Origin of the sequence: Galbibacter pacificus, assembly GCF_029603165.1 — a bacterium.
In the GTDB taxonomy this organism is placed as follows: domain Bacteria; phylum Bacteroidota; class Bacteroidia; order Flavobacteriales; family Flavobacteriaceae; genus Galbibacter; species Galbibacter pacificus.
This window is the reverse complement of record NZ_JAQSVC010000006.1, coordinates 1-57671: the sequence shown is the minus strand read 5'-3', so window position 1 is coordinate 57671 and position 57671 is coordinate 1. Positions and strand designations below refer to the sequence as shown.

The following is a 57671-nucleotide window of genomic DNA, read 5'->3' as shown; positions in this document are numbered from 1 at the left end:
TTGTTGCCAATTTTAAAGAAACACAGCTTGAAAAAATGGCTATCGGCCAAAAAGTGACCATCGAGGTAGATGCCTATCCCGGCGAAGATTTTGAAGGTACCATAACCGCTTTTTCGCCCGCAACCGGAGCCAAGTTTTCTTTACTTCCGCCAGACAATGCTTCTGGAAACTTTGTAAAAACCATTCAGCGTTTACCGGTAAAAATAGACTTTACCAAGGATAACGATGCCGAAAAACTGGCAAAACTTCGTTCGGGAATGAACGTAATTGTAGATGTACATTTAAAATAAGATATGGCCGAAGCACAAGTTAAAGTTCAAGATGAAAATAGTTTGGTGGAATATGGTTTCACCAGGGTCATTATAACCATTACGGCTATTCTTTGTGCCCTTTTAGAAATTATTGACACTACTATTGTCAACGTTGCGCTAAATGACATGAGAGGAAGCTTGGGAGCCTCCCTTACCGATATTGCATGGGTAATTACCGCTTATGCCATTGCCAATGTAATTATTATCCCGATGACCAGCTGGTTGTCTAAACAATTTGGACGGCGTAATTATTTTGCGGCTTCCATTATGATATTTACCATTGCTTCTTTTCTATGCGGTAATGCCACCAATTTATGGGAGTTGGTTGCTTTTCGTTTTATACAAGGAATGGGAGGCGGTGCCTTGTTGGTTACCGCACAGACCATTATTACGGAAACCTACCCCGTTGAAAAAAGGGGAATGGCACAGGCTATTTATGGTATGGGCGTTATTGTAGGCCCAACACTGGGGCCGCCATTGGGAGGATATCTGGTAGATAATTTCTCGTGGCCCTATATATTTTATATCAACGTGCCCATTGGTATAATTGCCACTTTTTTAACTATTCTCTATATTAAAAGTCCTAAATACGGTGAAAAGTTGAAGGCCTATCAAGTAGATTGGTGGGGCATATTTTTTCTGGCATCGTTTATTGGCTCGTTACAATTTGTGTTGGAACACGGCCAACAAGACGACTGGTTTGCCAATCCTACCATCTTGATATTAAGCATTGTCTCTATATTTGGTTTGTTATTGTTTATTTGGAGGGAATTGGTCTATGAGCATCCAATTGTAAACCTCCGGGTACTTAAAGATTACAATCTGAAAATAGGGACTATTTTAACCTTCATCCTTGGCTTTGGACTGTATGGTTCCACGTTTATAATCCCGATATATACACAATCTATTTTAGGATGGACAGCAACCGATGCCGGGTTATTACTGGTCCCTAGCTCCATAACCACAGCTTTAATGATGCCTATTATTGGGAAATTATTGGAGCGGGGAGTTCCGCAAAAATATTTGGCTGCCATTGGTTTTGTAGTGTTCTTTGTTTATAGCTATTGGATGTTTAACCTCATGACCCCCGACACAGGTTCTGAGCATATGTTCTGGCCATTGGTAGCCCGTGGTTTTGGCTTGGGGCTATTATTTGTGCCCATAACCACGCTCTCGCTTTCTACCTTAAGGGGAAAGGACATTGGCGATGGCGCTGCATTTACGGGTATGATGCGCCAATTGGGAGGATCTTTCGGGATTGCCATTATAACCACTTTTGTGGCGCGTTTTACACAACAGCACCGTGTGGACCTTATCCCGAACCTGTCTAAAGTAGATTTTGAGGTACAAGAGCGTCTTCATGCCTATCAACAAATGTTTATGTCCAAAGGTTTCAGTGTTAACGAATCGCTCCAAAAAGCCTATCAATTAATGGAAGGGTCCATTACCTTACAAAGCACTGTATTATCCTACATGGACATATTTTTATACTTGGGTATTTTGTTTTTAATATGTGTGCCATTTGTATTGATGATTAAAAAGGGAAGCAGTATGGTAAATGCCTCAGCAGCTCATTAAAATAGTAACTGTTAAATAGTTAACAAGATTTTACAATAGCTTTAATAAGGTTTTCATGTTTAGTTTTGTACCTTGAATATAACTTAAAAAAGCAAAAGTTATGAGCAAGATTAAAGATAAGAAATGGAAACGCAAACACGAGCAGAACAACCCGACCAATCCAACGGGTAACAGAAATATCGACACCAATAAGTTTGATATTGATGAAGAAACGATTAAAGATCAGCAGAATAAAAAGTAAAATCCCCCTATAGAAAAATGTTAAGCAAAAAGTTTACTTAAAATGCTTGGCATACTGAAGCACCCTAAAATCGATTGTATTGAAATTGGGGTGCTTCTTTTTTAACGCCTTGTAGGCAGGAATTGCCCCTACCGCCCTATTTGCAGCCCCGGACGGCGACGTTAACGAAACCGCTTTTACCATACGGTTTGCTATATAAAATTGATAAATACGTGGAACGTTCAACGAAATTGCCTCTAATTTAATTTGATGTTCTTTTAATTGCTTTCTGAAGAGGTATTCGGGTCCGTTTTTGCTATTCCCGCCCATGAACAGCAATGTGTCGATAAAAGGAAATTCTTTTAAGTACCAAAGAATGTTACGGGTCTGGACATTCTTCATTCCAAGATCTGAAGCATCTACTTTTTCCCTTTCCGCGGAAGCGACAATATCGCATATGCCAATGCCATAATCGTCCAAAAATTGTTTCCGTTGAGCAATGGCTCCTGGCGTTGGCTCAAAGAGTAAATTCAGTTTAAAAATCCTGTTCAATATTATCCATAGGTAACCATCGCGGCTTCCGTAACAAAAATCAACATCGCCTTCCTTAAATTCCTTATTGCAAAAACGCGGTGGCGGCAAGGTACCAACAATTAATTTTGTGGCTGTTTTAGGGATGTATGGGGCGTATGGATGCTGGTGTTTAAACATATATTTGACTTCTGTTGACAAAATAACTAACTTTAAGGAATAACAAAAATGAATTTGAATTATGGGAAAAGGAGATAAAAAAACAAAAAGAGGTAAAATTTCACGCGGTTCTTACGGTGTAAGACGGCGTAGGAAAATAAAAAAACGCACTCCCGTTGAAGAAAAGGTAAGTGTGGACACGAAGAAATAAAAAAAACGCGGAGCTACGTATGTATAAAGGCTCCGCGTTTTTTTAGATTTATCTAACAAACACTAATTCATTTTCCTTTTTGGTATGTTCTTCGCTAAAACCATAGCTGTCGTAATTAAAGCCTTTTAAATCTTCAATGGTTTCTGCATTGGTATCGATAATATAGCGCACCATGGACCCGCGGGCCTTTTTGGCAAAAAAGCTAATTACCTTTAGCTTTCCGTTTTTCCAATCTTTAAAAATGGGGGTAATTACCGGGACTTTTAGCTTTTTTTCGTCTACTGCACCAAAATATTCATTGCTTGCCAAATTGATAAAAAGTTCGTCTTCCGTCAATTGGTCATTTAGTTTAGCGGTAACCTTTTTCTTCCAAAAATCGTAAAGGTTCTTGTTTCTTCCAACCGTAAGCTTGGTGCCCATTTCCAATCGGTAAGGCTGGATTAAGTCCAAAGGCTTCAACACCCCGTAGAGTCCACTTAAAATACGCAACTTTTCTTGCAAAGGCTTCATTTTTTCCTGCGGAATTGTATAAGCATCCAACCCCGTATACACATCTCCATTAAAGGCAAAAACAGCCGGACGGGCATTTTCAACGGTAAAAGGAGTTTTAAATTCTTGATTGCGTTGCCAGTTTAGTTCTGCCAAATTATCAGAAATACCCATTAAAGACGATAGCTTCTTTGGATTTTTCTTTTTAAGGGCTCCATTCAGTTTTTCAGCTTCCTTTAAAAAATCTGGTTGCGTATATTCTTTTGTTGGCAATTCACTTTCAAAATCCAATGACTTTGCCGGGGAAACTACTATTTTCATTTATATTGATTTTGAACAACAAATGTAACATCTTACATTGGTTTTTTGTATAAAAAAGATTCATTGTTTTCTATAAAAGAATTGGTTTTAATTATTATAATGAATATATACAATACAATGTGTTAAAACGCTTTTCCGCAAAAATTATATACTATTTTTTTACTTTGAAAACAGTAGTTAGAAAATATAAATTTTTATGTGTGGAATATAATTTATATATTTAGAATGCAAAAAAACACGTAACACAAAAAAATATGCCTCCATACACAAAAGATGAGCTTACAAGCAACCTAGCAAATTTTCATTTATTAATTATTTTTTGCGAAGCCTACGGAAAAGAATATGCTCCAACCGATCAACGGTTACATATAGAATGTTTGCACCGAACGTATAATACGGTCAAGGAATTAATGGCAAATATAAACAACTACAATGCGATGCTCAATGTTGCTATCTTTGAAAAACAGCAGGCCTTTAACGGTCTTGAAGATGTGTGCAATAAAATTATTGACTATTTAATTATATATACCGAGAACAATGAAGCCGTAAAATATGTAAAAAGTTATTACGACGATATTGTTCAGATAAGAAATGAGCAAAAGGTAAATGCATACATTAAAGACTCGTATTCAAACCAAGAGCCGTACATTAATTTAATAGCGCATTTTGGAAACATGATTAACGAGCTGGCAGAATCCAACGAATATTCGCCATACCATACCGATATAAAATTGGAGGCCTTAAAAAAGAAATTTAGAATTATGGTAAAGCGCAGTTTGCGCCATAAAGAAATCATGGACGAGTATTCGGACTCGCTTGTTGAAAGGGACAACTATTTTTACAACAAAACCGAAGGGATTATTGAATTGGCCAACAATATTAAAGAATACGTAAAAACCTCTTTTGGCGAAAACAGCCACGAGTTCAAGCAAATAAACGGATTGGAATTTAGGCATACCGTTCCATCTGAAAAGCAGAGACTATAACTCCTGGTGCTTTGCATAATTTCGCCATTTTTCCAGGCATGCTACCATGTCTTCGGGCAAGGGTGCTTCAAAACGCATAAATTTGCCTGTTTCGGGGTGCTCAAAGCCTAAAGTTTTGGCGTGTAACGCCTGCCTTGGCAGTACTTTAAAACAATTCTCCACGAATTGTTTGTATTTAGAAAAGGTGGTCCCTTTTAAAATTTTATGGCCTCCATAGCGCTCGTCATTAAATAAAGTGTGCCCTATGTATTTCATGTGCACCCTTATTTGGTGCGTTCTTCCGGTCTCTAACCTACACGACAGCAAAGTAACGTACCCAAAACGTTCCAAGACTTTATAGTGAGTTACAGCATCTTTTCCATGGTCGCCATCGGGAAAAACAGCCATTTGCAACCTATTTTTTGGATGCCTGCCAATGTTTCCTTCCACAACCCCTTCGTCTTCTGCAAAATTGCCCCAAACCAATGCTTGGTATTCACGTTCGCTGGTTTTATGGAAAAATTGTTTGGACAAGTGGTTCAATGCATGCTCGGTCTTGGCCACCACCAATAGCCCACTGGTATCTTTATCTATACGGTGCACCAGGCCCGGACGCTCGTTACTGTTAAGCGGCAGGTTTTCAAAATGGTATATCAAAGCATTTATAAGCGTTCCCGAATAATTTCCGTGCCCGGGGTGCACGACCATCCCGGCAGGCTTATTTACAACCAACAGGGTATTATCTTCAAAAACAATATCCAAGGGGATATTTTCCGGAGTAAGCAAATATTCATGCGGCGGGTGCTCAAACAAAACTTTAACTTGGTCGTTTGCCTTTACCCGGTGGTTCGATTTTACGGCGGTACCATTTACATATATATTCCCGCCCTTTGCAGCCTGCTGTATTTTATTTCGGGTAGCATTTTCAATAAAGTTCATTAAAAATTTATCTACCCGCAAAGGTTCCTGCCCTTTTCCGGCAGTAAAACTATAATGTTCGTAAAGTTCGTCCTCCTGATTAAAATCGTCTTGTGTATCCTCAGCCATTTTTCAATTTACAATTTATTCCACCGAAACATTGGCCCTGTTCCCGTTGCCGCAAACCAGTTCTACCTCGGTGGTTTTGGGCAATTGGTGCCCCGGAAGTATATTTTTTCCTTCATAGCGCACATAATACACCATGTCTTTACCAATTTCGTTTACATAAGTTACCTTTCCTACGTTAAGGCCAACCGCTTTAAGCATGGATTCGGCATTCCTTTTGGTAACTTGTATTACGTTTGGAACACTTACTTTTCTATAGCCCGAAGGGTTAATGGTTAAATATATTTTTCTTCCTTCCTTGACTTCTTTGTTTGCACTGGGATCCTGCTCGATGACCGAAAAACGCGGATAATCGGGATTGTAGTTTGTAGAGTCCAGTACAACATAATTTAGGTCTGCCTTTTCCATAATCTCTTCAACTTCCCGAAGGGATTTTTTAGAAAGGTCGGGGACCAAGACAAATTCGCCGTGGTTGGTGGTTACCTTTAAGTATTGCATAATTAAAATTACCAATACCACAACGGCCAGTATTGCAAGTGCTATTTGCTTTAAAAAGGTCTTGCTTGTTATAAATTTTATGAAACTCATCTTTCTTTATTATTCAGCAAAGATATAAAAACTCAACACCTAATTTATTTCTATGGCTGTTTTTAGTTCTAAAGTCTTTTTATGCCGATTCTAAATTAATTTATTAATACATTTGATACAACGATAAATTTCCTATTATAATATTAAAAATGAAAAAAAACATTGGTGTTGTTATGGGCGGTTACTCCTCTGAGTACCAAATTTCACTAAAAAGCGGGCAAGTGGTCTGCAACCATCTGGATACTGAAAAATACAATATTTATCCCCTCCATATTTTAAAGGACAAATGGGTTTATATTACTGATGACAAAAAAGAAATTCCAATAAACAAAGGCAATTTCACCGTTACCCAAAATAACAAAACCATTGAATTCGACTGTATTTTTAATGCCATTCACGGCACGCCCGGAGAAGACGGTTATTTGCAAGGATATTTAGAACTGTTGGAGATTCCACATACCTCCTGCCCCATGTACCAAGCTGGACTTACCTTTAACAAAAGAGACTGCTTGGCGGCCTTGAAGCCTTTCGGGATTAAATGCGCCACGTCCTTCTATCTCAATAAAGGACAAGATATTAACGTCCAGGCCATTGTTGAAAAAGTTGGGTTACCTTGTTTTGTAAAAGCCAACAAAGCGGGTTCGAGTTTTGGGGTTTCTAAAGTGAATGAAAAAGAAGCGTTACTTCCAGCAATCGAAAATTCTTTTAAAGAAGACGATGAAATTATTATTGAATCGTTTTTAGACGGTGTTGAAGTTTCTGTTGGCGTTATTACCTACAAAGGCAACGTAACAGTACTGCCCATTACCGAAATAGTATCCGAAAACGATTTTTTTGATTATGAAGCTAAATACCAAGGAAAATCACAAGAAATTACACCGGCAAGAATTAGTGATGAAATGACCCAAAAAGTAATCCATACTGCCAAAAAAGTATATGAAACACTAAAGATGAAAGGTTTTAGCCGGAGCGAATACATTTTTGTGGATGGCGAGCCTTATTTATTAGAGGTCAATACCATTCCCGGAATGACTGCCGAAAGTATTTTGCCACAACAGGCGGCCAAAGCCGGAATATCGTTAAACGATTTATTTGACAACGCTATTGAAGAAGCAATAAAATAGCAAAATCTATTTTGCTATATTTACAATTCCTTAACCCTTTTACAAAAAGAATGTAAAATGCGAAGAGCTATTTTTCCAGGGTCTTTCGACCCTATTACATTGGGACATTACGACATTATAACAAGAGGCATCACACTTTTTGACGAACTGGTTATTGCCATTGGGATTAATGCGGAAAAAAACTATATGTTTACCTTGGAAGAACGCAAGCATTTTATTGAAGAAGCCTTTAAAAATGAGCCAAAAATAAAGGTGATGACATATGAAGGGCTAACGGTAGACTTTTGTAAAAAAATAGACGCACAGTTTATTTTAAGGGGCCTGCGGAACCCGGGCGATTTTGAATTTGAAAAAGCCATCGCCCATACCAACAGGAAATTATCAGAAATAGAAACGGTGTTTTTGTTAACTTCCTCTGGAAAAAGCTATATTTCTTCATCAATTGTAAGAGATGTTATAAGAAATAAAGGCGATTATACCGGTTTGGTACCCGATACCGTAAGGCTGAATAATAAAGAGTAAAACAAAAACTGGCTTAGGAAAAGCCGTATATATTATGACGAACCTACTTATAATCAAGCAATGCCCAACCCCAATGGCTTTGCTAGATAAAGATTTGCACCTAATTGGCGCCTCGGATGCCTGGTATAAATTCACCAAAGCACCGATGGAAAACGCCCCTAAAATACCTTTTACCGACATCTTGCCTAAAGGTACCCGGTCGTTGGTAAATGCCGTTCGCGAGAGTAAGGAAAAAAGCAGGGTTATAGAAGGAGAAGATTACAATTACCAGCCAGAAGGAAAAATACAATGGATCTATTATAAAATTCAACCTTCAGACAATGAATTCATCATATACCTAAACGATATAACTTCAGAAAAAGAAAACCTGAAAACTAAAATTTTTCTTGAAGAAACCAGCAAGGTCGCCCAAATAGGAAATTGGTTTTACGATGTTAAAAACGATCTTTTAGAATGGACGGTTGTTACCAAAAAAATATGCGACGTTTCACAAGATTATGTTCCTACACTCGAAAAATTCCTTCAATTCTTTAAGGAAGGAAAACATGTAGAACAAGCCTTAAAAAACATTAACAGCGCCATTAACAAAGGGAATGATTTTGATCTGGAACTACAAATACTTACGGCCAAAGGAGAAGAAAAATGGGTGCGCTTTCGCGGGCACGTTGAAAAAGCAAAGGACAAAGCAGTTAAAATTTATGGTACTTTACAAAATATAGACCCTCAAAAAACAACCGAACTGCAATTGGCGCTTCAGGAAAAACAAATTAAAAGCTCCAAAAGGGCACTTGCCGAGAACAAACAGGCATTTAAAAGCATTTTTAATTCTACTTTTCAGTTTACAGGATTTTTAAACATAAAAGGAAGGCTTGTAGACATTAATGAGCCCGCACTGAATTTTGGCGGTATTGAAACAGAAGACGTTATTAATAAATATTTTTGGGACACCTATTGGTGGCAGGGCTCCATAAAAGAACAAAAAAAACTTAAAAAGAACTTTAAAAAGGCCATAAGGGGCGAATTTGTAAGGTACGAAGCAAAAATCCTGGATAAAAACAACAACAAGGTGTATGTTGACTTTTCCCTCAAGCCGGTATTGGACCATAAAAAAAGAGTGAGTTTCCTTATTGCAGAAGGCAGGGTAATACAGGAGATGGTCGAAGCCAGAAAAAAGCTTAAGGAAAGTGAAAAACTGCACCGCACGCTCTTGGAGCTTTCTCCAACCGGGCTTGCCCTTAACGATGCCATGTCTGGGGAATTTCTGGACATGAACAATTCTTTTAAACAAAGTACCGGATATTCCAGCAACGAACTCCTTAAAATGACGCATCTGGACGTTATTCCAAAAACCGATAAAAACAAAGAATTAAGGGTTTTAAAAGAAGTCCTCAACCAAGGAAAATACGGTCCGTACGAAGGGCATTACCTTAATAAAAACAAGCAATTGGTGCCTACACTGATAACGCGTGTGCTCATTACTAATTCTACCGGAAGAAAACTTATTTGGTCTGTTATACAAGATATCACCCATATAAAAGAAAAAGAAGAAGAACTTCTGGAAGTTATCAATGTGGCCAGTGAACAAAACAACCGCCTGCTTAACTTCGCACATATTGTATCTCATAACCTGCGGTCGCATGCATCCAATTTTTCCATGTTGATAGAACTGTTGGGCGTTGAAGAAGACGTTTTTAAAAAGGTGGAAATTATTGACATGCTCAATTCTGCTTCGGGAAATATGCTCGAAACCATTTCAAACCTAAACGAGATTATAGCAATCAATACAAACCTGAATATAAAAACCGAAACCGTTAACCTTAAAGCCGAAATAGACGAAGCCTTTACAAATATTAGCGAACTTATTAAAAATTCTTTTGCCGAAGTAGAGAACAATGTTCCCGAAGACATTGACATTAAAGTTGTTAAAGCTTATCTAGAAAGTATTTTATTGAATATCTTTACCAATGCCATTAAGTACAAAGCACCAAACCGGTACCCCGTAATAAAAATAAATGCCGAACAGATAAAAGGTTTTACGGTTTTAAGCGTTGAAGATAATGGCAGGGGAATCGATTTGGAAAAACATGGGCACAAACTCTTTGGAATGTACAAAACTTTTCATGGAAATAGCGACGCCCGCGGTATAGGCCTCTTTATAACCAAAAACCAAATAGATGCCATGAAAGGGAAAATAGAAGCCGAAAGCGAAATTGACAAAGGAACGAAATTTAAAATTTACTTTAATGAAAACTATTAATGCTATATGTTTGATCGATGATGACCCGATAACCATTTTTAGCGTTAAAAAACTTATCGAGGTTACCAAGATAAGCAATTGCATATTAACGTTTAGCAATGGACAAGAAGCATTAAATTATTACCAAAACACGTCTAACGAAGTGTTTCCCGAACTTATTTTACTGGACCTTAACATGCCCATAATCGATGGCTGGGAATTTATAGATGCATTTAGCCAATTGCCCATAAGCAAAAAAGCACTAATCTATATTTTAACCTCGTCGATAAACCCGGAAGACATTCAAAAGGTAAAAATCTACAACAACAAATATCCTTTTTCGGTAAAGCATCTTATAAAGCCAGTAACCAAAGACAAATTAAGTGCTTTGGCCGCCATTGTTCCCAGTGAATAAATCTTTTACCAAAAACAAACTAAGTTTTGTTTTGGCAATAATGTTAAAATTTATATTCTGAAAGCGATTTCGGGAATTTTTCGGGATTTGCGGCCAAATGGTACCTCGGGTCGTCTATGGCATCTATAATTACCTCCCTGAACTTAGGTGATGACTTATACAATAAAGCTTTACAATCTTCACTTAAGTGTTTTAGTTTTATCTTTTTCCCTGCGGCCTCGTATTTTTCAACTACATTAAAAATTGCTTCTATGGCCGAATGGTCACTAACCCTCGATTCAACAAAATCAACTTCAACCTGTTCAGGGTCATTTTTCACATCAAACTTATCGTTAAAAGTCGCTATAGAACCAAAAAACAAAGGCCCCCAAATCTCGTATACCTTGGTACCGTCTTCTTTAAAACGTTTCCGGGCCCTGATTTTTTTGGCGTTTTCCCAAGCAAAAACAAGTGCCGAAATTATAACGCCCACAAAAACGGCAATGGCCAAATCGTAAATAACGGTAACCGCAGAAACCGTTACCAGTACAAAAGCGTCTGCTTTTGGTATTTTTCTAATAATCCTGAAACTGGACCATGCAAAAGTTTCAATTACCATCATAATCATTACCCCTACCAATGCTGCAATTGGAACTTGTTCTATGTATTTATCTGTAAACAAAATAAAAGTCAATAGTGTTACGGCCATCATAATTCCAGATAAACGGCCACGGCCTCCCGCATTTATGTTAATTACTGTTTGGCCTATCATTCCACAACCGCCAGTACCTCCAAAAAGCCCGCTTAGCATGTTTCCTGCACCCTGTGCCATACATTCCCGGTTGCCATTGCCACGTGTCTCGGTTAATTCATCAACCAGATTCATGGTCATAAGAGATTCTATCAAACCTACACAAGCGGCCAAAAAGGCGTATGGCAAAATAAAGCCAAGCGTGTCCATGTTAAAAGGTAGGTTTTGCCACAATTCCATGTTTGGGGTTGGCAATTCGCCCTTAAGGCCCGTCCCGCCACCTTCAACAATATAAGAGCCTACTGTACTTACCTCTATTCCGCCAAAGATTACAATAGCGGTAGTTATTAAAATAGCCGTTAAGGAAGCCGGTACTTTTTTGGTAATTTTTGGTAAGACCCAAATAACGGCCATGGTAAGCAATACAAGTCCGATCATGGTATATAGTTCCTTACCATCCATGGGGATATTAATATATTTTTTAACACCTTCGGCAGTAACTTCAAGTTTTTTATGCGTGAACATTTTTACCTGCGCTATAAAAATAACAATGGCAAGGCCATTAACAAACCCCATCATAACCGGGTGCGGTATCAACCTAACAAACCTTCCCAATTTAAATATTCCTGCAATAATTTGGAATCCCCCCATAAGCACAACCGCTGCCAACAGGTAATAATACCCCATATTGTCTATTGGCGCGTCAAACAGCATTCCTTTTGCGTGCCCTTCTGAAATCAAGCTTACAAAAATAACGGCAACGGCACCTGCCGCACCCGAAATCAACCCGGGACGACCACCAAAGATGGCGGTAATCAACCCAATTATAAAAGCCCCGGACAAAGCCACCAATGGATCTATTTGGGCCACGAACGCAAAGGCCACAACTTCGGGAATCATTGCCAAAGACACCGTTATACCAGCTAATACATCATCTTTTGCATTCGGGACTATTTTTCTAATAAACTCAGTCATAATAATTTATTCTTCTCAATAGGGCTCATTTTAATGCCATAAACCTATTTATGAGGTAGTTAACAATAAAAGTTTGCAAAACTAACTCAATTTTTCAGTTAGACAAATAGATTGCCCTACTATATTGTTATATTTTTAATTAAGTTTGAAGCTTAAATTTCCTCCCTATGAAAAAAGCATTGCTTATAACAGTCGCTATTGCAACTTTTGCAAACCTATATGCCCAAAACGATAATTTTACTACCGAATTTGAAAAATCGGGCGGTGTTGCCACGGCCACTTACAACCAAACAATTGCTTATTATAAAGAACTTGCAAACACCTATTCCAGTATTACCATGATGGAAGAAGGCCTTACGGATTCTGGTGAGCACTTAACCTTGGTTTTGCTTAACCCCGAGGGCAATTTTGATCTTGAAAAAGTAAGGAAAAACAAAAGAATACTGTTTATAAACAACGGCATACACCCCGGGGAATCAGATGGGATCGATGCCACCATGATGCTTTACCGGGACATAGCTCAAGGAAAAATTAAAGTTCCCGAACATACCGTTCTGGCAACCATTCCTATTTATAATATCGGGGGCTCCCTGAACAGAAACAGTACGTCAAGAACCAACCAAAATGGTCCGGTTGCGTATGGGTTTAGGGGAAATGCACGTAATTACGACCTCAATCGGGACTTTATAAAAAACGATACGAAAAATGCAAAATCTTTTGCTAAAATATACCATTTCCTTCAACCGGATGTTTTCATAGACAACCACGTTAGTAATGGTGCCGATTATCAATACGTCCTGACGCATTTATTTACCCAGCATGACAAATTAGGTGCAGCAGCCGGGAAATATCTTTACAATAAGCTCATGCCCGAACTCATTACTTCGCTAAAAGATAAAAAATACGATATAACGCCTTATGTAAATGTTTTTAATCAAGTGCCCGAAAAAGGTTTTTCTCAATTTTTTGATGCCCCCCGATATTCCACAGGCTATACCACATTATGGAATACCCTGGGGATGATGGTTGAAACCCATATGCTTAAACCATACGACCAGCGTGTATATGGTACCTACGAACTTATGAAGAGCATGATAGCCCTTATTGAAAAAGACTATAAAGAAATAAAAAAGGTGCGGGAAGAAAGCAATGCCTCCTTTCTAAATGCAACGACATATACCGTAGCTTGGGAAGTAGATAAAAGCAAACATTCTACCTTGGATTTTAAAGGTTACGAAGGTGAACATATTACAAGTGAAATTACCGGCCTGCCACGATTAAAGTACAACAGGAACAAACCCTTTACAAAAGAAGTTACTTATTACGATTATTTTAAACCCATAAAAAAAGTAAATATCCCTGATGCTTATTTAATCCCCAAAGCCTGGAACGGCGTTGTAAAAAGGCTACAATTAAATGGCATAACGCTTACAAACATGGCCGAAACAAAAGAAATACCCGTTGAAGTATACCACATTGCCGATTACGAAACCGGGAAAAAGGCATACGAAGGACATTACCTACATAAAAACACCTCGGTAACCAAAAGTAAAGAAACTGTTTCAATTCCTGCAAATACTTATTATTTGGTTAAGACCCATCAACCGGGCATACGGTACATCTTGGAAACATTGGAGCCCGAAGCGGTAGATTCTTTTTTCAACTGGAACTTTTTTGATAGCATCCTTCAGCAAAAAGAAGGGTTTTCTCCTTATGTTTGGGAAGACAAGGCCCTGGGATTCCTAAAAGCAAACCCTGATATTGAAAAAGAATTTCAGGTCAAAAAAGAAAAAGACACAGCTTTTGCCAAAAATTGGTATGCACAATTGGATTGGATACACAAAAAGTCTCCAAATTATGAGAAAGCACATTTAAGATACCCGGTTTACAGGATTGTTAAGCTATAGAAGTTGGAGCTTCATTTTGATTTTAGAAAAGGGTTTTTATATTTTCATATGAATTTTCCATGAGTTTTGGTATATCGGTATCGGGGCGCCATTGGGCTATTTCAATATTTTCCTTGCATTGGGGTACCAGTACCCCTTTATACTTGCTCTTCATTAAAAACCAGTGGGTTTCCTTAAGCTTATAGGTTCCGTTTCTTTTAAAAACATGGTAGGTTTTGTTTAAAAAGGAGTCTATTTTAAGTTTTTTCACACCTGTTTCTTCTTCTACTTCGCGTATAGCGGCTTCTTCTATGGTTTCGCCCTTGTCTACTTTTCCTTTTGGAAGATCCCATTTTCCATTTCTGAAGATAAAAAGGTTTTCATTATCCTGATTTTTAACCAAGCCACCAGCGGCCACAACCAAAGGGATTTTCTTAAGAAATTTTTTCATTAAAACCGTACCGTCTTCATAATAAATATGAGCATACTTTATTTTGCCTTTATTAAGTTGCTTGATAACGTCATCAATATCAACCGTATCCATAAGAAACAATTTAAAATCTGTTTCCTTGGATATCTGGTTGGTTAAAATAATGCGATGTTCATTTACAAAAACTTCATACATTTGCATCATGGTTTTAGATAAAGATACCGCTAAAAAGACAGCAGAACTTTTATTGCAAATTAATGCAATAAAGTTGAATCCAAAAAATCCTTTTACATGGGCTTCCGGATGGAAATCTCCCATTTACTGCGACAATAGAATTGTTTTATCGTTTCCACCAATCAGGAACTACATCCGTGAGCATATGGCCAAACAGCTTGAGGAACTCTACGGCAAACCAGATGTTATTGCTGGGGTGGCCACAGGAGCCATTGGAATTGGCATGCTCGTTGCCGAGGTGTTAAATCTCCCTTTTGTGTACGTAAGGCCAGAGCCAAAAAAACACGGGAGGGGAAACCAAATTGAAGGTTTTCTTGACGGCGGACAAAGCGTGGTAGTTGTAGAAGATTTGATAAGTACCGGAAAAAGTAGTTTGAATGCCGTACAGGCGCTAAAAGACGAAGGTGCCGTGGTTAAGGGTATGATTGCCATATTTTCATATGGTTTTGACGTGGCCAGCAAAAACTTCGAAAACAACAATGTAACATTATATACGTTAAGCAACTACGAGCATTTATTGCAACAAGCGGTAGATACAAACTATATTAACGAAAAAGAATTAAAAACCCTTCAGGACTGGAGGGAAGACCCGGGCAACTGGAAATAACAACATTGATTTAAAATGAAGCTAGAGACACAAAAAAAGATTGTAAATAAATCGGCAGCGGAATTGTTTGATTTTTTGGCCGACGTAAAAAATTTTGAAAAGCTAATGCCCGAAAACATTAGCAAGTTTGAAGTTTTAGAGGAAGACAAATTTCTTTTTGCACTAAAAGGGATGCCCGAAATTGTTTTAAAAATGAAGGAAAAACAACCGCACAGCAAATTGGTTTTAGGAGCTGCAAGCGATAAACTTCCCTTTACGCTCACGGCAAACATCAATAGTATTGAAGCAAACAAAAGTGAGGCGAATCTGGTTTTTGAAGGCGAATTTAACGCCATGATGGGCATGATGATTAAAGGCCCCATAACCAGTTTTATAAATACCCTTACGGATAATATGGCTAACGTGTGATTTTTTAGATTAACAAAAACTATATAAAAAAGGTCCGATATTATTTTATGCGGACCTTTTTTTTTATTGAAAAATATACTATCAATTAAGTTGCTTAACCTCCACTTTCTGGTTGTTCATGCGCACTTTAAGCCATTCGGTCAACTTTTTAAATTCGGTTTCTTTTTTCGTTTTAGAAATTTTATCGCCCCAACGGATAATGAAAATGGGAATGGTGTCGGTTTTTTTAAAATCTGTTTTTAATTCGTTTCCAAAACCTAGTTCAACTACATCATTATAGTTAATTTTCACTTCTTTGCTTATGGCCTCAAAGGGAATTTCGTTGTAAGTAAATTTGTTTAAACGCTCTACCTCCTGCTCCAAGACCTTAATCTGCTCGTCTTTAGTAGCAATCTCCTGCTTTTTAGATTCGTACAGCTCACTTACATATTTGTATTTTTCTTCAGAGTCGTTCTGTTCGCCTCCCATTATAATCAAGTTTGCATCTTTAAGTTGTGGGTACGATTTCATTTGGGTTTTCCATGTTTCCACAATATTATCGGGTATGGTCTCGTCTCCCATAAAAACCAATTCGATATTAGGTTCACTCCCTTTGTTATAATCTATTGAAGTGTACTTATCCAGCAAAAAACCTCCCCCGGCAAACTGGTATGTTTTTATTTTTTCGTTAATAAAAGCATTGGCCTGATTTTTAAAATTGGACTCCTGCAATACATCATAAAAAGTCATTCCTGCCGGAATCATTACCAAAATGGCAAATAAAGAAGCCAATTGCGCAATACGTTTTCTCTTTTTGGAATTTGCATATTTAACCATTGGAAACCGTAATATCTTCAATACCAAAAAAGTTGCCAATGCAATAAAAATAGTATTGATTATAAAAAGGTACATGGCCCCAAAGAAAAAGTCCCAATTCCATTTAGCCAACCCAAATCCAGCCGTACATAAAGGCGGCATCAAGGCCGTTGCAATGGCCACCCCAAAAATAACACTGGCTATGGTCCCTTTTTTGGCCCTTGCAATTACCAAGGCCATTCCACCAAAAAAGGCAATCAATACATCCCGAATATCAGGTGCTGTACGTGCCAATAACTCTGAAGATTCATCTCTTAACGGAAATAGTTTAAAAAACAAAAACGCTGTTAGAATACTTAAAATAACCATCACGGCAAAGTTTTTAAGAGACCTCCTAAGCGTATCAATATCGTTTATTGCCAAAGACATCCCAATTCCCAGAATCGGGCCCATTAGCGGAGATATTAACATGGCACCAATAACCACGGCCGTAGAATTGGCATTCAAGCCTACCGAAGCAATAAATATAGAGCAAATTAAAATCCAGGAAGTATGCCCCTTAAAAGGAATGTCGTTAATAATGCTCTCTTTGGTAGCTTCTTGGTCGGTATTGTCCCTTATATCCAGAAGATCGCCAAAAAATGTTTTAAGGCTCCCCAAGAAACCCGAGAAATCTTTTTTCATTTTCTCTTCACTAGCATTCTCTGTGTTGTCGGTGGGGGTAATGTTGTCTTGGCCTAAACCATTTTTTTTGTTTTCTTCCATAGGTTTTGGTATTATGTGTCGCTATATTTTTCTTTCATTTTTTTTAAAAGGTCCTTCACTTCTTGTTCCTTTTTTTTGGGATAAATTAAAAGTTTATCTTTTTCGTCTATAATTATATAATCTTTAAGGTCGCCTATTACAACTGTTTTATTTTTTGATGTATGCACTATATTTCCTTTTGAATTCTCCAACAGTGCTTTGGCATTTACCACAACGTTTTCATTGTCGTCTTTAGGAAGTTCGTCGTACAAAGAGCCCCAAGTCCCCAGATCGTTCCAATCGAAGCTTGCAGGCAATACATATATATTTTTGGACGGCTCCATTACCGCATAATCTATAGAAATATTTTCGGCTTCTGGATATTTGGCATTGATAAATGCTTGTTCTTTTTGAGTATTCATTACCGAAAAACCGTTTATAAATTGATTAAACATGGTTGGTTGGTGTTTCTCGAAAGCTTCTAAAATACTTTTCGCGCTCCAAATAAAAATCCCGGCATTCCATAAAAAGTTACCTTGTTCCAGAAAAACCTTTGCAGTTTCGTAATCGGGCTTTTCTCTAAATTGTTCTACTTTTTTAACAGTATCGGTTTCGTTTTTTTTATGTTGAATATAGCCATAGCCTGTATTGGGAAAAGTTGGTTTTATACCAAGCGTCATCAATACATCGTTGGTTTTACATGTTTCAAAACAAGTTTTAAGGTCTTTGGCAAATGCTTCTTCATCTTCTATCCAATGATCGCTTGGTGCGACCACCAATAATGCATCTGGGTTTTTTTTCTTTATTTTTAACGATGCATATAAAATACAGGGGGCCGTATTCCGCATAACCGGTTCCAAAACCAATTGTTCCTTTTTTATTTTTGGCAATTGCTCCATCACCAAATTGCCATATTCTTCATTGGTAAGAATGTAGATATTTTCGGCAGGAATCGACCTGTTTAGTCTATTGAATGTTTTTTGTATAAGGGTCTCTCCAGTTCCCAAAATATCATGAAACTGCTTTGGCAATGCAGCTGTGCTAACAGGCCAAAAGCGGGAACCTATTCCCCCCGCCATTAATATTGCATATAAATTTTTGTTCATTAAAATCAATTAGTGAGTAATTCAACCTCGGCATTTGGCTGAAACAAGTATATTTTACCAGAGCTCATTTCGATGCATTCATATCGTTTTACCCTTTTATTTCCCTTTTTAAACACTTTTCCGTTATATATTTTAAAAATGCTTCCCATGGGAAGTTCAAATATATAATTTTTATCGTTTTGCGGATCAAATTCTTTTAGTGCCACAGACAAATGTGCATCGGTATCACTGCTAGCCTTTGGGTTTTTAAAATGCCTGGCCAATACCGGAAGTAAAGACGACGGAAAAATTTCTGGACGTATAAATGGCAACATTAATTGCTGAAACGTATATTTCCACTCGTTCCCATGTGGCTTAATATGCCTCCCATATTTGGTAAAGGCCACCAAATGTGCTATTTCGTGCACCAAGGTTATTAAAAAACGATACTTGTTTAGATTGGCATTTACCGTTATTTGATGACTTCCGTCAGGCAATTTTCTATAATCGCCGTGCCGGGTCACTCTTTCGTTAACAATTTTTAAATGCACATGGTTTTGTTTTATCAACTGGAAACATGGTTCTGCGGCTCGTTCCGGAAGGTATTTATTTAAAACATTATGCATAATAACTCTTTTTAAGGAGTACTGTTACTAACCTGTAATAGTTTACCGTTGTAAAATTGATGCCCTTTTTGTGAAAAATCGGCTATATAAGCTGCCATTTCCTTAGCGGTTGTAGGTGCATTATACCCCGGAAATGCCTCTTGCAACATTTCTGTTTGTACCGCCCCCAGTGCCAGTACATTAAAAGAAGGACCTGTTTCTTTGTATTCTTCTGCCAAAAGTTCGGTTAGCGTAATTACTGCCCCTTTTGAAGAGCTATATGCCGCCAGGCCGGGAAACTTCATACTGCCCTGTACACCCCCCATGCTACTTATGGTCAACACATGCCCATTTTTGGGCATAAAAGGCAATACAACCCGTATTAAGGCAGCTACGCCAAAAACGTTTACCTTGTATACATTTTCATAATCTTCGGTTGAAATTTCAGCAAAAGGCTTGTTTACCAATCTTCCGGCATTATTTATCAGGATATCTACATGTTGCCAATCCTTTTCAATGTATTTTCTTACGCTTTCCAAGTTGCCTTCATTGCAGATATCGCAATTAAAAGCTTCAACATTTTTCAGGTTCAGCTGTTTTATGGGGCCGGCATTTCTGGACAAAGCCAATACATGGTGCCCTTGTCCTGCTAAAAGCTGCACCAGTTCATACCCTATCCCTCTGCTTGTTCCTGTTACAATTATATTTTTTGCCATTCTCTATACCGATTTTTCAATCAGTTCATTTTAATTTCATCAGTTGGCACATTTGCCATTTTTTCGAGCACGGGCGTCATTTCGTTTATTACTGTTGCCATATGCTCAAAATCCATTTCTCCAACTTCATCGTCTACGTGATGGTAATACTCATAATTTTCAAAGTCAAAGGTACAAACAGTTTGTGATGGCACGTTGAATTCCGTATAAAAAGGATAATTGTCCGACCGTTTAAAAAGCTGATATTCTCCTGCTTTTGGTAAAAACCCTACAATGTCTTTCCCGGCATAGGTATTAATTTTTTCGGCCATATTGGTTTCTTTGTACCCGGTAATATACATTAGCTCTTCGCGTTGCATGGGAACACCGATCATTTCAAAATTAACCATGGTATACAAATTAAAGTTTTCCTTTTTAAGTTTTGACGCTAAATGTTTGGAACCCAACAGCCCTTTTTCTTCAGCAGAAAAAAGTACAAAAAGCAAACTTCTTTTATTGGTTTTATGCGTGCCAAAATATTTTGCTATTTCCAATACCGCTGTAGTCCCGGAAGCATTATCGTTGGCACCGTTGGCTATAGTGTCGCCATTTACAGGTTTCCCAGAACCTATATGGTCGTAATGTGCACCAATAACAATATACTCGTTTTTTAAACGGGCATCGTTTCCTTCTACAAGACCAACAATGTTGAATGCTGGCGCGTCAAAATTAGTCAAGGTATCCCTGTAGGTTTTAAAATAAGGTTTTATGCCGTTTGTTTTAAAAATGTTTTCGATATAATTGGCAGCTTCGTTAATACCTTCACTCCCTGCTTCCCTTCCGTTTAGCCTATCGGAAGCCAAAAAAGTAATTATTTGCTCTACTTCTGAAGCATTGGAAACCGAAACTTCTTTGCTTTGGGCATCCAATACAACCTCTTTAGTCTTATCGGCCTGCGAAATTTGCTCGGATACAGGAACGGTAGACGATTTACAGCCTAAGGCCATAATTGATACGGCAAGTATAAATAATTGTTTTTTCACACGTTTATGGTTTAAATATCATTAATAAAATAGAGAAAGTCACAAAAACCATGATTTCTCAGTAAAAAAAGCGAATCAAAAAAGATTGATTTTAAATATACCAAAAATCCCGCATAAAGCGGGATTTTTAAGATATAATGAAAATATAATCATGTTTATTTTTTAAGCCAACATGGTTACCGGGTTTTCCAAATATGCCTGCAAAGTTTGCAGGAATTGAGCTCCGGTAGCGCCGTCAACGGTTCTATGATCACAAGCCAATGTAACTTTCATGGTATGGCCAATAACAATTTCTCCATTTTTAACAATCGGTTTTTCCACGATTCCACCTACCGATAAAATGGCAGAGTTTGGCTGATTGATAATAGAGGTAAATTCTTGAATGCCGAACATTCCCAAATTAGAAACCGTAAAAGTACTGCCCTCCATTTCTTGGGGTGCAATCTTTTTGTTTCTCGCCTTTCCTGCCAGTTCTTTAACCTGCGAACCTATTTGGGTCAAGCTCATTTGGTCTGTAAATTTAAGCACGGGTACCAACAGTCCGTCTTCAACCGCTACCGCCACCCCAATGTGTACGTGATGGTTGTAAACGGTTACATCGTCTTTCCATGAAGTGTTTACCTGCGGATGCTTTTTAAGCGCCATTGCACAGGCCTTTACCACCATATCGTTAAACGAAACTTTAATGTCCGGTAGTGAATTTATCTGTCCGCGTGAAGCCATGGCATTATCCATATCAACTTCAATAGTTAAATAGTAATGAGGTGCAGAGAATTTAGATTCTCCCAACCTTCTCGCAATAGTTTTGCGCATTTGAGAGTTTTTCTTCTCTTCCCTACTTTCTTCTCCAGCTGGAACAAACGGCATTACATTTGCACTTGGAGCCGGGCTTCCTGTTGGAGCCTCAGTCGCCGCCGACTTACTTTCAGCAGGCGCCTTGTAATTTTCTATGTCTTTTTTAACAATCCTGCCATTTTCTCCTGTTCCCTTCACTTTAGAAAGGTCGATCCCTTTATCTTCAGCCATTTTCTTGGCCAAAGGAGAGGCGAAAATCCTTCCGTTGGAACTAGAAGCAGTAGTTGCACTTGTTGTTGTTTCTTTTTTCTCTTCTTTAGAGGATGTGCTTGCTTCTTCTGCCGTTTTTTTCTTGGCAGGTGCTTTTCCTCCACCCTTGCTAGCTGCCAAAACTGCGTCCACATCGGTACCTTCGGGCCCGATTATGGCCAATACATCATCAACAGGGGCAGACTGGCCTTCTTCTATTCCTATATGAAGTAGTTTTCCCGAATAGAACGATTCAAATTCCATTGTGGCCTTATCGGTTTCTATTTCAGCAAGGATATCGCCTTCCTCCACATCGTCGCCTACTTTTTTAAGCCATGATGCAACGGTACCTTCTTCCATGGTATCACTTAAACGGGGCATTGTTACAACTTCTACGCCTTCTGGTATTTCACCTCCGGAAGCTTCATTGGTTGTATCATCTTCAACAGTTTCTTCTTTTTCTTCGGATGCAGGTTTTTCTTTAGAAGCAGCGCCACCATTCAACAATCCCGAAATATCTTCTCCTTCTTCGCCAATAATTGCCAAAAGAGAATCAACAGGAGCGCCATCGCCTTCTTCGATACCTATATGAAGTAACGTGCCTTCGTGAAAAGACTCGAACTCCATGGTAGCTTTGTCGGTTTCTATTTCTGCTAAAATATCGCCTTCTTCTACTTTATCTCCTACTTTTTTAAGCCACTTTGCCACCACACCTTCTTCCATGGTGTCGCTCAAACGCGGCATGTTAATAATTTCTGCCATTATTTTTAAAGTTTATGCGGTAAAAATGGATAATCTTCTTGGTCGTACACTACATCGTACATAACATTTTTGTCTGGAAAATCTGATTCTTCGGCGAATTTCTCACATTCTTTAACCAATTCCTTAACCCTTTTATCTATTTTCTGGATATCTGTGTCTTTGGCATATTTTTTCTCCAAAATAATATCCTTAACCTGAGTAATCGGGTCTATTTTTTTGTATTCCTCTACTTCTTCTTTTGTTCTGTAGTGTTGGGCATCGGACATGGAGTGCCCTCTATACCTATATGTTTTCATTTCAAGAAAAGTTGGCCCTCCTCCAGAACGGGCCCTTTCTACGGCTTCGTAAACTGCTTCGGCCACTTTTACGGGGTTCATCCCGTCTACAGGCCCACAAGGCATATCAAAACCTAAACCTAGTTTCCATATTTCCTGTTCTTTGGATGTTCTCGCAACTGAGGTACCCATGGCATAACCATTGTTTTCGCAAATAAAAACAACCGGCAAGTTCCAAAGCATTGCTAAATTAAAGGTTTCGTGAAGGGAACCCTGACGCACTGCACCATCGCCCATATAACATAAAGTTACACCATCTCTTTTGAAGTACTTATCGGCAAAAGCCAGTCCTGCTCCTAATGGAATTTGGCCACCAACTATCCCGTGGCCACCATAAAAGTTATGTTCTTTAGAAAAAATGTGCATGGAGCCTCCAAGTCCTTGAGAAGTTCCTGTGGCTTTTCCGTAAAGTTCTGCCATTACCTTTTTGGGGTCTACCCCCATCCCGATAGGCTGAACGTGGTTACGGTATGCTGTTATTAATTTGTCCTTTTTAGGGTCGATTGCATGTAAAGTACCTGCCAATACAGCCTCTTGGCCATTATAAAGGTGAAGAAAACCCCTTACCTTTTGTTGTATGTAAACCGCTGCCAGCTTATCTTCAAACTTTCTCCAAAACAGCATGTCTTCATACCATTTCAAGTAAACTTCTTTTGTAACTTTTTTCATCTATATTTTATTTTGCCAAATATTGAGTGCCATTACCAAATGTAGAGGCACCAAAAACCCTCTTTATAACAATGGTTTTTTAAAATGCAATACAAAAGTAGCGTTTTCAATAAAAGTGTAAAAATGAAAATCTGCTTTTATCTAAGATTTTTGTTAAATATTATTTAAAGTAGCTTTGCCAAAGGTAAGCGGCAATAAATCTTTTATGGAATCGGCCTTGACTACCTTTCCCGTTTCCCCCATAAAATAAAGTGCTATGGGAGTTTTTTGGTTCTCTTCGTATTCGTAAATAGACTGTCTACATGCTCCGCACGGCGGTGTTGGCGTAAGTACGTTAAAAGAATCGGAAGCGGCAGAAACAGCCATGATTTTTATGGGCTCCCCCGGAAATTGCGTGCCTGCCTGAAAAATGGCCACGCGTTCTGCACATAACCCGGAAGGATACACGGCATTTTCTTGGTTACTACCAATTATTATTTCACCGTTTTCTAGTTGAAGCACTGCCCCTACACGGAACTTGGAATATGGGGCATATGCATTATTGCGTGCAGTTACTGCTTTTTTCATGAGTTCTTTTACCTGCTCGGGCAGCTCGTCTATGGACTCAAAAACAGTAAGCACTGTATTAATCTCAAGTTTCTTCATAATGCATTTGGTTATAACACAATAGTACTACCAAAATACAATATTTATATGAATTTTATTGCTGATGATGCGATTTAAGAAATGTTTGCTTTGTGGAAGGTTACCAAAAAGATACCCTTCACCTTATGCGACTGCGTTGATATAAAAACCCACTATGTACTATTCTTCAACAACAGAAAATGCCCCTTATTAATAATACTCGTCTCCCAAATTAAATGTAATGGAGAAACGCAATGTATTTTCCAATGGGTTCCTAACTTTAGAGGTTGAAAATAAATAAGACAAATCTATGGAAGTAGCCTTGAAGGTAAAGCCGGCCCCCAGCGTAAAGAATTGACGAAAACCTTTTTCCTGGTTCTCGTGAAAATACCCGGTTCTAATGGCAAAGGCTTCATTATATACATATTCTGCCCCCATGGCCCAAGTTATTTCTTTTAATTCTTCGCTAAAACCGTCCGGGGCATCGCCAAAAGAAGAGAACATCCCGGTAAAGAAACTTTCGTTATAATAATCGTCTTCGTAATCTATTTCGCCGTCGCCATTTGAGTCGCTCGGTGTTGGCACCAACAATTTATTAAACTCCAAGTTAAGCGACAGTATGTTCATTGGATCGAATATAAAATCAAAACCTCCACCTAATTTTAGGTTTGTTGGCAAATAGCTTTCCCTGCCCTCATCATCATATTTTATTTTAGGACCAATATTAGATACGTTAAAACCACCTTTCCACCGACCATTAAAACTATTGTAAGCTATTTCGTTGGACTGAAAATACCCTGCAATATCTACTGCAAAAGAGCTGGCAGCTGAAGCATCAACAAATTCGTCTGGAATCTTTAAGTCCGAGCGCAAGAACCTACCGGCCACGGCCATTGAAAAGTTTTCGCTCAGTTTTAATGAATACGATAAATCTATTGCCAGTTCATTTGGCCTTTCAATAATTGGGGTAAGCCCCTGAAGTGCCTCGTCTTCTGTTATAAATTCAATATCGCCCAAACTAAAATACCGTATGGTGGCCGCCCAGGCACTACGTTCGTTTATTTTTTTATAAAAAGCCGCATCGAGCAGGGCAATATCGTTCACCAACTGGCTTAAATAAGGGGTATAGCTCAACCCTATACCAATTTCGCGTTTGGCAAAAGCGTATTTTGCAGGATTCCATTGTTGCGAAAAAACATCGGGACTGGTAGTAGCGCCCAGTTCGCCCATTCCACCAGATCGTGCATCGGCAGCAATCGACAAGAAAGGAACGGCAGTAGTTATAACTCTTGAATCTTCCTGAGCATGTAGGAGATTTGAAAAGATTATAAGGCTTAGGAGTAAATAGTTTAGTTTCATTTAATTTTATTAAATAACAGCAAATATAATTGTTTAAAATTGTTAGGCAAACACTTAGGTTTTCCTATAACAGTATATAATTAACGTAACATTAACAAAAATGTTATACAACTTCGACTTTTTTTTAAATTTTTTTCGATAAAAATAATTTATTCGGTTGAAAAAACGCTCTATCTTCTATAAATAATTGAAAAATGATAATGAAACAAAAGCTACTAAATATGCAGAAATTATATACTTCCGTTAGGCAAACGCATACAACCTGAGTTTATTTTATGGGTTACCACATTTAAAAAAGTAAAAAATAATCGACAAAAAGATTTTTGCAACATATAATAAAATGATCATTTGCACGTTTTTACAACAGCGAAACGAACTTTGACAACATTATACCCACAATTTTGATGAAAAAAATTGAATTAAATATCTTAATTGCTATATTGCACACTTATTTAAGACAACTCAAATCTTAATTATGAAGAAGTATCTATTCAACCCATATGTATTATGTTTGGTAGCGTTTGCGAGTTTAACTAGCTGTAGTAACTCAAACAAAAACACTTCCAGGGCTACAGGATGGCAAATCAACTCTAAAGAAGGAGGCTTTCAATACAACACAAATTTTAAAGAGCAGGAAACTGCTCCGGGTCTTGTGTTTTTGGAAGGCGGAACTTTTGTTAGGGGAAAAGTGCAAGACGATGTAATGCATGACTGGAACAACACACCTACACAACAACATGTCCAGTCGTTTTACATGGATGAAACAGAGGTTACCAATAAGATGTACATGGAATACCTGGACTATCTTAAAAGTGTTTATCCTCCAGACGACCCCGCTTATGCAAATATTTACCAAGGCGCCCTACCCGACACTCTTGTTTGGAGAAACCGGCTTGGTTATAACGAAGTAATGACCAACAACTATTTAAGGCACCCTGCATATGCAGAATACCCCGTAGTTGGTGTAAACTGGGTGCAAGCGGTTCAATTTTCCGAATGGAGAACCGACCGTGTAAACGAACTTATGCTTGAAAGGGAGGGGTATCTTGCCAAGAACAGCAAATATGCCGTTGTAAATGGTGAGACCCAAGGAACGTTTAGCACAGAAACCTATTTAAACAGCCCCGAAAATGTATATGGAGGTCAAATAGACTCCTTACAAGGAAAGGCAAAAAGAGACTCTACAAACGTATTTGCAAAAAGATCAAGCGGAATTATCATGCCTTCATATAGGCTGCCCACGGAAACCGAATGGGAATATGCCGCTACAGCACTTGTTGGAACCAGGGAATACAATAATTATAGAGGAAGAAAAAAATATCCTTGGGAAGGAGAATATACCCGTTCCGGAAAAAGAAAGAACCGTGGCGACCAATTGGCAAACTTTAAACAAGGAAAAGGTGATTATGGCGGAATTGCAGGCTGGTCTGACGATAGCGCAGACATTACCGCACAGGTAAAATCGTATCCTCCAAACGATTGGGGACTTTACGATATGGCCGGTAACGTAGCAGAATGGGTTGCTGATGTATACAGACCCATTGTAGACGACGAAGCAAACGACTTTAACTATTATCGCGGTAACGTATATATGAAAACGTCTATTGGCGAAGATGGAAAAGTGGATATAGTAGGAAGGGACGGAATTAAATATGATACTTTGAGCAATGGAAGAATTGTAGCCCGCGACTTGCCAGGTGAAATAGCCATGGTTCCTATAAATGAAAATGATACGTACCTTAGAACCAATTTCGATAGAAGCGACAACAGAGACTATAGAGATGGCGACAAAGGATCTACAAGATACTACGATATGTTTAGCGATGATGGAGAACTTGACGATTCCAAAAGGATGTACAATGCCCCCGAAAATAAAATTGAAAGGGATTCTTTAGGAAATATCATTAAACAAATCGACGAATCCAATTCCAGGACCACACTTATAAACGACGAAGTCCGTGTATACAAAGGAGGTTCATGGAGAGATCGGGCATATTGGCTAGACCCGGCCCAACGTAGATACCTGCCACAATACATGGCTACCGATTATATTGGTTTCCGCTGTGCAATGTCAAGGGTAGGTTCTAAAGCCAAAGAAAAGAAAACACCGAGACACTAAAAATATTTCAATAAAATACACTCGAAGCCCTGATCTATTCAGGGCTTTTTTTATACTTTTATTTCTATGAAAATAGAAGAACTTCACTCGTATTTTTTAAACACCTCAGGAGTAATTACCGATACCCGAAAAATAGAAGACAATTGTTTGTTTTTTGCATTAAAGGGAGAAAATTTTAATGGGAACAAATTTGCAGAAGAAGCCTTAAAAAAAGGGGCTGCTTATGCCATAATAGATCAAGAGGAATATCATACATCAAACAAAACCATTCTTGTAAGCAATACTTTGGAAGCATTACAGCAACTTGCTTCCTATCATAGAAAATATTTAAACATTCCCATTATAGCGCTCACCGGAAGCAATGGCAAGACCACTACCAAAGAGCTCATCAATGCAGTTTTGTCTAAAAAATTTAGCACAAAAGCTACCAAGGGAAATCTAAACAATCATATTGGCGTGCCCATTACCTTACTCTCCATGGATAATAAAGTTGAAATGGGCGTGGTGGAAATGGGAGCCAACCACCTCAAGGAAATAGAACAGTTATGTAATATTGCAACTCCAGATTATGGATACATCACCAATTTTGGGAAAGCACACCTAGAAGGTTTTGGAGGGGTTGAAGGGGTTATTAAAGGCAAAAGCGAACTTTATAATCATCTTATAAATAACCATAAAACTGTTTTTTTTAATGCTGATGATGCTATCCAAAAGGAGAAACTAGAGAATTATCAAAAAAAATATGGTTTTAGCGCTATTTCAGCATCCGATGTTAAGGTGAATTTGACCAGTGCCGATCCCTTTGTTGAAGTTCTATATAAAAACAAGGCAATCAAATCGCAGTTAATCGGCGCATACAATTATACCAATATTGCAGCTGCCATTACCATTGGTTGTTACTTTAAAGTACCAACAGAAGCTATCAAAGAAGCCATAGAAGCATACCTGCCTTCCAACAACAGATCGCAAATAATAAAGACCCGTAAATATAAAATTATCCTTGACGCCTATAATGCCAATCCAACCAGTATGAAGGCTGCTTTAGAAAACTTTTCCGCTTTAAAAGACGACCATAAAACCGTAATTCTTGGAGATATGTTTGAATTAGGCCCAAGTGCCAAGGAAGAGCATCAAATAATTGCAGATATTGCTACCGGATATAATTTTGAAAGGGTTTTCCTTATCGGAAGCCATTTTTATGAAGCCAACACACAAGGCCTAAAATTTAAAGATTTTGATGCATTCAAGAAATCATTTCAAACAGATTTACCCACCAAAGGAACCATTTTAATAAAAGGTTCGAGAGGAATGGCCCTTGAGCGGATATTGGATGTTCTCAACTAAAATTTTAATTTCATCCCAAAAAATATAGGCCGTTTAGTTTCTATATAAAAAACCAAACGGCCCAAAACAACCAACCATTAATCTTTAACTTATTCTTCTACAATAAACAAGCTGGCTATTGCTACGGCATCGTCTCCAGACAATGGTTCGTCATAAGCTTCAGTCGATGCTTCCATGGTAAAGGCTTCTCCATTACCCAATGTTGTTACATCAACTCCGCCATGAGTTACATTTTCTTCCCCATTGTACACTGGTTGTGTAGCATCTGGCATACCAGTACCCCTTTCGTTATTGGTAATCCAGCCTTTCAACCCTCTTAATCTTCTAATTTCAGAGGCATGACGAGCTTCAACCGAATGAATCTGCAAAGCTGCCGTTAAAAAAGGAGATCCCAATAAGTTTCCTGCCTGACCTTTATAAGCCCTAACTCCCGTATCTTCAAACGCTTGGGCCAAGGCCAATAATTGAGCATAAGCGGTATCCTGCCCTGCTCCATTTTCATTAAAAGGATCAAAAGCACCACCTGCGGTAAAATCGAAAGTTGGTTTTTCAACCGGTGTAACACCAGCCCCTTCCAGCCCAGCGATTAAAAAATCCACATGTGCCTGTTCATGCTTAGAAATTTGCATATATACCGTTTCTGGCCGTCCTGTTGGCAAAACCCCGGACTGAAGTGCCAAATCGTAAAATTCGTCTTCCAAATATTCTAATGTCAAAGCCAATTGTAATGCTCCAACCGGATCGGCGTCCATGGATTGAGCATAAGCTTTTTTGGAAGAAAGTGCAGCCAACCCAAAAGGTACTGCGGCAATTGCCGCTTTTTTACCAAGATCGCCAAAAGTTCCAAAAATATCCCGTCGCGATGATTTACCATCTAAAATATTGCTAGTGGTAAAATCGTCTAAAAATTTTATAATATTCATAGTTTTCAATTTAATAGTTAATTATGGTAAGTTATTAGCCGTGAATTCGGTTTTGATAAACCCGGTTGCAGCAACGGCAGCCAATATATCTGATGGGTCCATAGCCGCATCCAACCCGGTATCTACAGTAACTGCATCGTCACCGGCAAAATCGGCAGATCCGGGGTTAATAAGCGTTCTAATTGCCGAAGCATGCCTTGCTTCTACAGATACAATTTTACCTGCAATTAAAAGATAATCAGGATTGGAAATAAGTTTTCCGGCACCATTGTATGCAGCTACACCTGTATCTTCAAGTACTTTTGCCGTACCCAGAACCTGGTCCCTGTTTCCAAAGTCCAGATCGCCATAATCAAACTCCAAAGTTGGCAACACCAACTCTGTATTGCCTTCAACAGCTGCTGTAATAGCTGTTTTAAAGAAATCTCTATGATTTACTTCGTGGTAGTACAAATCTGTTAACACTTGCTTTTCTTCATCAGAAATACTTCCGTAGAAAGAATTAACCACTTTGGTATAAAAATCGGCTTCAAGTTGTTCCAGTGCATATGCATAATTTAATACGCCCAGATCGCCCTCTCCCAAATCGAATACTTCAGAGTCGGGAGGCGGCATCATCCCTTGGTCGTCGTCACTGCTACATGCCCACAATAAACCCGATCCAGCTACTGCCAAACCACCTAATTTCAAGAATTGTCGTCTGTTATTAAAGCCCTTTGGTTGATGGACTTTTATGATTTTCTTTTTCATAATTGATGTTTTTAATGATTAATCTTCTACACATACTAACGAAGAAAAAGAAAGTCCGGTTTTCATAAATTTTTGTTAAATACGAATTTAGTGAAAAGAAAGGGGGGTCTAGTTTAGGGTTTAGGGTTTAGGGTTTAGAGGGGCGAAAAAAGATTGATCATTATTTTTGCATAAACACAACAATTGGGAATGATCCGGAATGATCCATAATCCCTATCAAGGGTTTGGGAGTACAATATGTAACAATAATAAATGTCCATTGTAAAAAAAAGCCACTCAATCTCTTGAATGGCTTTTGTATAAGTAGTGGGCGATACTGGATTCGAACCAGTGACCCCCTGCTTGTAAGGCAGGTGCTCTGAACCAGCTGAGCTAATCGCCCGTTTTGCAATTATAACAAATGTAGAGAAAAAAAGACTTCCAATAGAAGTCTCTAAAATTGGTGGGCGATACTGGATTCGAACCAGTGACCCCCTGCTTGTAAGGCAGGTGCTCTGAACCAGCTGAGCTAATCGCCCCTCATTTGCTTGATTGCGGTTGCAAATATAGAACAGTTTTTGTTTTCGGCAAAGAAATATTTGAAAAATTTAGATGATTTCCGAAACCACAAAAGTACTGCCCCCAACATAGATCAAGTCGTTTTTTGAAGCCTTGGATTTGGCTGCCTGTAAAGCTTCTGAAACTGAGCTGTATGTTTCGCCTTTCAGGTTAAAACATGTAGCTTTTTCAAGCAATTTTTCGACATCAAGCCCTCTTGATATTTTTGGCGAACAAAAGTAATATTTTGCGTTTTCAGGAAACAGTGGCAGAATTTTATCAAGGTTTTTATCTTTTACAAAACCTAAAATTAAATGTAACTGAGTAAAATTTTGTGTTAGTAATTGAGAAATTACTATGGATAACCCTTCTTTGTTATGCGCGGTATCACAGATTATTTTTGGGTGCCCACCCAATATTTGCCATCTTCCCAAAAGGCCTGTATTTTTTACCGTGTTTAAAAGTCCGCTTTTTATATGCTCTTGGGTTACCGTAAACCCCTTTAGCCTCTCTATTGTTGCAATTACCGCTTTTATATTTTTCTTTTGATAACTTCCCAGCAAGTCGCTTTTAAAATCGGTTTTTATTTCTTCAGCTAAAAAAATAGGAGCATCCTTTTCTATTGCTACCGATTGAAATACCGGATAGGTAAGTTCGTTATACTCGCTTACCACAACCGGAACAGTTTGTTTAATAATCCCGGCCTTTTCCCAAGCTATTTTTTCTAATGTATCGCCCAACATATCGGTATGGTCGAACCCGATATTGGTAATTACTGAAATTTCTGGGACAATAATATTTGTAGAATCGTACCTTCCCCCCAAGCCAACTTCAATAATAGCGATATCTACTTTTTCTTCGGAAAAATAATGAAACGCCATGCCCACGGTCATTTCAAAAAAAGAGAGCGATTGTTCTTCGAGAAATGCTTTATTCTTGGCAATAAAACTAACTACTGATTCTTCGGATATTTCTTTTCCGTTGATTTTTATACGCTCACGAAAATCTTTTAAATGTGGGGAAGTATACAGTCCAACTTTATATCCCGCTTCCTGAAGAATTGATGCCAACATATGGCTTGTGGAGCCTTTTCCGTTGGTGCCGGCCACATGAACAGCTTTAAAGTTTTTCTCGGGATTGCCCAGATGTTTTACAAAATTTATGGTATTGGTAAGCTTGGGTTTAAAAGCAGATTGACCTTGCTTTTGATACATTGGCAACCTACCAAACATCCAATCGAGGGTTTGCTCGTATGTCATTTTGTTTATTCTCCTAGTTTGAAATTAACCACTACGAACCCTATTTGCCTAGGATGAGCCTCTTCATCATCATTCCACCTATATGACCTTGCTGTTTTTTCAGCAGCTTCCAATAAACAAGGTGCCGCTATTGACCCTTTAACTCCAGGCGTAGCATCTATAACTTTTCCTGACTGATCTACTACTATTTCCACTACAACTCTACCTTCTTCATTACAGTCCGGCTCAAATTTATTACTAGAAAGTAAACTTCTTCCATTTAGACCATACCCAACACCGCCCGAACCACTTCCTGCGCCTCCGTAATAACTGCTTGCATAAGGGTCTCCATCGGGTTGCCCTTTGTCTCCAGCTTTGTTATCGTTTCCTTCGCTTCCCGTTGCGGTCCCGTCGGAACTATTGAGTCCACCCATCATGGCATCGAGCTGCTTTTTCTTGGCTTCCTGTTCTTGCCGTACACGTTCTTCTTCGGCCTTGCGTTCTCTTTCTTTGCGTTCGGCTTCGGCCTTTGCCTTGCGCTCGGCTTCTTCTTCGGCCCTTTTCTTGGCTTCGGCTTCTTTTTGTTTTTTAATAACTACCGATTCTTCATTATCCTGTGTAACCACCTCCTCTGCCTCGGTTTGAGAAACTTCTTTGGGAGCCGATGGTTCTACTACTTCTTCCTTGGGCTGTTCTTCTACTTTTGGCTTTTCAACGGGTGTACTCTTTATTTTTTCTTTAGGCTGAACATTCCCGCTTCCAAAGTCGGTCGTACCAAAATTTACCGAAATACCGCTTTCAATAGGCGGATCCAGGTAAGAAAGTCCAATATAAAACATAAGGAACAGTAGCAACGATAACAATATCGTGGTTAATGTAAACGATTTTTTCTTATGTCGTGTATCTAGTAAAGACATTTTATTCTGGTCTTACAGCCAATATTACTTTGTAATTGTTCTGATTTGCTATATCCATAATATTAACGGCATTATCGATAGGCACGCTTTTTTCTGCCCGTAAAATTATGGTTGGTTTATCTACATCTTTTAGTCTGCGCTTTAACTCGGTTTCTACAAATTCGGATTTTACTTTAACATTATCAACAAAAATATCCAAGTTTTTATTGATGCTCACAGAGACGTTTTGTGTATTTGTTGATTTTCCTTTCGCCTTGGGCAAAAGCAAGTCTAATGCATTTGGAGAATTTGAGGTAAGCATAAAGAACACCAGAAGCAGAAAGACAATGTCTGTCATGGAACTCATGCTGAATTCCGGCGACACTTTATTTCTTCCTTTTAATTTCATCTGTTTTATGTTTGGTATTTTATGAATAACTACATGGCTTGCGAAAAGCAGGCCATGTAGTTTAAAAGTATGTTGTTAGTATTAAACGGGTTCATCCAAAAGATCCAGGAATTCTACCGCATTGGCTTCCATGTTGTGCACCACCTTGTCTGTGCGCACCACTAAATGGTTGTAACCAATGTATGCAATAATCCCTACAACAAGTCCGGCCACTGTTGTTGTCATGGCGGTGTATATACCTCCCGCCAATTGGCCCATTTCGGCCTGTCCCCCGCTGGTTGCCATTTGGTGAAACGCAATAATCATCCCGATTACGGTCCCAAGGAAACCAATCATGGGTGCAGCCCCGGCCACGGTTGCCAAAATACTTACATTTTTCTCCAGCTTATAGACCTCTAAAGTACCTGCATTTTCTATGGCCTTATTGATATCGTCTAAAGGTTTTCCTATTCTGGAAATTCCTTTTTCGGTAAGTCTGGCCACTGGAGAATCTGTTTGGGCGCATAAAATTTTTGCTGCTTCCAGTTTTCCATTAGAAACATGGTCCCTTATTTGATTCATAAAATTTTTATCAATCCTAGATGCCGCTTTTATGGCAAAAATGCGTTCAAAGTATATGTAAAGGGCTACAAATAGCAATACAAAAAGCACTGCTATAATTATAATACTTCCGGTTCCACCATTTACAATTAAATCTATAACCGACAGTGTTTTTTCTTCCGAAAGCGCTTCCTGAGCCACCTCCTGGGTTGCTTCTTGAAATAATATCATATATTATTAATTTGCTTAATAGGTTAAGTATATAACGATAATATCAGAATAAAATTATACGTTTAAGATGAAATTTCTCATAATTACAAATATAACGGCACCCCCTAAGAAACCGGCCAATGCCAACCAGGCTATTTTTTTAAGATACCAAAAGAAGTCTATTTTTTCCATTCCCATGGCTACAACCCCGGCAGCCGAACCAATAATTAACATACTTCCACCGGTACCTGCCGAATATGCAATAAAGTGCCAAACCGGGTCGTCCATCCCTACAGAGAACATCCCCATACTGGCGGCCACCAATGGCACATTATCTATTATGGCCGAGCCTACACCTAATATAAGCACTACAATGTCCGACACTTTTTCTCCATGAGATTCAGTTCCCAACATAGGCATAGCAGCATCCATTTTTTCGGCAAAATGGAAAAGCATACCCAAGGATTCTAACGCTGCAACTGCCATTAATATACCCAAGAAGAATAAAATACTGGGGAGTTCTATTCTTGAAAGAGAATGATGAACCGGACTGTGGTGTCCTTGAAAGTCTCCACTATCTTCGCTAACGCCGGAAAGAGCGAATTTTTTATTACTATATATTTCGGCAAAAGTTGCCACTACAGCCAAAGAAAGCATCATACCAACATATGGTGGCAAATGTGTAATGGTTTTAAAAATCGGCACAAATATAATTCCGCCCAAACCTAGATAGAGCATCACGGTACCGTATTTTGATTTTTTGATGTCTTCTGTAAAATCGCCATCAATTTTACCTTGAAATATTTTTAAACGGGAAGCGATTAAAGTTGGAATAATCATACAGAAAATTGAAGGAAGCAATACGTGCTCTATCAACACGGCCGCCGTAACTTTATGCTGAATCCATAACATTGTGGTGGTTACATCTCCAATAGGCGACCACGCTCCACCGGCATTTGCCGCAATAACGATAATACCGGCAAACCATAGGCGTAAGTTTCTATCGTTCAATACTTTTTGCAATATGGTTATTAGCACAATGGTAGCTGTAAGATTGTCAATAATTGCCGATAATATAAATGCCAAAATACTGAACACCCAAAGTAACTTACGTTTGCTTCGGGTTTTTATGTACCCTTTTATTGTTGCAAAGCCATCGAAATAATCAATAATTTCAACAATGGTCATTGCGCCAAGCAAGAAAACCAGAATTTCGGCCGTTTTCCCCAGATGGTGCAATAAAATGTCGTCTATATGGGTTGCCTCCAATTCTTTAAGTTCTGCATTAACCTCAAACACATCCATGTGCGTCAATGCTATTATGGCCCATAAAAGGGCCATCATCCCCAAGGCGGGTATTAATTTATCTATTTTTAAGTTGTGTTCTAGTGTGATTGCCAAATAACCAAGAACGAATACAAGAATAATAATTGTCTCCATAGGATAGTTGTTAGTATATATATTTTGCGTCTAAATTAACTGTTTTAAAGCGATTTCAAAAGCGGTGCTGCTAATATTTATTTTTGAACCACTGTGTTTAAATGTATTTTGCAGTGCTTTTTGTATGGTACTTGAAGTATCATCAAATATTGCCTCGTCGGTCATTTCCGTACGGCGCTCCATAAAATAGGCAAATACCCTTGCCATACCGCAATTGGATATAAAATCGGGAATTAAACTAATTCTTTGGTCGGTATGTTCCATTATGGGCCCAAAAAATATTTCTTTATCGGCAAAAGGTACATTTGCCCCGCACGATACTACTTCGAGCCCTGTCTCTATCATCTGCGATATCTGTTCTTTTTTAATTAAGCGCGAAGCGGCACAAGGTAAAAATATTTCTGCTGGCAATTTCCAGATTTTTTCGTTCATTTCTTCAAACGGAATCATATCCGGAAGATCCAACGTATTGCCTTTTTTGTTCAGGAAGAATGTTCTAATTTCATCAAAAGTAAAACCTTCTTCATTAATAACACCTCCGTTAATATCTATGATGCCTACTATTTTTGCCCCCATTTGAGATAGGTAATAAGCGGCTGCGGCACCTACATTTCCAAAGCCTTGCACAATGGCTCTTTTTCCTTTTACCGAACCTCCATAAATATTATAAAAATGCTTTACGGATTCTGCAACGCCAAAACCGGTAATCATGTCGGCGACTGTATATTTTCTTTTTACGTCTGGGGAATAGCTCTCGTTTTCCAATACTTTTATAACCCCTTGCCTCAATTGCCCGATGCGATTAATTTTATCGGCTTCCGAAGGTTTAAAATGACCGTTAAAAACTCCTTCCTGCGGATGCCATACACCACAATCTTCGGTAATGGGGATAACTTCGTGGATTTCGTCTACGTTTAAATCGCCCCCGGTTCCGTAATAACTTTTCAGTAATGGGGAAACGGCTTTATACCAGCGTTCCAATACTCCTTTTTTTCTTGGATCCTTCGGGTCGAAATTAATTCCGGATTTTGCTCCGCCAATGGCTGGCCCGGAGACGGTAAACTTCACCTCCATTGTTTTTGCCAGCGAGAGCACTTCGTTTGCATCCAGCCCAACGCGCATTCTGGTCCCGCCTCCTGCGGCGCCGCCTCTTAATGAGTTTATGACTGTCCATCCTTCGGCCTCTGTTTCAGGATCTTTCCAATTAAAAATAATTTCGGGGGACTTTTCTTCGTATTGTTTTAGTAATTCTTTCATTAAATTATTAAAGTGTTCACAAATATATAAAACTAAAAAAGCTGATCTCGATTTTTACATTTTTTTAAGGAATGTATATTTTCCCGCTGCTATGATCTCGATGAGCTCCCGTTATGCTTTTTAAACAATTAATTTCGTTTCTGGTGCGCAATACGCCCAACAGGCCAAAAATAATGGCCTCTTTAAATTCTATAATGGCTTTGTCTGGCAAGATAATGTTTGCCCGGCTTATTTGCCGTAACCTATTTATTAAAAAATCATTATATGCGCCGCCGCCCGTAATCAATACGGTCGATTTACTGGTTAGTACCATACTTATTTGTTGTGCTATATGTTCTGTATAGGTACGAAGTATGCCTTCTACATTAAGCGGATAGTGGTCGATTATTGGAATAATCTCGCTTTCTACCCATTCTATACCTAAAGACTTTGGTGGTTTCTTGCTATAATAAGGCAAAGAATTTAATTGAGCAAATAATTTTTGGTTTAATGTTCCCGAAGCGGCTATTTTCCCCCGGTCGTCATATTCAAGACCCAATTTTGCAACATAATGGTTCAGCACGTTATTGGCAGCACATATATCGAAGGCCTTATAAACTCCTTGTTCTTCAGTGGTTACATTGGCAAAACCGCCTATGTTTAAACAAAAATCGTATTCGGGAAAGAGCAATTTATCTCCAATTGGCACCAATGGCGCTCCCTGCCCACCCAATTCCACATCTTCAACACGAAAATCGCATACAACCGTTTTGTTCAGTTTTTTGGCCATAAAAGGCATGTTTCCTATTTGGTAGGTAACTCCTTTTTCGGGTTCATGAAAAACGGTGTGCCCATGAGAAGCTATAAAATCGATATCGATTATTTTATATTTTGAAATAAATGTAAGAATTACTTCTGTCAGATATTTGGTGTATTCTTCATCGAGTTTCTTCAATGAATCCGATTGTAAATGAATTGCATTTTTTAGTTTCTTTTTTAGTAAGACATTATAAGGTATTGTTTCTGAATGAATTACCGAAAACTCCCAATCTGATTTTTTTTCAAATTGAACATTCACCAAATCGATTCCATCCAAAGAAGTGCCCGACATCACTCCTACAACGTTGTAGTATTGCTTTTTCATCTGTGTAAAAATAAATAAGAATGATTGAAAATGTTACATTTTAAAATTATATTTGGTAAATTTTATAAAAATATCACAAAATAGAATGGATTTTAAACTTTCTGAAGAACAATTACTCATAAAAGAAGCTGCTCGCGATTTTGCAAAAAACGAATTACTTCCCGGCGTCATTGAAAGAGACGAAAAACAGGAATTCCCCAAGGAACAAGTAAAAAAAATGGCCGAACTGGGTTTTCTGGGAATGATGACTTCCCCGGAATATGGCGGAAGCGGCATGGATACTATTTCCTACGTTATGGTCATGGAAGAAATCTCTAAAATAGACGCTTCCTGTTCTGTAATCGTTAGCGTGAACAACTCTTTGGTATGTTGGGGATTGGAAAATTATGGAACCGAAGAGCAAAAGAAAAAATATTTAACGCGCCTGGCCTCGGGCGAGATTATTGGCGCCTTTTGCCTATCTGAACCCGAAGCAGGAAGTGATGCAACATCGCAAAAAACAACCGCTATAGAAAAAGATGGCCATTATATTATTAATGGTACCAAGAACTGGATTACAAATGGGGGCACCGCCGATGTTTACCTTGTAATTGCACAAACACACCCAGAAAAAAAACACAAAGGCATTAATGCATTTATTCTTGAAAAAGGAATGCCCGGTTTTGAGATTGGCCCAAAAGAACAAAAATTGGGAATCCGTGGTAGCGATACACATTCGCTCATTTTTAACGACGTAAAGGTTCCCAAAGAAAATAGGATTGGCGAAGATGGTTTTGGCTTTAAGTTTGCCATGAAAACACTGGCAGGCGGTAGAATTGGAATAGCAGCACAGGCGCTCGGAATTGCATCGGGTGCTTACGAACTTGCAAAAGAATATTCTAAAGTAAGAAAGTCTTTTGGCACAGAAATATGCAACCACCAGGCAATAGCCTTTAAACTGGCCGATATGCACACACAAATTGAAGCCGCCAGGCACTTGGTCCTCAAAGCGGCATGGGACAAAGACAACGGGCACGATTACGACCTTTCTGGGGCAATGGCCAAATTATACGCCTCCCAAGTGGCCATGGATACTGCCATTGAAGCGGTACAAATTCACGGGGGTAATGGTTATGTAAAAGAATATCACGTGGAACGGCTTATGCGGGATGCAAAAATAACCCAGATATACGAAGGCACTTCAGAAATACAAAAAGTTGTAATTTCAAGAGGTCTTTTGGCGGAATAGGTGTTTAAAATTTTAAAATTCTCTCATAAAAAACACATAATACACAAACTAACCCCTAAAAAAATAGGGGTTACTTCTATTATTGCAAAATAAAAACACTGAACCCCTTTCGTTTTTTTGAAAAATTATCAATTAATCAAATAAAAAATGTCAGCACCCCCTATAATTAAAGGGATTAACATTTTTTTGTCCTTGAATTAACGATTTGATAATTTGCCCCACCCCAAAATTTTGATATTGAATTTTTAATAAGCTATAATTCAGAACGCCTAATTAATTACACTTTTTAGCTGTAAACACTGAAAAATTCGCATGTTTCTTGTTAGTTTTGTGGAAACCACGTAATTATGAAGCCACAACAACAAGGATTATACTCTCCGGAGTTTGAACATGACAATTGCGGTGCAGGTTTTATCTGTAACCTAAATGGAGTAAGAACCAACGATATCATCCATAAAGCCCTCGATATATTGATACGCTTAGAGCATCGGGGAGCTGTAAGCTCGGATGGCAAAACTGGTGATGGCGCAGGGATTCTAATAGAAATCCCACACAACTTCTTTAAGCAAGTTTGTAAATTTGATATCCCCGAACCAAAGGAATATGCGGTAGGAATGCTTTTCTTGCCAAAATCGCCAAACCAGTCTCAAATATGCATCAATATTTTTGAAGAAAACATTAAAAAACAAGGGCTCAATATTATTGGGTGGCGCGATGTTCCTGTAGACCATAGTTGCATTGGTGAAATTGCTGCCGAAACAGAGCCTTTTATCAAACAGGTTTTTATTGGTAAAAATGGGCAAGACCTTAGCGAAGAAGCATTTAATGCAAAACTCTTTGCCGGAAGAAAAATAGCCGAACACGCCATTTTAAATTCCAACCTCTCTGAAGCAGGATATTTTTACTTTTCAAGCTGTTCTACCAACACGATTATATACAAAGGCCTTTTAATGCCTCAAGACATTAGTACTTATTATAAAGACTTAATGCAACCAGAAGTAGTTACAAAGTTGGCCTTGGTACACCAGCGTTTCTCAACAAATACTTTCCCTACCTGGGATCTGGCACAGCCTTTTCGCTTGATGTGCCATAATGGGGAAATCAATACGCTACGGGGTAACTTAAGTAGGATGAAGGCTAGAGAAGAACTCTTTAAGAGCGAAATATTTGGCGATACCATTAAGGAAATCCCGCCTATTGTCCTTGAAGGAAAATCAGATTCTGCTTCCATGGACATGGTTTTGGAGCTTCTGCTACAAACGGGTCGATCGCTTCCCGAAGCTATGATGATGATGGTTCCCGAAGCATGGGAGAAACACCAATCGATGTCCGATACCAAAAAAGCTTTCTACGAATACAACTCATGTATTATGGAACCTTGGGACGGGCCCGCCTCTATTCCGTTTACCGACGGAAATTATATTGGCGCCCTGTTGGACCGAAACGGATTAAGGCCTTCCCGGTATACCGTTACCAAGGATGGATATGTAATTATGTCGTCTGAAACCGGAGTTATCGATGTAAAACCGGACAATGTTGAATTGCACGGCCGACTCGAACCGGGGCGTATGTTTTTGGTAGACATGAACGAAGGAAGGATTATCGGCGATGAAGAAGTTAAAGAAAGTATCGTAACCAAACGTCCTTATAGAAACTGGCTAGACAAAAACCTATTGCCACTTGCAAAAATTGCTTATACCGGTAATAAAACTCCTGTCGAGAAAGAAGCCTTTTTAACAAGGCAAAAGCTATTTGGCTATACCAATGAAGACATAAAAACCCTAATTACCCCAATGGCCACCCTTGGAAAAGAAGCTATTGGTTCTATGGGTACAGATACACCATTGGCTGTATTGTCTGATAAACCACAATTGCTTTTCAACTATTTTAAACAATTATTTGCGCAGGTAACAAATCCGCCATTAGACGGTATCCGCGAAGAAATTGTAACCGATATCAGTTTGTCAATTGGTGGCGACAGGAACATCTTCGACATAGTTTCCGAGCAATGTAAAAAACTTAAAATCCAAAATCCGGTTATCTCCAACGAAGACCTGGATAAAATTAAATATATTAACCACCCGGACTTTAAGGCCGTTTCAATTTCAATCCTTTATGACATCAATAAAGGGTTGAATGGCCTTGAAGCACGTTTAGACGAAATGGTGGACGAAATCTGTGCCGCTATCGATGAGGAAAATTGCAACATAATTATCCTTTCAGATAGGAACGTGTCCAGCACCATGGCACCAATTCCTTCAGCTTTGGCATGTTCTCATGTACACCATGCACTTAAAAAGAAAGAAAAAAGATCTTCCGTAGGAATTATTATTGAATCTGCCGAACCAAGGGAACCTCATCATTTTGCCCTCTTATTCGGATATGGCGCAAGTGCCATCAATCCGTATATGGTAAACGAAATAATTGCCAAATTGGTAGCCGACGGAGAAATAAACGCCTCTTTTGAAGAAGCCATTATCAACTTTAACAAGGCCATAGGAAAAGGAATTGTTAAGATTATGAACAAAATAGGGATTTCTACCCTGCATTCCTACCGCGGTGCGCAAATATTTGAAGCGCTCGGCCTCAACAAAAAGTTTGTCGATAAATATTTCTGTAATACCACAACTCGTATTGAAGGTATTGGTATTTACGAAATTGAAAAGGAAATTCAAAAACGCTTTGCCAAAGCCTATACAAACGACGAAGATTTATCTAACCTTGATTTAGAGATCGGGGGCGATTACCGCTGGAGAAGAAATGGCGAGCGCCATATGTTTAACCCAACCACGGTTGCCAAGCTTCAACAGGCCGTAAGAACCAATAAGTACAGTAGTTACAAAGAATATTCCGAAATGATCAACGAGCAAAGCGAACGCTTGATGACATTAAGGGGAATGTTCAATTTTAAGGAATTAAACCCGATTCCGCTTGAAGAGGTAGAACCTTGGACAGAAATTGTAAAGCGTTTTAAAACCGGGGCCATGTCTTTTGGTTCCATTAGTAAAGAAGCGCACGAAAATCTGGCCATTGCCATGAACCGTATTAAAGGGAAAAGCAATTCTGGCGAAGGAGGAGAAAACCCAGACCGTTTTCACAAGGACCTTAACGGGAACTGGAGAAACAGTGCCATTAAACAAGTAGCATCTGGGCGCTTTGGGGTTTCTATTAACTATTTAACCAATGCGCAGGAAATTCAAATAAAAATGGCCCAAGGGGCCAAGCCCGGCGAAGGTGGTCAATTACCCGGACCAAAAGTAAATCCGGATATTGCAAAAACGAGAAACTCCACACCTTACGTTGGTCTTATCTCACCACCGCCACACCACGATATTTATTCTATTGAGGATTTGGCGCAATTAATATTCGACCTTAAAAACGCCAACAGGGAAGCCCGGGTAAATGTTAAACTGGTTTCTGAAGTGGGTGTTGGTACCATTGCGGCCGGAGTTGCAAAAGCAAAAGCCGATGTGGTTTTAATTTCCGGCTACGACGGAGGAACCGGAGCTTCACCATTAACTTCCCTGCGCCATGCCGGACTACCTTGGGAACTAGGTATAGCCGAAGCGCAACAAACTTTGGTGCTCAACGACCTTAGAAGCAGAATTGTAATGGAATGCGACGGACAGCTTAAAACTGGGCGCGATGTGGCCATTGCCTGTTTACTAGGTGCCGAAGAATTTGGCTTTGCAACAGCTCCATTGGTAGCGTCAGGTTGCATCATGATGCGTGCTTGCCATCTCAATACGTGTCCGGTGGGCATTGCTACCCAAGATCCCGAATTGCGCAAAAACTTTAAGGGCACACCGGAGCATGTTATTAATTTTATGTATTTCATCGCTCAGGAACTACGTCAAATTATGGCGGACCTAGGCTTTAAGTCGATTGATGAAATGGTGGGTCAAAGTCAGAAATTAGACATGAACAAGGCCATTCAGCATTACAAGGCACAAGGAATAGATCTTTCAAACATACTGTACAAACCAAGGGTTTCAGAGCATGTCAAGCTTCATAATACCGAAAAGCAAGACCATCAACTGGAAAATGTGCTCGATTTTGATATTTTAAGCCAAGCACACCCGGCCGTGTACCGAAAAGAAAAAATGAGCTTGGATTTCCCTATTACCAATATAAATAGGACAACCGGTGCAATTTTAAGTAACGAAATATCAAAAATACACGGAGAAAACGGGCTGCCCGAAGACACCTTAACTTTAAACTTTAAAGGTTCCGCAGGCCAAAGTTTTGGCGCATTTGCCACAAAAGGCCTTACCTTGAAGGTAAACGGTAATACAAACGATTATTTTGGAAAAGGATTGTCTGGCGCAAAATTAGTAGTAAAAGTTCCCGAAGAATCCACTTTTAAACCTGAAGAAAACATAATTATCGGTAATGTTGCCATGTATGGCGCCGTAACCGGAGAAGCATACATAAACGGTATTGCCGGAGAACGGTTTTTAGTAAGAAACTCTGGTGCAAAAGCTGTTGTAGAAGGTATTGGTGACCATGGATGCGAATATATGACCGGCGGTGTTGCTGTTATCCTGGGCAAAATAGGAAGAAATTTTGCAGCAGGAATGAGCGGTGGGATTGCATACATCTATAATCCAGACAACGCATTGGATACCAACAACTTCAATATGGAAATGGTGGAACTGGAAGAACTTTCAGACAACGACCAAATTGAATTGAAAAACTTAATTGCCGAACATATTAAGTATACTGACAGCCCGTTGGCAAAACGCATTATGGCCGATTGGAATAAAAACTGCCAGAAATTTATTAAAGTAATGCCAACAGAATATAAAAAAGCACTGGAAATGCTGGCAAAACAAGAAAAAGAAGTTAAACAATTAACAACAGCATAAAATGGGAAAACTTAGAGGATTTTTAGAATACGATAGACGCGGCGAAGATACTATTGCTGTTGATGAACGTGTGAAAAATTACAACGAGTTTACCAAAGAACTCGATACCGAAGAATTAAACAAACAAGGTGGACGCTGTATGGACTGCGGGATTCCGTTTTGCCATAGTGGTTGTCCCTTGGGAAATTTAATACCCGACTTTAATGACGCGGTTTATAAAAACGATTGGGACAAGGCATTACGAATACTCCATGCCACCAACAATTTCCCCGAATTTACAGGACGCCTATGCCCTGCCCCGTGCGAATCGGCATGCGTACTAGGGATTATCCAGCCTCCCGTTTCCATCGAACTTATTGAAAAATATATTGTAGAACGCGGATTTAAAGAAGGATGGATAAAACCAAACCCGCCCAAAAACCGCACCGGAAAAACAGTTGCAGTTGTAGGTTCTGGCCCTTCAGGGCTTGCCGCAGCCCAACAATTAAACAGGGCTGGGCATACCGTTACCGTTTTTGAACGTGACAATAAAGTGGGTGGCCTGCTCAGGTATGGAATCCCAGATTTTAAATTGGAGAAAAAGGTAATAGACCGCCGTGTGGACATTCTTAAAGCAGAAGGGATTGAATTTAAAACCAACGTGCACGTTGGTAAAAATTACGATGCCGAAAAACTTAATGAATTTGATGCCGTTGTACTTTGTGGCGGGGCTACCAAAAGAAGGCCGCTCCCTATAGACGGTGCCGATGCCAATGGCGTGGTACAGGCTATGGAATTCTTAAAAAGAAACAACGAAGTAGTAGATGGTATTAAAGAACCTACCGAAGCTCTACATGCCAAAGGAAAAAACGTAATTGTAATTGGCGGTGGCGATACGGGCTCCGACTGTGTAGGAACTTCTAACCGTCATGGTGCTGCTTCGGTTACTAATTTTGAGATTATGCCAATTCCTTCCGAATCGCGTACAGAAGAAAACCCATGGCCTTTCTGGCCGTTTACGTTAAAAACAAGTTCTTCTCATGAAGAAGGCGTAAAACGTAACTGGAGTATTTTAACCAAAGAATTTATAAAAGACGGGGAAGGAAACTTAAAAGCCATTAAAACCGTTGAAGTTAAATGGGTTAAAATTCCCGGAGAACGTCCGCAGTTGCAAGAAATTGATGGTACCGAAAAAGAATGGCCATGCGAACTTGCCCTATTGGCACTTGGCTTTACGGGGCCAGAAGCAACTTTAAGCGAACAATTAGGGCTACAAACCGATTACAGAAGCAATATAAAAGGCGATAGCAATTACCAGACCAATATCCCGCATATTTTTACGGCCGGAGATATGCGCAGGGGGCAATCGTTAATTGTGTGGGCCATTTCCGAAGGAAGGGAAGCCGCACATCATGTAGATAAATTTTTAATGGGGTCCTCTTCCCTTCCCATAAAGGAAAAAGGAGATTTGCCCGCTGCATAACCGCATATCCATATAGATTCCTCAGGTTATGAGGTTTTGTTTAGCGAGTTAAATATTTATTTTTATTAGTTTAGGGACATAGCCGACTTGATGTATTTCAAGTCGGCTATTTGCTTTAAAAGAATCGTTGGTGTTGCTATTTGTTTTCATTTTCGTATTTTCCCGAAAATTTTAATCAATGCAAGATTCTCCCGTATTTTCAAACGACACCATTGTATTTGGCATCATTATGCTATGCTTGGGTTTTGTTTTTTACACCTCGGCCATAAAAACAGGTTTCTGGAACAAATTTTATAAGGTGGTACCATCTGTACTTATGTGCTATTTGTTGCCTTCCCTTTTTAATTCCTTCGGTATTATCTCTGACGAAACTTCCAATTTATATTTTGTGGCCAGTAGGTATTTATTGCCCGCATCGTTGGTATTAATGACGTTAAGTATCGACCTAAAGGCTGTTTTTAACCTTGGACCAAAAGCATTGATTATGTTTTTTACGGGAACCATAGGAATAGTAATCGGCGGGCCCATTGCCATTTTGTTAATTTCCCTAGTTTCGCCAGATACTGTTGGCGGCGTTGGTCCAGATGCTGTTTGGAGAGGATTGGCCACATTGGCCGGAAGTTGGATAGGCGGCGGCGCAAACCAGGCTGCAATGCTTGAAATTTTTAAATACAATCCCGAAAAATATGGCGGAATGGTACTGGTAGATATCGTGGTTGCCAACCTTTGGATGGCCGTGGTACTGCTCGGGGTTGGAAAGAGCAACAAGATCGATAAATGGTTAAAGGCAGACAATACCGCGATAGACGACCTAAAAAATAAAGTAATTGCCTTTACCGAAAGCATTACGCGCACCCCCACCCTATCTGATTATATCATGATTTTGGCCATTGCCTTTGTTGCTGTTGGCATTGCACATTGGGGCGCCGGTAACATTTCAGATTTCTTAACGTCGAACTTTCATGTCGTGAGCGACAAGACCAGTGCCTTGGCATCGTTTGGATCGCAGTTTTTTTGGATGATTACTATTGCCACCCTTATCGGGATCGGACTTTCGTTTACAAAATTTAAAAATTATGAAGGTGCCGGAGCCAGCAAATTCGGTTCCATATGTATCTATATTTTAGTGGCCACCATTGGTATGAAAATGGACATTTTTAAAATATTCGACAATCCCGGTCTTATTGTCATTGGTTTGGTGTGGATGAGCATCCATGCGCTGTTGCTGTTGGTTGTGGCAAAAATTATAAAAGCCCCCTATTTTTTCTTGGCCGTGGGGAGCCAGGCCAACGTGGGCGGGGCAGCTTCGGCTCCTGTAGTTGCCGCCGAGTTTCATCCATCTTTGGCTACCGTTGGGGTTTTGTTGGCCGTATTTGGTTACGCTGTGGGTACCTATGGCGCAATATTTTGTGCTTATTTAATGGAATTGGCATCTAAAGTGTAGTAATTTTTATAAGATTTATGCATATTTGCCCTTCAGAAAAAAAACAAACATGTACCGATTACTTATTGCTTCAATTATAGCCACTGTTTTTGTTTCCTGCGGAAAAGAACAAAATAATATGACCGTTAACGGAACAGTTGACGGTTTACGAAAAGGGACTTTATATTTTCAAAAAATTAACGACAGTACGCTAGTTACGCTCGATTCTATTGAAATTGACGGAAATTCAAACTTTAGCTTTTCAACTTCCATAGAAAGCCCCGAGGTTTTTACCTTATATCTCGATAAAAACGATGGCAACCTGCTTAACGACAGGCTGGATTTTTTTGGAGAGCCCGGCAACATTACCATTAAAACCACTAGGGACTATTTTGCACCCGAAGCAACAATAGAAGGTTCTAAAAGCAACGATACCTGGACCGAATACAAAAAGATACGCTCTAAATTTTCGGGTAAAAACCTGGAATTGATAAAAGACATCCTTCAGGCAGAAAAAGATGGGGATACAGCACTTGCCGATTCGCTAAATTTAGTTTCCAAAAGAAACAATACAAGAGAATACCTGTATACATTAAATTTTGTGCTCAACCATACCGATTCTTATGCCGCGCCCTATATTACTTTGGCCAATGTATACAATGCCAACATTAAGTATTTAGATTCCATAAACAACTTGTTAACGCCAGAGGTGGCCCAATCTAAATACGGGAAAATGCTCGCCAAGTATATTGGTGATATTAAAGCACAACCGCAAACATCTACAAAAGACTCTGTTCAGTAAAAATAGGTTTCCACAACCAAAAACACCTCAAAAACCATTTGGATACGTTAAAAAATACACCCGCCCGGTGAAAAACTCCAATGGATACGTTATACAACCTATCGGGACATGTAAAAAACCACAACGGATAGGTTTTATTAAGTAAGCCATCCACGTTTTATGGCCCTATTGGAAAAAGCAATAAGAAAAGCAGCTATAAGTATTACCAGTACGGGCATGATATATGCCACAGAGCCATATGCTTCGGGGGTTTTGGCTATAAACAAGCTGTACCCCATTTGAATAAAAATGGCAATGAGGGAAACTACAAAAATGGGTTTTGCCCATTTCTTTTTGGCCAGTAGGCCTATGCTTCCCAGTAAACCGCCAAATACTGCTATTCCATATACAATTTTGGTCCACATAGGGTTATTCTCGTAAAGTTCCCTTTGTGCGTCCGGTAGCGCCTGTAAAGCTTCGTCTGTCATGGTAACATCTGATATAAAAGCACCAACACCCATAAAGTTCCATAATAGGGCAAGTATTGCAACGAACCAAAACCACCAAGGTATTTTGGTTGATAATTGATTAGCCATAAGATATGTTTTAATTGGTTTGCCTTATAAAAATACAATTTTTATTCCCTGTAACATATGCATCAGCAGAACCTCTTTGAAATAGTATATCGATTTTCGTGATTATTTCACAAAAAAATTAATTCAGCCAGCCTTTTTTAATAGCATAACGGGATATAAATACATGAAAAATACCAGCCAGAATTATAAATACGGGCAGGATAACCGCTTCGGGGCCAAAGGTCTCTAAAGAAGTAACGGCAATAATGCTATAGACCATTTGTACGGTTACCGCTATTAATGAAATAATAAAAAGTAATTTTGCCCATTTTTTCCTTAACAAAAGCCCTATACTTGCCAAAACACCGGTAAAAGCAGCCAGTGCGTAAACAACTTCAATCCATGTCGGGTAAGACATTAGCAATTTCCGTTCGGTATCGGGCAGGGCCAGCAAAGATTCGTGAGACATGCTAATATGCCCTATAAAAGAGCCCGCGCCCATTAAATTCCACACTAAGGCAAATAGAGCTATAATCCAAAACCAAATAGGTATATAATCGGTTTCTTTTTGAGCCATAATTCTTTTATTTTAAATGAATTATTCCCCCTAAGATACATTATATAAATTAGAGTTTAAAATGAAGTCTTTATAAGTACCCCCATAAAGATGAAGGCGGGAAACCTTATTTAAGCACCACGAAAAAGTCTCTTAACCCCGTAAGGATACTCTGTACGGCATAGGCGGCAAGGATTAGCCCCATTACTTTACTAATTACCGATATTCCATAGGCACCAATTCTTTTTTGTATATGGTTTGCCGCAAGCAACAATACACATGTTATGGCAATTACCACCAGCACCAATATGGTTGTTATGGCTTGCTGCTGCATTGTATACACGTGGTTGTCGGTCATTAAAACCACTGCCATTATTGCCCCAGGCGATGCAATGGAAGGGATTGCTATAGGAAAAATGGTAACGTGCTTATAATCTTTAATAGAATCTATCTCGCTGTTGGGCTTTCCTTCGCCAAAAATCATTGTAAGGGCAAAGAGGAACAAAATTACCCCGCCCGATATCTGAAAAGCATCCAGGGAAACTTTCATTCCCTCTAGGATAAGCTGCCCAATAATGATAAAGAACAACAATATTAAATAGGCCACTGCACATGCTCTTATGGCTATTTTTCTTTTATGCAGGATGTCAAAATTTTTGGTTGCCTCCAAATAAACGGGTACAGACCCCAGCGGGTCTATAACGGCAAATAAAAAAAGTATTGTTGTAATAATTTCGTTCATTCCAATAGATGTGTTTACCAATTAAGCTAAGCAGTGAGGCCATTTGCCTCGATAAATATACAAGAAGTTTTCTACAAACCTTTATCTTGTGGAAGAGGAAGACAAAGAAATTACAAAGAAAACGGTGTGCAAAAAATAAAAAAGCCCCTCCATTATGGAAGGGCACTTTGAGCCGATAGAGGGACTCGAACCCACGACCTGCTGATTACAAATCAGCTGCTCTAGCCAGCTGAGCTACATCGGCGTTTGCATTAAAAAGCGTGCAAATATAATTCTGAAAATCATTTTTGCAAACTTTTTATTATAAAAAATAACCTTTTAGGTGCCATGGCATCCCAGGTTACTTTTTTAAGCTGCGGATAATTTATTTAATTTTTCTACCAAGGATTGTGCCTTGGATTCCAGTTCTTTGTTAACTTCTTTTAAATGAGCGCTCCTGTTGTCTACTTTTTTATCGTTGACCTTTTCAATAAGTGCATCGAAAGTTGCAATTGCTTCGTCGATAATTTTATCGCCCTCTTTGGAATTGGAGGTATTGGTGCTAATTTCCCAAATGTAAACAGCTTCTATAATGTCCCCCAGAACATTGTTAATATCTCGTTTTAAGTCTCTTATACTTGCCATAACTTACTATTTAATATGTCGAACTCATTTGCAAAAATACGGCATTTTTAGATATGAACTTCCAAAATCTTCGCATCCTTGGCACTTATGCTAACTTCGTTTATGGAAGCAGGAACCAATATGGTCTCCCCTTTATTTAGTTTTTCTGTAGTATCACCCGTGGTAATCTGGGCCTGACCGTCAACGCATATATAAATACTAAAAGAGTCGCGGTTTACCAGTTGTTTTACAAAAGTACCGACTACGTTGAGGTAGTTGGTGATAAAGTATTTGCAGGTTACCATGTTGTTGGACGAGTTGTATTCTTTTTTATAAGAAACCTTATAATCGTCTTTCTTTTGGTAATCTATTGCATCTATTGCCAGCTCTGTGTGCAGTTCCCGCGTGTTTCCATCTTTATCCTTACGCTCGTAATCGTAAATACGATATGTAACATCGGATGTTTGCTGAATTTCGGCCAGCAGGATTCCTGAGCCTATGGCGTGTACTTTTCCTGTATTGATAAAAAACGTATCGCCTGCCTTTACTTCTTCTTGGTTTAAAATCTCTAAAAGTTTTCCTTCCTTTAAATGTTTTAAATAGGTTTCTTTAGTAAGCGTTTCGTTAAACCCAACAATAAGTTTCGATCCGGGATCGGCCTGCATAACATGCCACATTTCGGTTTTTCCAAAAGAATTGTGCCTTTCTTTTGCCAGGGCATCGTTTGGATGCAGCTGTACGGATAGATCCAATTTGGCATCTATAAATTTAATGAGGATGGGAAATTTATTTCCGAAGCGTTCATATACCGACTCCCCCAATAATTCTCCTTTATGGGTATCTATTAATTCTTGTAAGGTTTTTTGTTTTAAAGCTCCGTTGCTTACCACGGACACGTTATTTTCTACGCCAGAAAGTTCCCAGCTTTCCGATGCGGTTTTTGTTTTTACATCTTTGTCAAGAACTTCTTTAAGTTTGGTGCCTCCCCATAGATATTCTTTAAAAATGGGCGTAAATTTTAATGGGTATAATTTCATTTTTAGTATTTGATATATTGATTAAACAACCTACTCTCCTCGGTAGGTAACAAAATTTCTGGGAGTTTCGTAGAGCACCACTTCGAGGTCGAATTTTAACAAATGTGGCTTTAGCCGATTGTAAATTACAACTGCAATATTTTCTACGGTCGGGTTTAAGTCTTTAAATTCGGGCACCTCAATATTTAAGTTTTTATGGTCCAGGTGCTCTTCTATTTCCTGTTGGACAAGGTTTTTTAAAATCTTGAGATCGATAACAAACCCCGTTTCAGGATCTATCTCTCCAGTAACGCTAACAATAAGGTCGTAATTATGCCCATGATAATGCGGATTGCTACATTTACCAAACACCGTTCTGTTTTTTTCGTCGTTCCAGTCTTTTCTGTACAACCGGTGGGCGGCGTTAAAATGGGCCTTTCTACTTACTTTTAACCTCATAGTATTGTTTCGGATTGTTCTTCTATGTGCGAATAGAATTTTTCAAAAATAATTTTGAACCATGCTGTATAGTCTCCTGGGTTTACCTTCATGTCTTTTTGAATATCTTTTAACGACATCCATTTCCAGCTGGCCACTTCATCGGGGTTAATATTGGGTTCTCCATTGTATTTCCCAACAAGTATATGATCAAATTCATGCTCGGTCAACCCATTGTCGAAAGGGGCATGATAAATAAACGACAGTACCTCTTCCAGTTCGGCGGTAAAACCCATTTCTTCCTGAAGCCTGCGTTTTCCTGCATCTACATTGGTTTCTCCTTCGCGTTGGTGGCTACAGCATGTATTGGTCCATAGGCCCGGCGAATGGTATTTATGGCCTGCACGTTGTTGGAGCATTGTTTGCCCTTCATCATTAAAAATAAAAACCGAAAAGGCCCTGTGCAGCATAGCTTTTTCATGTGCTTCTATTTTTTCCATCAATCCAATTTGCTGATCGTTTTCATCAACAAGAATTACTTTTTCTTTTCCCATGAACATCTTTTCAAATCATTTTAAATTGAAGTTTTCCTTCTATTCGGCATCTAAAATAATTCAACAAATCTACAAAAATGGTTAACCATATCATAAAACAAAAAAATCCTGCCAAAAAGCAGGATTCTTCAATTGAATGTTCTAAACGTATTGCTATTAACCTGAATTTAGAATAATAAAATTCAGGTTATTAATGAACGTATTTAGAAAAACCTTGGGGTCGTTACCCTTTTATAGTTTCTTGAAAACTCATATCTTAAAAACACTTCTACGGTGCCACCGTTAAATTGCGTGCCGCCAAGTTCGGTAACCTCCCGATCGTATGCCAGGCCTACGGCCAAAGCCTCATTGAGCTGGAACCCTAACATTCCCGTTACCGCTGCACCCCATCTATACCCCACACCAAAGGTCAAAGATTCATCATACAAAAAATTGGCAGACAAGTCTACTTGCAAGGGTGCTCCAGAAACCACTTTTGTTAATACGGCAGGCTTAAATTGCCATCTGTAATCTAGGTCGAAAACATACCCGCCCATTACATAATAATGAATACGGGAAGTGGCTACATATGACGAGCTGTTGGAATTGTTGGACTCGTCAAAATATTTTGTGGTTAACATATTGGGCACTGATACCCCTACATAATAATTATCGGTATGGTAATAAATTCCGGCACCTATATTAGGAGAAAATTTATTGTCTATATTGTTTTGCCCAGTAAGCTCTACATCGTCATATTGGTTTAACCTTGTAAAGTCTACGTTTAATAAACTCCCACCGACTTTTAACCCAAAAGAAAGGTTTCCTTGGTATGAGGTCTGAATGGTATACGAAAAAGCGGCATCAAAAAAAGTCTCTTGCGTAACGCCTTCGCCCAGTTTGTCGTTAATTATTGAAAGTCCGACCCCTACTTTACTTTCCCTAATGGGGGAGTGCACGTTTAACGTTTCGGTTTGAGGTGCGCCATCGAGCCCCAGCCATTGGTTGCGGTACAGGGCCGTTGCGCTTAGCATGCCCCTACTGCCGGCATATGCCGGGTTGATGCTCATGGTATTGTACATATATTGAGTATATTGAGGGTCCTGTTGTGCAAAAACCGATTTAACACCTAGAACGACCATCAATAACAGGGATATTTTGTAATGCTTCATTATTCCTTTTTTATACATCTTTAATAATTGATGTAGAAGTAACCTGCCATATTTTTTGTGTTTTGATCCACAATATAATCAATCACATAATAATATGTCCCTACAGGTAGTTTATCTTTTTGTTGTACGCTTACCCTTCCTTCAGAATACCCTCTAAAGAAATTATTTCCTTGTCCATATCCGGTGGTTTCATACACCATTACGCCCCATCTATTGAATATTTTCACCGAGTTTTCCGGGAAGTCTTCAATTCCATAAATCTTCAGTACATCGTTCTGTCCATCATCATTTGGCGATACCAATTGATGCACCTTTAATTCGTCTTCAACCGGAGGTGGCGGAGGCGGATTTATAGGTAGGACATTTACGGTAACCATTCCCTGTTCTTCGTTCCACGTTACCCCATCTGAATGCATTACCCGTACCGTATACGAAAAAATATCCTGCCCCTCGAAACCTGGGTCTACTAGATAAGACAAGGTATTATTGGCATTAACGGTTACGGTTCCGTTTACCGGATTGGAAATGGCTGCTATGACCAAAGTGGTATTTGGATTAAACGTATCGTTATTGAAGATTGGGATTATAACTTCTTCTTGATTTGATGAATCCACATCTGCATAATCGTCCTGAACATCTTTAACCGGGAGCACAATAACGGTAACCCTTGCCGGGAAATCGTATACTACTCCTTCGGCCCCTGTGTAAGTAATTGTATATTCAAAAACAACGGTTCCCACAAAATCCGGTTCGGGCGTATATTCTATGGTGTAGTCTTTACGGACCTTAAGACTAGTACCTTTATTATCGGTGGCCGATAATGTATAATTTATATCAGAAGCAATGGTGTCGTTCCCTAAAACATTAATTACCACCGGTTCGTCTTCGTTGGTAGTTACTTCGTCGTCGATCAAAACAATGCTCCGGGTCCCGGGCTTAATATTTATTATAACTTCGGCCGTGTTTGATATTTCATTGCCATCGGTTATAACATAAGTAAAGGTATCTTGCCCTACAAAATCAAGATCGGGATAATAGATCAATTTTCCATTTTCTTCTGATAAAATACCGTGTTGGGGATCGGTATAACTTTGAACCGATAATTCATCTCCATCGATATCCCTATCATTGTAAATAATGTCGAGCGTGCTCTCCGTATTGGAAATGCTATTGAACGTATCATTTTCTGCTATCGGGGCATCATTTACCGGGGTTACTTCAATAGAAACATTGGCTTCGACCGAATTCCCGTTATGGTCTATTAGTGTATATGTAAAACTGTCCATCCCGTTAAAATCTGCATTCGGAACATATTCAAAAACCCCATCTACAATTTCAATTACCACACCATGACTTGCATTGGCGGTTAATTGATAATTATTATCGTCCCCGCCAAGGCTCCCTATATTATCGTTCAAGCTAACATCTATTTGGTTTGACGGTCCCGAACCGCTATCTTCCTCGACTACCAAGGCATCGTTTTGTGCCAACATAGCGTTTATGGAAATAGTAGCCGTATCGGTCATTTCCGTATTATCAGAATTTGTTAACGTAAGCGTATACGTAAAACTGTCAACCCCATTAAAATCGCTTCCGGGAACATATATCAATATATCATCACTTGGGTCCATTGGCGTTCCGTTCTTATCAATACTAACCGAACCATTTGAAGGGCTTGAAAAAGTAATCATCCCAATTGAAGGAATGGCCACATCGTTATCCAACATATTAATTTCGGTACCAGCGGTAGCCACTTCGGCAACCACGTCATCAACAAGCTCAAACTCTTCTTGCAGGCAAACCACCTTAAACGTAGGCAGTTTTTTGCTATATCCGGCCTTTGTTACGGTAGCAATATACTCTTCTATATCTTTTGTAGCTGTAACAGAAGGGTTTAAATTGCCATTGGCAATTCCCTGGTTCCAGCTTACCGATGCATTTGCACTTACGCTATTCTCTATATTTAAGGTTACCGAATTTTTAGGTTCGTTACAATAGGTTACAATAAAATAGCTCGTTGCATTTTTCCCACATTTTGTTCCATCATAAGTGGCAAAGTACACGCCAGGGATAAAAACCTGTTGTGTAGGGTCGCTGCCCAATTCGGTTTTAGATTCCCCATCTAGCACATACCAGTGGTAATTGCTTATGGTTCCATCCTCCGGATTGCTCTCTGGTGCCTGCAAGACAAATTGTGCACTTACTTGGTATCCAACCAAAAGGAGGAGCCCAAGCACCAGTTGTTTGATATGTCTATTTTGATGTTTCAAAATTTTTATTTTAAAAATTATATCAAACATTATTTAACTACAAATACCACATTGATAAGCGTATTGTAATCCGTTGGAACTGCTTTAATACCGTATGTCATAACTCCATTATCATTAATTGATACATTTTCAAAAACAGCAGGATCATAATACGTTACATAATAATAAAGTTCTGTTTTTGTATATGTTGGAATTTTTGCAGGCGCGCTACTACTTTTTGCCGATGATGTAATTGTCATTCCATATTGATCTACGTACTCTTTATACAAATCCTTTGTATTTACTGGTGAAACAATAGATGCATCTATAGCAATTGAAGGCGGATAGAAAATCCTAGCTGCTTTTGAGGTTACTTTGGTTATAGTATTTATCGCATCGTCTACATTCGTTTCTGCAATACCATCCCCATCTACGTCAGACTCGATTTCCACTTCAGAAGCATTCTGGTCGTCGGTGTTTATGCTTGCTAAATCAACTTGATTTCCTGATGTCTTAGGAGTTGATAATGTTAAAATATTTCCACTTAAACTTAAATCCTGAAGTTCGTTGCTAACATCTATATCTTTATCAGCGGTAATATGATTGCTTATTGCAGTTTCATTTGCGTCTATTTCCGTTTGCAAATTGGAGATAGAAGTATTGGCCTGTGACTTTGCTAAATTTAAATCTGCCTGAACTTCTTCAATGGCACCCTGTACATTGTTGCTGGCAACATCTGCCGTTGGTGTAAACGATACCTCGGAGGCCGTTTGGTCGTCCGTGCTCACACCGCTTATGTCAACGGTCTTATCGGTATTCCCGCCTTCTGACAAGGTTATCACGCTTCCATCAAAGCTTAGCCCCGTCACCGTTTCGTTGCTGGTACTCCCGTCAACCTCCGTAAAGGTACTGTTGACCACATAGGGGTCGGCAACAGTGCCGGTGCCCGTTATGCTCATATCTGTGCCCGCGTTTATCTTTGTCTCCGTTCCATCCGCAGAGGGCAGGGTCACGCTGTTCCCGCCTTCAATGGTCAATGTGTTCCCAGATATCGATAGGTCCTGTAACTCGTTCTTATCGTCCAGATCACTATCGGCGGCTATATGGTCGCTGATCGCCGTGGCGTTTGCCGCTATATCGGCATCGTTCGATTCTATGGCCGTCTTGTTGGCATCGATATTCGTGGCGTTGCCGGTGATGTTCGTTGTGTTCGTTGCGATACTGTTTGCATTGGCGGTGATGTCCGTTGCATTATCTGCTATGCCGTTGGCGTTAGCGGTAACGCGCACGTCCAGTGCCATTACTTCCGCCGATTCGTCCAAGGGCGACAGGTCTACCGTCACTCCCGTCCCGTCTTCTATGCCAAGGCTCAATATATTGTCAGTGCCCAACGTTGCAGATTCCAAATTCTGGTCGTCGCTGCTGATGTAGCCCGATAAATCGATCGGCGTCGCAGATGGGTTGTTCGTGATCTTCAGCTCGTTGCCGCTCAGTT

At 39.1% G+C, this 57671-nt stretch carries 52 protein-coding genes, 3 tRNA genes and 1 pseudogene (1 of these 56 running past the window's edge); 19 read left to right on the top strand and 37 right to left on the bottom strand.

The window, feature by feature from the left end:
• The 3 genes from PSF86_RS15120 to PSF86_RS15110 all read left to right on the top strand — a co-directional run.
• A protein-coding gene (locus PSF86_RS15120) for an HlyD family secretion protein (RefSeq protein ID WP_277900936.1) crosses the window boundary here: on the top strand, positions 1 to 290 show its 3' end. It extends 793 nt beyond the left edge of the window; 290 of the gene's 1083 nt are visible here — the last part of the coding sequence; its start codon lies off the left edge, out of view; it ends in the stop codon at positions 288 to 290.
• 3 nt (positions 291 to 293) lie between these two features.
• Positions 294 to 1889 carry a DHA2 family efflux MFS transporter permease subunit gene (locus PSF86_RS15115; RefSeq protein ID WP_277900935.1) on the top strand — a complete coding sequence of 532 codons (1596 nt, stop codon included), beginning with the start codon at positions 294 to 296 and terminating at the stop codon, positions 1887 to 1889.
• Positions 1890 to 1989: 100 nt separating this feature from the next.
• Positions 1990 to 2130 (top strand): hypothetical protein, encoded by a 141-nt coding sequence (locus PSF86_RS15110; protein WP_277900934.1) that lies wholly within the window; start codon positions 1990 to 1992, stop codon positions 2128 to 2130.
• 33 nt (positions 2131 to 2163) lie between these two features.
• On the opposite strand, the gene PSF86_RS15105 is transcribed toward PSF86_RS15110, so the two are convergent.
• Positions 2164 to 2820 carry a uracil-DNA glycosylase family protein gene (locus PSF86_RS15105; RefSeq protein WP_277901135.1) on the bottom strand — a complete coding sequence of 219 codons (657 nt, stop codon included), beginning with the start codon at positions 2818 to 2820 and terminating at the stop codon, positions 2164 to 2166.
• 61 nt (positions 2821 to 2881) lie between these two features.
• Between PSF86_RS15105 and PSF86_RS15100 the strand changes: the two genes are divergently transcribed.
• Positions 2882 to 3010 (top strand): 30S ribosomal protein THX, encoded by a 129-nt coding sequence (locus tag PSF86_RS15100; protein WP_277900933.1) that lies wholly within the window; start codon positions 2882 to 2884, stop codon positions 3008 to 3010.
• 48 nt (positions 3011 to 3058) lie between these two features.
• Here PSF86_RS15100 and yaaA read toward each other — a convergent pair whose 3' ends face one another.
• The gene (gene yaaA, locus PSF86_RS15095; RefSeq protein ID WP_277900932.1) at positions 3059 to 3820 is read right to left on the bottom strand and encodes a peroxide stress protein YaaA; all 762 of its coding nucleotides are present in this window, start codon (positions 3818 to 3820) and stop codon (positions 3059 to 3061) included.
• A 254-nt stretch (positions 3821 to 4074) separates the two neighbouring features.
• Here yaaA and PSF86_RS15090 point away from each other — a divergent pair, with 254 nt between their 5' ends.
• Entirely contained in the window at positions 4075 to 4806 is a 732-nt protein-coding gene (locus PSF86_RS15090; protein WP_277900931.1) for a YqaI family protein, read from the top strand.
• On the opposite strand, the gene PSF86_RS15085 is transcribed toward PSF86_RS15090, so the two are convergent.
• Entirely contained in the window at positions 4801 to 5832 is a 1032-nt protein-coding gene (locus tag PSF86_RS15085) for an RluA family pseudouridine synthase (protein ID WP_277900930.1), read from the bottom strand. The two genes, PSF86_RS15090 and PSF86_RS15085, sit on opposite strands and share 6 nt — an antisense overlap.
• Positions 5833 to 5847: 15 nt before the next feature.
• Entirely contained in the window at positions 5848 to 6417 is a 570-nt protein-coding gene (locus PSF86_RS15080) for a PASTA domain-containing protein (RefSeq protein WP_277900929.1), read from the bottom strand.
• Positions 6418 to 6566: 149 nt separating this feature from the next.
• Here PSF86_RS15080 and PSF86_RS15075 point away from each other — a divergent pair, with 149 nt between their 5' ends.
• From PSF86_RS15075 to PSF86_RS15060, 4 genes are read left to right on the top strand one after another with little or no spacing between them, the layout of a single operon-like run.
• A complete protein-coding gene (locus PSF86_RS15075) occupies positions 6567 to 7541 on the top strand; it encodes a D-alanine--D-alanine ligase (protein WP_277900928.1) in 975 nt (324 codons plus the stop codon).
• A gap of 57 nt (positions 7542 to 7598) precedes the next feature.
• Positions 7599 to 8063: a pantetheine-phosphate adenylyltransferase gene (coaD, locus tag PSF86_RS15070; RefSeq protein WP_277900927.1), complete on the top strand. Its 465-nt coding sequence runs from the start codon at positions 7599 to 7601 to the stop codon at positions 8061 to 8063.
• A gap of 34 nt (positions 8064 to 8097) precedes the next feature.
• Complete coding sequence (locus PSF86_RS15065; protein ID WP_277900926.1) at positions 8098 to 10320, top strand: PAS domain-containing sensor histidine kinase; 2223 nt, start codon at positions 8098 to 8100, stop codon at positions 10318 to 10320.
• Positions 10307 to 10714: a response regulator gene (locus PSF86_RS15060; protein ID WP_277900925.1), complete on the top strand. Its 408-nt coding sequence runs from the start codon at positions 10307 to 10309 to the stop codon at positions 10712 to 10714. Before PSF86_RS15065 ends, PSF86_RS15060 begins: the two co-directional genes overlap by 14 nt.
• A gap of 43 nt (positions 10715 to 10757) precedes the next feature.
• Here the strand turns inward: PSF86_RS15060 and PSF86_RS15055 are convergent, their stop codons facing one another.
• Positions 10758 to 12419, bottom strand: coding sequence for a SulP family inorganic anion transporter (locus PSF86_RS15055; RefSeq protein WP_277900924.1), 1662 nt, complete (start codon positions 12417 to 12419; stop codon positions 10758 to 10760).
• Between the two features lie 167 nt (positions 12420 to 12586).
• Between PSF86_RS15055 and PSF86_RS15050 the strand changes: the two genes are divergently transcribed.
• Positions 12587 to 14326 carry a M14 family metallopeptidase gene (locus PSF86_RS15050; protein ID WP_277900923.1) on the top strand — a complete coding sequence of 580 codons (1740 nt, stop codon included), beginning with the start codon at positions 12587 to 12589 and terminating at the stop codon, positions 14324 to 14326.
• 22 nt (positions 14327 to 14348) lie between these two features.
• On the opposite strand, the gene PSF86_RS15045 is transcribed toward PSF86_RS15050, so the two are convergent.
• Complete coding sequence (locus PSF86_RS15045; protein ID WP_277900922.1) at positions 14349 to 14930, bottom strand: NUDIX hydrolase; 582 nt, start codon at positions 14928 to 14930, stop codon at positions 14349 to 14351.
• 7 nt (positions 14931 to 14937) lie between these two features.
• Between PSF86_RS15045 and pyrE the strand changes: the two genes are divergently transcribed.
• Together pyrE and PSF86_RS15035 are read left to right on the top strand one after the other, a co-directional pair.
• The gene (pyrE, locus tag PSF86_RS15040) at positions 14938 to 15576 is read left to right on the top strand and encodes an orotate phosphoribosyltransferase (RefSeq protein WP_277900921.1); all 639 of its coding nucleotides are present in this window, start codon (positions 14938 to 14940) and stop codon (positions 15574 to 15576) included.
• A 15-nt stretch (positions 15577 to 15591) separates the two neighbouring features.
• Entirely contained in the window at positions 15592 to 15984 is a 393-nt protein-coding gene (locus PSF86_RS15035) for an SRPBCC family protein (RefSeq protein ID WP_277900920.1), read from the top strand.
• Positions 15985 to 16065: 81 nt separating this feature from the next.
• Here the strand turns inward: PSF86_RS15035 and PSF86_RS15030 are convergent, their stop codons facing one another.
• The 9 genes from PSF86_RS15030 to porV form a co-directional block, all read right to left on the bottom strand.
• On the bottom strand, positions 16066 to 17544 hold the full coding sequence (locus PSF86_RS15030) for a DUF389 domain-containing protein (protein WP_277900919.1): 1479 nt from the start codon (positions 17542 to 17544) through the stop codon (positions 16066 to 16068).
• A gap of 11 nt (positions 17545 to 17555) precedes the next feature.
• Positions 17556 to 18629: a mannose-1-phosphate guanylyltransferase gene (locus PSF86_RS15025; protein WP_277900918.1), complete on the bottom strand. Its 1074-nt coding sequence runs from the start codon at positions 18627 to 18629 to the stop codon at positions 17556 to 17558.
• Positions 18630 to 18634: 5 nt separating this feature from the next.
• Positions 18635 to 19234: a SprT-like domain-containing protein gene (locus PSF86_RS15020; RefSeq protein WP_277900917.1), complete on the bottom strand. Its 600-nt coding sequence runs from the start codon at positions 19232 to 19234 to the stop codon at positions 18635 to 18637.
• Positions 19235 to 19245: 11 nt separating this feature from the next.
• A complete protein-coding gene (locus tag PSF86_RS15015) occupies positions 19246 to 19929 on the bottom strand; it encodes an SDR family NAD(P)-dependent oxidoreductase (protein ID WP_277900916.1) in 684 nt (227 codons plus the stop codon).
• 20 nt (positions 19930 to 19949) lie between these two features.
• Positions 19950 to 20951: a M28 family metallopeptidase gene (locus tag PSF86_RS15010; RefSeq protein ID WP_277900915.1), complete on the bottom strand. Its 1002-nt coding sequence runs from the start codon at positions 20949 to 20951 to the stop codon at positions 19950 to 19952.
• A gap of 162 nt (positions 20952 to 21113) precedes the next feature.
• On the bottom strand, positions 21114 to 22757 hold the full coding sequence (locus PSF86_RS15005) for a pyruvate dehydrogenase complex dihydrolipoamide acetyltransferase (protein ID WP_277900914.1): 1644 nt from the start codon (positions 22755 to 22757) through the stop codon (positions 21114 to 21116).
• Positions 22758 to 22762: 5 nt separating this feature from the next.
• Positions 22763 to 23761 carry a pyruvate dehydrogenase (acetyl-transferring) E1 component subunit alpha gene (gene pdhA / locus PSF86_RS15000; protein WP_277900913.1) on the bottom strand — a complete coding sequence of 333 codons (999 nt, stop codon included), beginning with the start codon at positions 23759 to 23761 and terminating at the stop codon, positions 22763 to 22765.
• Between the two features lie 153 nt (positions 23762 to 23914).
• Complete coding sequence (cdd, locus tag PSF86_RS14995) at positions 23915 to 24406, bottom strand: cytidine deaminase (RefSeq protein WP_277900912.1); 492 nt, start codon at positions 24404 to 24406, stop codon at positions 23915 to 23917.
• Between the two features lie 189 nt (positions 24407 to 24595).
• Positions 24596 to 25744, bottom strand: a complete 1149-nt coding sequence (gene porV, locus PSF86_RS14990; protein WP_277900911.1) for a type IX secretion system outer membrane channel protein PorV — start codon at positions 25742 to 25744, stop codon at positions 24596 to 24598.
• Positions 25745 to 26219: 475 nt separating this feature from the next.
• On the opposite strand from porV, the gene gldJ reads away from it, so the two are divergent.
• Positions 26220 to 27863 (top strand): gliding motility lipoprotein GldJ, encoded by a 1644-nt coding sequence (gene gldJ / locus PSF86_RS14985; protein WP_277900910.1) that lies wholly within the window; start codon positions 26220 to 26222, stop codon positions 27861 to 27863.
• 66 nt (positions 27864 to 27929) lie between these two features.
• Positions 27930 to 29207 carry a UDP-N-acetylmuramoyl-tripeptide--D-alanyl-D-alanine ligase gene (locus tag PSF86_RS14980; RefSeq protein WP_277900909.1) on the top strand — a complete coding sequence of 426 codons (1278 nt, stop codon included), beginning with the start codon at positions 27930 to 27932 and terminating at the stop codon, positions 29205 to 29207.
• 89 nt (positions 29208 to 29296) lie between these two features.
• Here the strand turns inward: PSF86_RS14980 and PSF86_RS14975 are convergent, their stop codons facing one another.
• The 11 genes from PSF86_RS14975 to PSF86_RS14925 all read right to left on the bottom strand — a co-directional run bounded on the left by PSF86_RS14975 (position 29297) and on the right by PSF86_RS14925 (position 38530).
• Complete coding sequence (locus tag PSF86_RS14975; RefSeq protein WP_277900908.1) at positions 29297 to 30130, bottom strand: ferritin-like domain-containing protein; 834 nt, start codon at positions 30128 to 30130, stop codon at positions 29297 to 29299.
• Positions 30131 to 30151: 21 nt separating this feature from the next.
• Positions 30152 to 30880: a ferritin-like domain-containing protein gene (locus PSF86_RS14970; protein ID WP_277900907.1), complete on the bottom strand. Its 729-nt coding sequence runs from the start codon at positions 30878 to 30880 to the stop codon at positions 30152 to 30154.
• A 307-nt stretch (positions 30881 to 31187) separates the two neighbouring features.
• Positions 31188 to 31262, bottom strand: a tRNA-Val gene (locus tag PSF86_RS14965).
• 58 nt (positions 31263 to 31320) lie between these two features.
• Positions 31321 to 31398 (bottom strand) — tRNA-Val (locus PSF86_RS14960).
• Positions 31399 to 31467: 69 nt separating this feature from the next.
• Positions 31468 to 32676: a bifunctional folylpolyglutamate synthase/dihydrofolate synthase gene (locus tag PSF86_RS14955; RefSeq protein ID WP_277900906.1), complete on the bottom strand. Its 1209-nt coding sequence runs from the start codon at positions 32674 to 32676 to the stop codon at positions 31468 to 31470.
• A 5-nt stretch (positions 32677 to 32681) separates the two neighbouring features.
• A complete protein-coding gene (locus tag PSF86_RS14950) occupies positions 32682 to 33572 on the bottom strand; it encodes an energy transducer TonB (protein WP_277900905.1) in 891 nt (296 codons plus the stop codon).
• Position 33573: 1 nt separating this feature from the next.
• Positions 33574 to 33960 (bottom strand): ExbD/TolR family protein, encoded by a 387-nt coding sequence (locus tag PSF86_RS14945; protein WP_277900904.1) that lies wholly within the window; start codon positions 33958 to 33960, stop codon positions 33574 to 33576.
• Between the two features lie 81 nt (positions 33961 to 34041).
• Positions 34042 to 34731 carry a MotA/TolQ/ExbB proton channel family protein gene (locus PSF86_RS14940; protein ID WP_277900903.1) on the bottom strand — a complete coding sequence of 230 codons (690 nt, stop codon included), beginning with the start codon at positions 34729 to 34731 and terminating at the stop codon, positions 34042 to 34044.
• 54 nt (positions 34732 to 34785) lie between these two features.
• On the bottom strand, positions 34786 to 36150 hold the full coding sequence (gene nhaD, locus PSF86_RS14935; RefSeq protein ID WP_277900902.1) for a sodium:proton antiporter NhaD: 1365 nt from the start codon (positions 36148 to 36150) through the stop codon (positions 34786 to 34788).
• Between the two features lie 30 nt (positions 36151 to 36180).
• On the bottom strand, positions 36181 to 37407 hold the full coding sequence (locus tag PSF86_RS14930; RefSeq protein ID WP_277900901.1) for a Glu/Leu/Phe/Val dehydrogenase dimerization domain-containing protein: 1227 nt from the start codon (positions 37405 to 37407) through the stop codon (positions 36181 to 36183).
• 64 nt (positions 37408 to 37471) lie between these two features.
• Positions 37472 to 38530 carry an anhydro-N-acetylmuramic acid kinase gene (locus PSF86_RS14925; protein ID WP_277900900.1) on the bottom strand — a complete coding sequence of 353 codons (1059 nt, stop codon included), beginning with the start codon at positions 38528 to 38530 and terminating at the stop codon, positions 37472 to 37474.
• Positions 38531 to 38615: 85 nt separating this feature from the next.
• Here PSF86_RS14925 and PSF86_RS14920 point away from each other — a divergent pair, with 85 nt between their 5' ends.
• The 5 genes from PSF86_RS14920 to PSF86_RS14900 all read left to right on the top strand — a co-directional run bounded on the left by PSF86_RS14920 (position 38616) and on the right by PSF86_RS14900 (position 48313).
• A complete protein-coding gene (locus PSF86_RS14920; protein ID WP_277900899.1) occupies positions 38616 to 39758 on the top strand; it encodes an acyl-CoA dehydrogenase in 1143 nt (380 codons plus the stop codon).
• A gap of 347 nt (positions 39759 to 40105) precedes the next feature.
• Entirely contained in the window at positions 40106 to 44626 is a 4521-nt protein-coding gene (gene gltB, locus PSF86_RS14915) for a glutamate synthase large subunit (RefSeq protein WP_277900898.1), read from the top strand.
• A gap of 1 nt (position 44627) precedes the next feature.
• Entirely contained in the window at positions 44628 to 46088 is a 1461-nt protein-coding gene (locus PSF86_RS14910; RefSeq protein ID WP_277900897.1) for a glutamate synthase subunit beta, read from the top strand.
• 178 nt (positions 46089 to 46266) lie between these two features.
• Positions 46267 to 47532 carry a DUF819 family protein gene (locus tag PSF86_RS14905; protein WP_277900896.1) on the top strand — a complete coding sequence of 422 codons (1266 nt, stop codon included), beginning with the start codon at positions 46267 to 46269 and terminating at the stop codon, positions 47530 to 47532.
• A gap of 49 nt (positions 47533 to 47581) precedes the next feature.
• Positions 47582 to 48313 (top strand): DUF4369 domain-containing protein, encoded by a 732-nt coding sequence (locus PSF86_RS14900; protein WP_277900895.1) that lies wholly within the window; start codon positions 47582 to 47584, stop codon positions 48311 to 48313.
• A 137-nt stretch (positions 48314 to 48450) separates the two neighbouring features.
• On the opposite strand, the gene PSF86_RS14895 is transcribed toward PSF86_RS14900, so the two are convergent.
• The 11 genes and pseudogenes from PSF86_RS14895 to PSF86_RS14845 form a co-directional block, all read right to left on the bottom strand.
• Entirely contained in the window at positions 48451 to 48888 is a 438-nt protein-coding gene (locus PSF86_RS14895) for a hypothetical protein (RefSeq protein WP_277900894.1), read from the bottom strand.
• Between the two features lie 118 nt (positions 48889 to 49006).
• Entirely contained in the window at positions 49007 to 49444 is a 438-nt protein-coding gene (locus tag PSF86_RS14890) for a hypothetical protein (RefSeq protein ID WP_277900893.1), read from the bottom strand.
• A gap of 106 nt (positions 49445 to 49550) precedes the next feature.
• Entirely contained in the window at positions 49551 to 50165 is a 615-nt protein-coding gene (locus PSF86_RS14885) for a MarC family protein (RefSeq protein ID WP_277900892.1), read from the bottom strand.
• A gap of 170 nt (positions 50166 to 50335) precedes the next feature.
• A tRNA-Thr gene (locus PSF86_RS14880) sits at positions 50336 to 50409 on the bottom strand.
• Between the two features lie 104 nt (positions 50410 to 50513).
• Positions 50514 to 50789 (bottom strand): hypothetical protein, encoded by a 276-nt coding sequence (locus PSF86_RS14875; RefSeq protein ID WP_277900891.1) that lies wholly within the window; start codon positions 50787 to 50789, stop codon positions 50514 to 50516.
• A gap of 47 nt (positions 50790 to 50836) precedes the next feature.
• Positions 50837 to 51805 carry a type I phosphomannose isomerase catalytic subunit gene (locus tag PSF86_RS14870; RefSeq protein ID WP_277900890.1) on the bottom strand — a complete coding sequence of 323 codons (969 nt, stop codon included), beginning with the start codon at positions 51803 to 51805 and terminating at the stop codon, positions 50837 to 50839.
• A gap of 30 nt (positions 51806 to 51835) precedes the next feature.
• Positions 51836 to 52243, bottom strand: a complete 408-nt coding sequence (locus PSF86_RS14865) for a 6-pyruvoyl trahydropterin synthase family protein (protein WP_277900889.1) — start codon at positions 52241 to 52243, stop codon at positions 51836 to 51838.
• Complete coding sequence (idi, locus tag PSF86_RS14860; RefSeq protein WP_277900888.1) at positions 52240 to 52776, bottom strand: isopentenyl-diphosphate Delta-isomerase; 537 nt, start codon at positions 52774 to 52776, stop codon at positions 52240 to 52242. The genes PSF86_RS14865 and idi overlap by 4 nt, the downstream gene beginning before the upstream one ends.
• A 203-nt stretch (positions 52777 to 52979) precedes the next feature.
• Entirely contained in the window at positions 52980 to 53927 is a 948-nt protein-coding gene (locus PSF86_RS14855) for a PorP/SprF family type IX secretion system membrane protein (RefSeq protein WP_277900887.1), read from the bottom strand.
• Between the two features lie 20 nt (positions 53928 to 53947).
• On the bottom strand, positions 53948 to 56197 hold the full coding sequence (locus PSF86_RS14850) for an Ig-like domain-containing protein (protein WP_277900886.1): 2250 nt from the start codon (positions 56195 to 56197) through the stop codon (positions 53948 to 53950).
• Between the two features lie 29 nt (positions 56198 to 56226).
• Positions 56227 to 57671, bottom strand: a pseudogene (locus PSF86_RS14845) (hypothetical protein); the annotation flags it as partial.

Excerpts from the sequence above, each read along its gene's own strand:
- PSF86_RS15115 (WP_277900935.1), top strand. The coding sequence starts at position 294 with ATGGCCGAAGCACAAGTTAAAGTTCAAGATGAAAATAGTTTGGTGGAA.
- PSF86_RS15110 (WP_277900934.1), top strand. The coding sequence starts at position 1,990 with ATGAGCAAGATTAAAGATAAGAAATGGAAACGCAAACACGAGCAGAAC.
- PSF86_RS15105 (WP_277901135.1), bottom strand. The coding sequence starts at position 2,820 with ATGTTTAAACACCAGCATCCATACGCCCCATACATCCCTAAAACAGCC.
- PSF86_RS15100 (WP_277900933.1), top strand. The coding sequence starts at position 2,882 with ATGGGAAAAGGAGATAAAAAAACAAAAAGAGGTAAAATTTCACGCGGT.
- yaaA (WP_277900932.1), bottom strand. The coding sequence starts at position 3,820 with ATGAAAATAGTAGTTTCCCCGGCAAAGTCATTGGATTTTGAAAGTGAA.
- PSF86_RS15090 (WP_277900931.1), top strand. The coding sequence starts at position 4,075 with ATGCCTCCATACACAAAAGATGAGCTTACAAGCAACCTAGCAAATTTT.
- PSF86_RS15085 (WP_277900930.1), bottom strand. The coding sequence starts at position 5,832 with ATGGCTGAGGATACACAAGACGATTTTAATCAGGAGGACGAACTTTAC.
- PSF86_RS15080 (WP_277900929.1), bottom strand. The coding sequence starts at position 6,417 with ATGAGTTTCATAAAATTTATAACAAGCAAGACCTTTTTAAAGCAAATA.
- PSF86_RS15075 (WP_277900928.1), top strand. The coding sequence starts at position 6,567 with ATGAAAAAAAACATTGGTGTTGTTATGGGCGGTTACTCCTCTGAGTAC.
- coaD (WP_277900927.1), top strand. The coding sequence starts at position 7,599 with ATGCGAAGAGCTATTTTTCCAGGGTCTTTCGACCCTATTACATTGGGA.
- PSF86_RS15065 (WP_277900926.1), top strand. The coding sequence starts at position 8,098 with ATGACGAACCTACTTATAATCAAGCAATGCCCAACCCCAATGGCTTTG.
- PSF86_RS15060 (WP_277900925.1), top strand. The coding sequence starts at position 10,307 with ATGAAAACTATTAATGCTATATGTTTGATCGATGATGACCCGATAACC.
- PSF86_RS15055 (WP_277900924.1), bottom strand. The coding sequence starts at position 12,419 with ATGACTGAGTTTATTAGAAAAATAGTCCCGAATGCAAAAGATGATGTA.
- PSF86_RS15050 (WP_277900923.1), top strand. The coding sequence starts at position 12,587 with ATGAAAAAAGCATTGCTTATAACAGTCGCTATTGCAACTTTTGCAAAC.
- PSF86_RS15045 (WP_277900922.1), bottom strand. The coding sequence starts at position 14,930 with ATGTATGAAGTTTTTGTAAATGAACATCGCATTATTTTAACCAACCAG.
- pyrE (WP_277900921.1), top strand. The coding sequence starts at position 14,938 with ATGGTTTTAGATAAAGATACCGCTAAAAAGACAGCAGAACTTTTATTG.
- PSF86_RS15035 (WP_277900920.1), top strand. The coding sequence starts at position 15,592 with ATGAAGCTAGAGACACAAAAAAAGATTGTAAATAAATCGGCAGCGGAA.
- PSF86_RS15030 (WP_277900919.1), bottom strand. The coding sequence starts at position 17,544 with ATGGAAGAAAACAAAAAAAATGGTTTAGGCCAAGACAACATTACCCCC.
- PSF86_RS15025 (WP_277900918.1), bottom strand. The coding sequence starts at position 18,629 with ATGAACAAAAATTTATATGCAATATTAATGGCGGGGGGAATAGGTTCC.
- PSF86_RS15020 (WP_277900917.1), bottom strand. The coding sequence starts at position 19,234 with ATGCATAATGTTTTAAATAAATACCTTCCGGAACGAGCCGCAGAACCA.
- PSF86_RS15015 (WP_277900916.1), bottom strand. The coding sequence starts at position 19,929 with ATGGCAAAAAATATAATTGTAACAGGAACAAGCAGAGGGATAGGGTAT.
- PSF86_RS15005 (WP_277900914.1), bottom strand. The coding sequence starts at position 22,757 with ATGGCAGAAATTATTAACATGCCGCGTTTGAGCGACACCATGGAAGAA.
- pdhA (WP_277900913.1), bottom strand. The coding sequence starts at position 23,761 with ATGAAAAAAGTTACAAAAGAAGTTTACTTGAAATGGTATGAAGACATG.
- cdd (WP_277900912.1), bottom strand. The coding sequence starts at position 24,406 with ATGAAGAAACTTGAGATTAATACAGTGCTTACTGTTTTTGAGTCCATA.
- porV (WP_277900911.1), bottom strand. The coding sequence starts at position 25,744 with ATGAAACTAAACTATTTACTCCTAAGCCTTATAATCTTTTCAAATCTC.
- gldJ (WP_277900910.1), top strand. The coding sequence starts at position 26,220 with ATGAAGAAGTATCTATTCAACCCATATGTATTATGTTTGGTAGCGTTT.
- PSF86_RS14980 (WP_277900909.1), top strand. The coding sequence starts at position 27,930 with ATGAAAATAGAAGAACTTCACTCGTATTTTTTAAACACCTCAGGAGTA.
- PSF86_RS14975 (WP_277900908.1), bottom strand. The coding sequence starts at position 30,130 with ATGAATATTATAAAATTTTTAGACGATTTTACCACTAGCAATATTTTA.
- PSF86_RS14970 (WP_277900907.1), bottom strand. The coding sequence starts at position 30,880 with ATGAAAAAGAAAATCATAAAAGTCCATCAACCAAAGGGCTTTAATAAC.
- PSF86_RS14955 (WP_277900906.1), bottom strand. The coding sequence starts at position 32,676 with ATGACATACGAGCAAACCCTCGATTGGATGTTTGGTAGGTTGCCAATG.
- PSF86_RS14950 (WP_277900905.1), bottom strand. The coding sequence starts at position 33,572 with ATGTCTTTACTAGATACACGACATAAGAAAAAATCGTTTACATTAACC.
- PSF86_RS14945 (WP_277900904.1), bottom strand. The coding sequence starts at position 33,960 with ATGAAATTAAAAGGAAGAAATAAAGTGTCGCCGGAATTCAGCATGAGT.
- PSF86_RS14940 (WP_277900903.1), bottom strand. The coding sequence starts at position 34,731 with ATGATATTATTTCAAGAAGCAACCCAGGAGGTGGCTCAGGAAGCGCTT.
- nhaD (WP_277900902.1), bottom strand. The coding sequence starts at position 36,150 with ATGGAGACAATTATTATTCTTGTATTCGTTCTTGGTTATTTGGCAATC.
- PSF86_RS14930 (WP_277900901.1), bottom strand. The coding sequence starts at position 37,407 with ATGAAAGAATTACTAAAACAATACGAAGAAAAGTCCCCCGAAATTATT.
- PSF86_RS14925 (WP_277900900.1), bottom strand. The coding sequence starts at position 38,530 with ATGAAAAAGCAATACTACAACGTTGTAGGAGTGATGTCGGGCACTTCT.
- PSF86_RS14920 (WP_277900899.1), top strand. The coding sequence starts at position 38,616 with ATGGATTTTAAACTTTCTGAAGAACAATTACTCATAAAAGAAGCTGCT.
- gltB (WP_277900898.1), top strand. The coding sequence starts at position 40,106 with ATGAAGCCACAACAACAAGGATTATACTCTCCGGAGTTTGAACATGAC.
- PSF86_RS14910 (WP_277900897.1), top strand. The coding sequence starts at position 44,628 with ATGGGAAAACTTAGAGGATTTTTAGAATACGATAGACGCGGCGAAGAT.
- PSF86_RS14905 (WP_277900896.1), top strand. The coding sequence starts at position 46,267 with ATGCAAGATTCTCCCGTATTTTCAAACGACACCATTGTATTTGGCATC.
- PSF86_RS14900 (WP_277900895.1), top strand. The coding sequence starts at position 47,582 with ATGTACCGATTACTTATTGCTTCAATTATAGCCACTGTTTTTGTTTCC.
- PSF86_RS14895 (WP_277900894.1), bottom strand. The coding sequence starts at position 48,888 with ATGGCTAATCAATTATCAACCAAAATACCTTGGTGGTTTTGGTTCGTT.
- PSF86_RS14890 (WP_277900893.1), bottom strand. The coding sequence starts at position 49,444 with ATGGCTCAAAAAGAAACCGATTATATACCTATTTGGTTTTGGATTATA.
- PSF86_RS14885 (WP_277900892.1), bottom strand. The coding sequence starts at position 50,165 with ATGAACGAAATTATTACAACAATACTTTTTTTATTTGCCGTTATAGAC.
- PSF86_RS14875 (WP_277900891.1), bottom strand. The coding sequence starts at position 50,789 with ATGGCAAGTATAAGAGACTTAAAACGAGATATTAACAATGTTCTGGGG.
- PSF86_RS14870 (WP_277900890.1), bottom strand. The coding sequence starts at position 51,805 with ATGAAATTATACCCATTAAAATTTACGCCCATTTTTAAAGAATATCTA.
- PSF86_RS14865 (WP_277900889.1), bottom strand. The coding sequence starts at position 52,243 with ATGAGGTTAAAAGTAAGTAGAAAGGCCCATTTTAACGCCGCCCACCGG.
- idi (WP_277900888.1), bottom strand. The coding sequence starts at position 52,776 with ATGGGAAAAGAAAAAGTAATTCTTGTTGATGAAAACGATCAGCAAATT.
- PSF86_RS14855 (WP_277900887.1), bottom strand. The coding sequence starts at position 53,927 with ATGAAGCATTACAAAATATCCCTGTTATTGATGGTCGTTCTAGGTGTT.